Raw genomic sequence first — 54289 nt, 5'->3', positions numbered from 1 at the left:
CGGCCTCGATGCCGTCATTGCTGCCGGTGATCGCGCCGTTGGCCGTGGTGGTACCGATGGTGATCGCGCCGCCGGAGGAGGCGACGTTGATGCCGTCGCCGCCATGGCCGGTGATGCCGCCGGTCACGCCATTGCCGCCAAGCATGGTGCCGAGGCCGCTGCCGTCGATGGAGATGGCCCCGCCGCCCGAGCTCGCGGTGATGCCGTGCCCGTCGCTGCCGAGCACCTCGTCGAGGGCGGTCACGGTGATCGTGCCACCGCCGGAGGTGAGGTCGGCCCCGTCCCCGTTATTGCCCTGCACGAGGTCGAGGTTGTCCAGCACGATCGCATTGTTGCTGGCACCGGTCACATGGATGCCGTCATTGTTGCCGATGATCGTGCCCGAATTGCCCTGCACCCGCGCCGTGCCGCCCGACGCCATGTCGATGTTGACGCCGTGCGTGCCCTGGCCCTCGACCGTCACGCCGGTGCCAACGGTCACCGTGATGTCGGCGCTCTCATTGGTGGCGGTGACCCCGTGGCCGCCCTGGCCGGTCACGTCGGCGTCGAGCGCGATGTCGATGCTGCCGCCGGTCCCGCCATCGGCCTCGATGCCGTCATTGCTGCCGGTGATCGCGCCGTTGGCCGTGGTGGTACCGATGGTGATCGCCCCGCCCGAGGAGGCGACGTTGATGCCGTCGCCGCCATGGCCGGTGATGCCGCCGGTCACGCCATTGCCGCCGGCCGTGGTGCCCAGACCGCTGCCGTCGATGGAGATGGCCCCGCCGCCCGAGCTCGCGGTGATGCCGTGCCCGTCGCTGCCGAGCACCTCGTCGAGGGCGGTCACGGTGATCGTGCCACCGCCGGAGGCGAGGTCGGCCCCGTCCCCGGCATCGCCCTGCACGAGGTCGAGGTTGTCCAGCACGATATCGGCCCCGCCGGAGGCGACGTTTACCCCGTCGACCGCGCCGATGATCGTGCCCGAAGAGCCCTCGACCGTCACCGTGTTGCCGGTGCCCGAGGTCACGTCGATATCGACCCCGGCGTCGCCCTGTCCCGTGATCGTGGTGGCCGATCCGACCGTCACGGTCACGTCGGCATCCTCGGCACCGATCACGACCCCGTCATCGCCGCCGGTCACGTCGTCATTGGCGGTCACGTCCACCGTGCCGCCGGCACCGGCGGCGATGTTCACGCCGTCATCGCTGCCCTCGGTCGTGCCGTCGAGCGTCATCGTCACCGCGCCGGTCCCGCCGGTGGTGTCGGCATTGATGCCGTCGCCGCCGGTGTTGTTGATGTCGCCGTCGGCGGTGGTCGTCACCGTGATGTCGCCCGCGGCATTGTCGGCCGCCACGCCGCCCGGCCCGATCGCCGGGACAGTGCCGCCGAGCGCGACCACCGTGATATCCGCGTTGACGGTCGCGTTCTGGTTGCCGCCGGTATGCGCGAAACTGCCGGCATCGACGGTCGCATCGTTATCGCCGCCCTGCAGCCGGTAGGTGCCGAATTCGAACGTGCCCGCGCCCTGCAATGTGCCGCCCGACTGAACCGTCTCGGTCACGCCGCTGAGCGTGGCGTCCATGCCCACGTCCACCGTGCCGCCGGTCACCGTCAGCGTGCCGATATCGGTCAGCGTCATCTGCTGGTCGATGTCGATGGTGCCGGAGGTCTCGATGTCCGAGCCCTCGGCATCCACCGTGCCGCTGGCATTGGCCGATCCGGTCAGGTTGATCTCGCCGGCATTGTCGATGACCTCGCCGCCGCTGTTGTCGGTGTCGGCCTCGAAGGTCGCATCACCGGCGAAGTTGTAGACACCGGTGCCCTGGTTGTTGATCGCACCCGCATCCTGCACCGTGCCGCCGTCGCCGACATTGAAGGTGCCTGCGTTGTTGATCGTGTTGGCGGTGCCCGAGAGCGTGCCGTCGACATTGATGATGCCGTTCTCGTCATTGTCGATGGTGCCAAAGCTGGCGCTGGCCCCGCTGGCCACCTCGAAGGTGGCGTCGTTGTCGAGCGAGGCGCTGCCGGTGATGCTGCCGCCCGTCCCCACGGTGAGCGTGCCGGCGGTGACGGTCGTGTCCCCGGTATAGGTGTTGGTGCCCGTGAGGGTGATGGTGTCAAAGGACAACGTGTCCAGCGAGATGGCCCCGCCGCCGCCGTCCTCGATCGTGCCGGCGAAGGTGGAGGTGCCGATCAGCGTCAGCGTGCGGTCGTCGGCGCCGCCGTTGGTCACCGTGCCGCTGCCGCCGAGCGCGTTGACCTCGGTGTCGGCGCCCGCGATGTCGAGCGTGCCGTCGGCCTCCACCGTGGTCGAGGCGATGAAATCGAGCAGACTGCTTCCGGCATTGCCGGTGCCGATTTCCAGCGTGCCTGCCTCGATCTCCACGTTGGCGTCGCTGGCGGCGGTGAATCTGTTGTTCACGATCACCGTGCCCGTATCCCCCGCGCGACCGAATCGCAGGGTGGAGGCGAACCCCGATAGATTCACCGTGTCCAGCGTCAGCGTGGTGCCATCCGCCGCCGCGATGGTGGAATCGGTGTTGTCGGTCGTCCCGATGCTGTCTTCGTCCAGCGTCAGGTCCGCCGTGCCCAGCAGCGTGCCGCCGTCGAGAGAGGTGTCGCTGCCGATCCCCGTCGCCCCCAGCGCCGCGGCATCGCCCACCGCCAGCGTGCCGTCGGAAATCGTGGTGGTGCCGCTATAGGTGTTCGCGCCCGTGAGGGTGAAGGTGCCGCTGCCCTGCTTGGTCAGCCCGCCGCCGCCGGAGATCACCCCGGCAAAGCCCGTGTCGCCCGCGTCGCCGGTGGTCAGCGTGTTGGCCCCCAGCGTCACCGTCGAGTTGCCCGAGGCCGAGGCCAGCGAGCCGATGGTCTCGGCGCCCGTCAGCGTCAGGTCGCCCGTGCCGTTGAGCGTCACCGCCGCGCTGTCGGCCAGCGCCGCGCCGTCCGCCGTCAGCCCGGCGGTATTCTCGACCGTCACGACGGTCGAATCGATGTTGCCGGTGACGGTCAGCCGCCCGCCGCTGACCGTGGTCTCGCCGGTATAGCTGTTGTCCGCCGACAGGGTCAGCTCGCCCGCGCCGATCTTTTCCAGCGGCCGCGCGCCGCCGGTCTCGGAGATGACACCCGACTGCTCGGCGCTGCCGGCGGTGACCTGAAGCTGCGTGTCGTCGCTGTCGAGGTCGATCGCGTTGGCGATGGTCACCCCGTCGGCATAGTCGATCACCGAGCCGGTGGTGGTGATGGTGCCGGTTCCCGCGGCGCTGTCCGAGCCCAGGCTCAGCGTGCCCGAGGCCACGGTGGTCCCGCCGGTATAGGTGTTCGCGCCCGTGAGGGTCAGCGTGCCGCTGCCCTGCTTGGTCAGCCCGCCGCTGCCGTCGATCACCCCGGCAAAGCTCGTGTCACCCGCGTCGCCGGTGGTCAGCGTGTTCGCCCCCAGCGTCACCGTCGAGGTGCCCGAGGCCGAGGCCAGCGACCCGATGGTCTCGTCGCCCGTCAGCGTCAGGTCGCCGCTGCCGTTGAGCGTCACCGCCGCCGTATCCGCCAGCGCCGCGCCGTCCGCCGTCAGCCCGGCGGTATCCTCGACCGTCACGACGGTCGAATCGATGTTGCCGGTGACGGTCAGCCGCCCGCCGCTGACCGTGGTCGCGCCGGTATAGCTGTTGTCCTCCGACAGGGTCAGCTCGCCCGCGCCAATCTTTTCCAGCGGCCGCGCACCGCCGGTCTCGGAGATGACACCCGACTGCTCGGCGCTTTCACCGGCAATCACCTCAAGCTTCGTATCGTCGCTGCTGAGGATGATCGGGCTCGCGGAGTTCACGCCATCGGCAAGGCTGAGCGTGGAGCCGGTGGTGGTGACGCTCCCTGTCCCGGCGGCCGTATTGCTGCCAAGGCGGAAGGTGCCGCCGGCGACCGTCACACCGCCCGAGAACGTGTTGTCGCCGGTCAGTTCGACGGTGCCGTCGGCGGCACCGTCGATGGTCACGCTGCCCGCGTTGGGGCCGTTGCCGGTATCGTCGGCGATGACATCGGAGATGGTCAGCGTCTCGCCCGCGCCGGGGGCCAGCGTGACGCCCGCGTTCTGCAGGAAGAGGCCGGTGCCCGCCGCTGTGCCGTCATTGGCGCCGGTGCCGCCGGTGACGCTGCCGCCGCTGGCCGAGGACGCGCCGGAAATCGTGACCGTGGCCCCGTCCTGCACGAACACCGCACCGCCGAAACCCGCGCCGCCGCCGCCGTCAAAAGGTGTGGCATCGCCGCCGCCGAAGCCGCCGATACCGCCACTGCTCAAAATGCCCGCGCCGCCGCCGCCGCCAAAGCCGCCGTCACCGCCCGCAGTGCCCGGGATGCCAATATCAGCACTGCTGCCGCCGCCGCCGCCGAAGCCGCCGTCACCGCCATTGCTCAATGCGCCCGCGCCGCCACCGCCGCCGCCATAGCCACCGGGACCACCATTATTGCCCTCACCGCCGCCACCGCCGCCGGTGAGGTCGCCGCCCGCGCCGCCAACAGTGTTATCAGGCCCACCGGCACCGCCGTTCCCCCCGCCGCCGTCACCACCCGCGTCACCTGAGTTGGTGGCACCATCGACAAAGGCACCGCCACCACCTGCACCGGCGTCACCCGGGGGGGTGGGGATCGCACCGTCGCCGCCAAGACCGCCGCCACCGCCACCGGTAAAGCCGGATTTACTGCTGCCCAAGCCACCCTGCGCGGCGTTGTTGGTGAACGCCACGCCCGTCACAGTGACGGTTGGCGCGGTATCGCCGCGGACATAGAGCGCGCCGCCCGCGCCCATGCCGCCACCGCCGCCGTCGCCGCCAGCGCCGCCCTGCGCCAGCCCGTCGGCCAGCGTGCCATTCTGAATCGTCGCCGTGCCCGAGTTGACGAAGAAGATGCGGTGCGCATTGTCTCCCGAGATCGTGTTGCCGCCCAGGTCGATCGTCACCCCGTTGCCATCCGTCAGCACCGGCAGGGCACCGGTCAGCGTGATGTCGGAATCGACGTTGATCGTGTCCGCCTCGGCATTGCTGTTGGCGGTGTTGATGTGGTTGACGAGGTCGGTCTCGTTGGACGCGGTGAACGTCGCCGCCGGGGCAGGCAGGGGCGCCGCGAGGACGAGCATGATCGCCGTCGAGGCCAGAATGGCCCGGCGCCCGCCCGCCCGGGGATCGGTGGCCGGTGCGGTGGCGAGGAAATGGCGAGGACGGTCAGCAGCAATGCGCATCAGTGAATCTCCGGGTGCGGAATCTGTTCACGGGAATGTGCGCGATGAATACGCGTGTTTGCAACACCTGTCGCGCCCGTCACACGCGCCAGACCCGGAAATGTGGCAGAATTACATTGACCCGCGCCTGACCTGCCGCCGGGCACAGCCTTCGCTCACCCCCCGCCCTCGGTATCGTAGGCCTCGGCGAAATAGGTCAGGAACACGTCGAGCATGCCGTTCTCGTGGGCCTGCGCCTTGGCGTCCCAGCGTTCGACAAAGGTCTCCCACGCCCGCGCGCGGCGATTCGACAGCAGGCCCGATTTCTTGACCCGCGCCTCGATCGTCTCGGGGGCGAGATCGTCCAGCAGCCGCGCCAGCGCGGGCTGGATCGCGGCGTGGGTGGCGTACTGGTGGCGCTTGATATCGGCAAAGGCCGCGCGGATCGCCTCGCCGCCGCGCTGGAAGCCGGGGCGGGGGGGGCCGAACATCGCGCTCAGCGCCTGGTCGGGCGTGGGCATGAACTTGAGCGGGTTGTTGTCCTCGCGCCCGATCATCGTCACCTGCCCCGAGCGCACCGAGCGGCGCGCCACGGCGCGCGCCTGCAACAGGCTCGACAGCTCCTCGCTCAGCGCGTGCAGCGCGCGGCCGATCTCGGTGGCGGTCTCGATCGGGTTGCCACGGCTGAGGCTGCCCTCGGGCAGCCCCGCCGCGGCGGCGATGGCGTCGAGCACCTGCGCGGTCTCCGGGGCCGGGGCCGGGCCCTGCCCGTGGCCCTGCGCCGGGGGCGGCGGCGCGGACGGCGCGGTCGGCGCACCGGAGGCACCGGGCGCACCGCCGGGCGGGACCGAGGGCGTGATCGCCGGCCCGCGGCCCGGCAGGGGTTGCGCCGAGGGGGGCGAGGTCTCGCCGGGATCGCCACCCGCATCCGCGCCCCCGCCGCCCCAGATATCGGCCCCCGGGGAAAACGCCGGGCCGGGAGCGGGGCCGGGGGTCGGGCCGGGAGCGGGGGTCGGGCCGGGATCAGGAGCGGCGGCAGGCCCGCCCCCGAGGCTCCAGATATCGCCGGGGGGCGCACCGCCGCCCGCCGCCGCGCCGGCCTCGAACGAGACCTCGACGCTGTAATGGCCCACCTGGAGATGATCGCCCGGCTGCAGGGCATAGGGGCTCTTGACCCGCGAGGCGGACCCGTTGACGAAGGTGCCGTTGGTGGAAATGTCGTAGAGCCACCACTGCTCCTTCTCGAAGCGCAGCTCCATGTGGCGGCTGGAGATGAACCGGCGCTGGTCGGGCAGGCTCCAGCCGATGCCGCTGTCGCGGCCGACCTCGAGGATCTCCCCGGGCGCGACCGACACTTCGAGCGGGCCGCCATCGGGCAGGCTCGACATGTTGGTGATGCGCAAGCGCAAGGTCTGGTTCTGCATGCGTCCGCGTCTCCGTCCGGCCGGGCGCGCGGGCGCGCGCCGGTCCTGTCATGTCGTTTTGTCAGTCAAGATCGGGGGCTGCAAGGTCACGCGCCATCGACAGAAAGTCGCGCAGCGTGGCCTGACGCCGGGGCTGGGCCACCCGCGCGAGGGCGGCGAGAACGGCGGCGTTCACGGCACGCCCGGTGAGAAAGCGCGGCGGCGTCACCGGCGGGCTGTCGGGCGCGGTGAGCGAGGCCCCGCCCCAGCCCGCGCCGAGCGCCAGCCAGACGCCGGGGCCGCGGACCTCGCTGGCCATCGCCGCATCGAGCATCGCGGCGCGGGCGTCCTCGTCGGGCTCGGCCACCCAGGCGGCGGCGCGCTCCATCATCCCGGCATCCACCGGGTCGAGCCGGTCGCCGACATGGCGCAGGCATTCGTGCCCCCACCAGACCGACACCCGGCGGATGAACATCTGCGCGGCAAAGGTTACCGCCTCCTCCGGCGCGGGACCGTCGAGCAGGCCCCGGGCAAAGGCCATCACGCCCTCGTCCCGGCGCGGGCGCGCCGTCATGTCCTCGCCGATCTCGGGCAGCGCGGCAAACAGGTCCTGCGCGGTCAGGTATCGCAGGGTTTCGAGCGGTTTCGTCACCTTCGGTCGCATCCTGTGGCTGGACGGGCCCGGCGGGGCCGTCACGAGTTGATCTTGACCATCGCGCCCTTGATATCCACGAGCGCGCCGGCCTTGTGTTCGGAGGTCATGCCGGCGCTGGACTTGAACGCCTGCATCGCCTTGACCTCGATGGTCGGGGACTGGAGCGTGATCGAGGAGGCATCCATCGTGATGGTGCTCTGGCCCACCTTGAGGGTGATCTTCGTGCCCGCGGTCACCGTGAGTTCGTTGCCCACATCGAGCGTGTCGTCGTTGCCGATCGTCGTCTTGCGGTCGTTGTCGACCTCGCGGCCCTCGTCGTGCAGCACCTTGGCGTTGAGGTCGTATTGCGCGTGCAGGCGCACCTCCTCCTTGCCCTTGGTGTCGTCGAAGGCCAGCTCGTTGTAGCCGCCGCCACCGGGGGTGGAATTGCTCTTGACGCCCATGGTCTTGCCGCCGTCGGCGACGTCGAAGGGCGGCATGTTGTCGGCGTTGTAGACGCAGCCCACCACCAGCGGGCGCGCCGGGTCGCCGTCGATGAACTCGACCACCACCTCCATGCCGACGCGCGGCACGGCGAGCCCGCCCCAATCGTTGCCGGCCCAGAGCTGGGCGACCCGGCAGCGCATGGAATAGGCCCCCTCGCGGTCCCAGTGAAAGCACACCAGGATGCGGCCGTACTCGTCGCAGTCGATCTCGCCCTCGCCCACCACCACGGCGGTCTGCGGGCCGAGCACCCGCGGCGCCACCCGCGCCGGCGGCGGCACCACCGGCCTGTCGGCCTCGCGGAACTCGTACCAGCCGCGATAGCTGTCCTCCTCGGCCCCGCCCGCGTCGCCGGTGCGATAGGCCTCGGCGGTATAATTATGCGCGCAGGCCAGCGCCACGAAGGTCTTGCCGTCGAAGGCGGCAAAGGCCGCCTCGTCGAAGCCCGGCCCGGCGGGGGCCTTGACGGTAATCTGCATCCCCGCCATCAGCGACGCGCAATCGCCATGGGCGCTGTGCAGCCCGTCGGCCATGGTGACCTGCTTCTGGCGCAGCTCGGCCAGCGTGTCGCCCTCGCCGCGTTCGGGATAGCGACCGGGATAGAAGAACGATTCGATGTCGCCCTTCTCATAGGCCGCCCCGGCGCTCTTTTCGGTCTGCATTGCGGCGCGCGGCCTGGTGAAGTTGTAATCGGTCATCGCCACGCGCCCGGTGCTCACCCGGCGGCCGCCGTTCCAGTCGTGCAGGTGCTCGCCGGGGCGGCGCTGCTGGCGGTCGATCACGCGGTAGGGGCGCGACCCGCCGGGGATCTCGGGCAGGCTGTCGGTCTCGTCGAACAGCACCAGCTCGTGGGCGTGCATCCGGTGGCGGAAATAGTAGCTGATGCCGAACATCGACATCAGCCGTTCGACAAATTCCAGGTCGGTTTCCTGGAACTGGACGGTGTATTCCATCTTCGGATAGCTGCCGCGCAGGTCGGCCACATGCGAGAACCCGTAATCGGCGAAAATCGCGCCGATGACCTCGGGGGCGGTCATGCGGTGAAAGATGCGCTGGTTCTGGCGCAGGCCCAGCAGCCACAGCCAGGGGCGCAGCGTCACCAGGTAGCCGTGTCCGCCCTCGTGCATGCCCAGCCAGCGCGCCTCGGTCAGCAGCCCGTCGAAATGGCGCGGCGGGTGGCTCTCGTCGATGGTCTGCAGCTCGACCGAGGCATTGCGTCCCAGCAGCGGATCGAAATCGATATCGGGCGTCACGCTGACGCACTCCACCTCGAACTCGAACAGGCGGTTGATCGCCTCCTGCCCGGAAAATCGCAGCAGCGCCAGGCTCGTGGTCTGGCCGCTGTCGGTGTTGTCCGGCGGATAAAACACGCCCAGACGGTTGCTTTGGGAAATCATCTGTCCTGTCTCTGTCTCTTGCGGGCGCGGCATGAAAACGGGGCCGCTCCGGTGCCGGGATGAAACGCGTCCTTCTTGTGTCAATATGTTCGTGCCGGGCGGGCCGGCCGGTGCCATGACACAGTATGACCAAGTTTCCCCGTCAGGGCAAAGACTCCCACGGTCTCACCGGGGTGCGGGACGGGATATTCCCGCACCACACCGCGACACCGGCTCTTATTGTTGCGCGCAGGTCACAGGTGCCGGGGCCCTGTCTGCACGTCCCGAGGGCCGTTTCCATCCCGCTCACCGGGCGATGCCGCCCTGCCCGCCAGTGCCGCCGCCGATGCCCTGCTCGCCGGCGTCAGTCGCCGGGCGGCGTGCCGCTGCCGTCGAGGACCAGCGTCCAGTGCCCGGCCTCGCCGATATCCACCTCGGCAAACTCCGCCGCGACATGGCCGCGCGCCCAGCACTCGTCGGCCCCCGGAATGCGGAACCGGTCGTCGGCGACGCAAAACGCCGCGTCGCCCGCGAGCAGCGCCTGGTTGAACACATCGGTGGCGAAGACATAGACATAGCGGCTGAGGATGCGGTCACGGATCACGGCGACGCAGCGGTTGGGGGCGATGGTCCACCAGCCCTCGCTGACAAAGCCCGCCCCGGCATCGTAGGCGACGGCCAGGTTGAGCACGTCGAAGCTGTCGTTGCACACCGAGAACCCGGCGCGCGCGGGCCCGCCCCAGGCAAGCGCCGCCGCGGCCAGCCCGCCGCAGGCGGCGGCCGGGACGATCCGGCGATGAAAGGCGCGCCACCCCATCGGTCCCCTCCGGGCTATCGGTACAGGGCCACTCTGCCCGCAAACCGGCGGCACCGCAAATGCCGGCCGGCCTGTCCTCTCCGGCCCGCCCTCTCCGGCCCGCCCTCTCCGGCCCGCCCTCTCCGGCCCGCCCTCTCCGGCCCGTCCGTGGCGGCAGCGGCCCGGCGCGGTTGCGCATGACAAGACGCGGCGCGGCTGCTAGGCTTGCCCGCGGACAGCCCCGACGGAGACCGGAGACCCGCGCCTTGCCCCCCGCCGCCCGCATCACCGACATGCACACCTGCCCGATGGTCACGCCGGGCACGCCGCCGGTGCCGCATGTCGGCGGCCCGGTGATCACCGGCGAGCCGACGGTGATCACGGCCTTCATGCCGCAGGCGCGGGTCACCGACAAATGCACCTGCGTCGGCCCGCCCGACGTGATCGTCAAGGGCAGCCCGACCGTGCTGGTGGGCGGCCTGCCCGCCGCGCGCATCGGCGACATGACCGCCCATGGCGGCGTCATCACCACCGGCGCGCCCAACGTGATCATCGGCGAAGCGGGGGCCGGGGGGCCGGTGGGGATGTCGTCGGCCACGCCGGGTGCCGTCGGTGCCGCCGGCGAGGGGCCGGACGCGATACGCGAAGTCACCCGCCCGGATGGCAGCACCGTCACCGAATTCGGCGACAATATCGTCATCGAGGGTGACGAGGACTTCCGCAACGCCACGGCGGAAGACCTGCAGAGTCTCGCCGAAACGCCGACCGGGCAAAGCATCATCGACTCGCTGCAAGACGGCGACAAGAGCGTCACCATCGTCGAAACGGACCGAGGCAACGCCTGCGGCTATGACGATCCCGCGGCGCGCTTCGCGAATGCCGACGGCTCGCCGGGCGCGGGAACCGGCTCGACCGTCCACTACAACCCCGAGCGCACGCAGATCGGCGATGGCTCCGAGCCGTGGATGACGCGCCCTCCCGAGGTCGGTCTTGGCCACGAACTCGTGCATGCCGAGCAGGCAGCACAGGGACAACAGCACCCCGGCGAGACAGACGGCACCAGAAACCGCGAGCGTCAGGCGGTCGGGTTGCCGCCCTACGAAGACAATGCTCATACCGAAAACAATCTTCGCCGCGACATGGGCGAGCCAGAGCGTACATATTATTGACATGGCCGGGCCGACCCGTCGCCAGTTTTGTCAGGGTTCCGTCTGCCTTTTGGCATTGCCCTGCCTCCCGGCGCGAAAGACCCCGGCTGCAGGCATGAAGGAACAGATCATGCGGGCCACGGATTCGGATTCTGTCACGCTTCGGGTGGACTGGACCATCACGGACGCGCTGATCGCCGCGCAATACGAGGTGCTTAACGCGGGTGCGCAGCAGTTTCTGGTGTTCGACCGCCTGTACGAGACAGCGCGCAGCGGGACGCGCACCGTGCACCCCGAGCTTGCCTACACTCGCCTTGATGCCACCGGTATACTCGGCATCGAAAAGCTCGTCCCCCCGCTGCCTGAGGATATCGATATCGAACAGCCGGAGCTGCCCTATGCCCGCCTTCTGGACCCGGGAGCCAGCCTCACGGGCCGGGTGGCGGTCGCGCGGCCCGTGAGGCTCAACCCGGCATATCCGCAAGGATACGCCATGACGGAGGCGGACAGCGCCTCAGCGGTCATGCTCAGGATCGGCTACGCCCCGTTCGAAGAGGACGCCGCGGCCCGGCAGATCAATGCGAACGGGGAAATACTCTATTCCATGCGTCACGCCTGGGTCAGGCCCAGACAGCGCCTCATCGAGAGCGCGCCAATGGAATTGGCCGTGCATATCGAGCCGCCCCGCCAATAGAGACGTCCGGTACGGTCCCGGTGAGGGCTCCACCATGGCACATGGCGCCCCCTCCCGGCAGATATCCGCCCACCGGCGGGCGGGGGTATGTTTCAGGGCCCGATTGTGGTAGAAATCAGGGTCTCGGGGGACATGGGCAGACCAGAACCAGGATGGATTTCATGACCAGACGAACGGATCACCCGACGCGCGCGCAGGCCGCCGCGCCCCGCAATGGCCGACAGGTAATGCTGGCGGCCTCGGTGGCGCTGCTGGCGGTGACGGGGACGGCGACGATCGCGTGGTCGGCGCTGTCGCTCGCGCTCGGCCCCGGCCTCGCGACGCAGGCAGAGACCGCCGCCCCCGCGGCGCGGCAGGCCGACACAAGCGCCTTCGCCGAGGCCACCCGCGCCCTCGCCGCAACGCCGGTGGTCGCCGAGGATCTCCCGGCCCCGGTGGTGCTGAGCACGCAGGACCGCGCCGCGCCGCGTCCCGGGACGGCCACGCAGCAGCCGGACCTGTCCGGCAGGGTCGCCGCCGCAGAGCCGCGTCAGACGGCACCCGCCCGCTCGGTGCGCCCGGTCATCCGCCCGGCCGCCACCGCCACCACCGCGCCCGCAACCCCGGCCCCGGTGGTCGCCGCCGCGCCCGGCCCGCGGGTCATCGCGGCCCCCGCGCCGCAGCCCCGCACCACCACCCCGCCCGAGACCGGATTGCGGTTCGACCGGCTGTGGAGCGTCGGCCTGTTCCGCTGAGATCGCCGGACCTGTCGAAAACGCGGCCCCGCGCGCCCGTCGCGCGCGGGATTTCCGCTGCTTGGGCGCGCGCAGGCGGCCGGGCGCGCCGCTGCGCGCAAGCCGCGGCATCGAACGCGGCGGGCACGGTGCAGACCGGCTTCGGGCAGGTGCCGGCCCCGTAGCGCCCGGTCGCCTCTTCGCCCGGTCGCCTCTTCGCCCACGCGGATCTTCGCCCCGTCCGACAGGCACAGCCCGGCGGCGCGGGCGAGGGTGCGATTGCGTGTCACCCGCACCCCTGCTTTTCGGTCACGGGGCGGTGCCGGCCGGCCCGGCGGGCGGAAATTTCTGGAAACGCGGCGCGGCCCGTGCGATGACTCGAAAGGTCATTCCATAGATAACGACGTCTGGACGCGCGCGCACATTTCGAAGAGCATATCCCCATGTCATGGCAAAGCAAGATTGCCTGGAAGGAAGGCCTTTTTCTTCAGGCCCACCATCTGCAGCAGGGCGACCGGTATGTCGAGCACCTGGTCGAGCTGCGCTGCCGCTACGGAGCCCCCTACCCGTGGGGCTTTTCGCAGCTCGAGATCGATTCCGATCTCTCCGAGCAGAACCTGTTCGGCCTGCGCCGCGCCACCGGCATATTCCCCGACGGGATGCCGTTCGACATGCCCGGCACCTCGCGCCTGCCGCACCCGGTGGCGGTGCCCGACGGGGCCGAGGGGCATTTCGTCTGGCTGACCGTGCCGATGTCGGACCCCAACGGCCGCGAGGTCGGCACCGATGACGAGGCCAGCCGCGCCACCCGCTACGTGCTCGACCGCGAGCGCGTCGCCGACAGCACCGCCGCGATGCGCCTCGAACATGACCTGGAAATCGCCCATCCCCGCCTCGCACTCGAGGTGCGCAAGACCCCGAAATCCGGCTATAGCTGCCTCAAGCTGGCGCGCATCGTCGAGGTGCGCGACAAGACCATCGTGCTCGACCCGGCGTTTGCGCCGCCGCTGCTGACGGTGGATGCGCACCCGGTGGTGTCGGGCTGGATCGACCGGGTGGTGGGCTGGGTCGAGACCCGGCTCGCGGCGCTGGCGCGCTATGCCGCCGATCCCGGCGCCGGCGGCGGGCTGCAATCCTCGGATTACTCCATGCTCCTGCTGCTCAACCGCGAGATCGGCGGGCTGCGGCACATGCGCGCCTCGCGCTATGTCCACCCCGAGCAGCTCTATACCGCGCTCCTGCGGCTGGCCGGAGAGCTGTGGACCTTCGACGCCACCCGGCTCTGCCCGGAATACCCGGCCTATGACCATGACGACCCCGAGGAGACCTTTACCCCGGTGCTGCGCGATATCCAGCGCCTGCTCAGCCGCGACATGAGCCGGGCGATCCGGCTCAACCTGCAACAGCCGGTGCCCAATTCCTTCATCGCCACGGTGGAGAACCGCAACCTGTTTCGCGACGCGGCCTTCATCATCGAGGTCGCCGCCGACAAGCCGCTCACGCAGATCCAGCAGCAGTTCCCGGTGCTGTGCAAGGTCGGGCCCAACACCCGCATGAGCCAGATCGTCGACAGCAACCTGCCGGGGCTGGAACTGGTGCACATGCCGACGCCGCCGCACCAGATCCGCGCGGTGACCAGCCATGTCTATTTCAGCATCGACAAGCGCTCCGAGATGTGGCGCGAGTTCTCCACCGCCTCGGCGATCGGGCTGCATTTCGCCGGTGACTGGCCCGAACTCGAGCTCGAGATCTGGGCGATCATGGAGGCAGGAACATGACCCCGCCGCCGCCCTCCGGCAAGGGCGGGGGCAAGGGCGGCAAGCCCCCCCAGAAAACGGTGATCGCGCCGCTGCCCGGTGCCGGACGCGCGCGGCCCGCGCCCGGCGGCCAGGGCGGGGGACAGGGCACGGGACAGGGCGGCGACGCCTGGTCGTCCGGCCAGGCTGGTGGCCAGGGTGGCGGTCCGGGCGCGGGACAGGGTGGCGGCCACAGCGGCGCGCGCCCTCTGCCCCGGGCGGGTGGCGGGCCATCGTCGTCGGGTGGCGGGCCATCGTCGTCGGGTGGCGGGCCATCGTCGTCGGGTGGCGGGCCATCGTCGGCGCAGCCCCCCGGCGAACCGCCCGGTCAGCCCGCCCCGAACGCCCCGAACGCACCGCCCGGCGGGGCCTGGGGGGCGTCCTCGCCGCCGCCATCGGGCGGCGGCGCGCCGCGCCACGCCTGGATGGGCAGCGCCGGTCAGGACCAGTTCTTTCCCGACATGGCGCGCCCGACCGAGGAGACCCCCGCCGCGCCACAGCACAAGATCCCGCTGGAACAGGCGCTGCAGAGCACGGTGACCGGCCACGCGGTCGGCGACAACCCCCTGACCGCCGCCGCCGCCGGCCTGCTGATGCTGCTGGGGCGGCTGCGCAGCCAGGTGGTCGACATGGAAGCGATGCCGCTCATGGCCCATGTCACCCAGGAGATCGACGGGTTCGAGGCCCGCGCCACCGAGCGCGGCGCCGATCCGCAACAGGCGCTGGTGGCCAAATACGTGCTGTGCGGCACCGCCGACGACGTGGTGCAGAACCTGCCCGGCACCGATCGCGAGGTCTGGGTGCAATACGCGATGGAGGCGCGGTTCTTCAACCGTCGGACCTCCGGCGTCGGCATCTTCCAGGAAATCGAGAAGGCGCTCGCCGATCCGGCGCGCAGCTATGACCTGCTCGAACTGATGCTGATCTGCCTGCAACAGGGATTCGAGGGCAAGTATCGCGGCGCGCCGGGCGGCGATGTCGATCTTCAGCGCATCCGGCGGCAGATCTACGAGACGCTGCGCCGGGTGCGCGGGCGCGACGATGACGACATCTCGCCGCATTGGCAGGGCTTCGACATGGCCGCCCTGCACCGGCGGCGCGGCGTGCCGCTGTGGATCGTGGTCAGCCTGGCGCTGGCGCTGCTGTGCGGCGGCTATATCGGGCTGCGGGTCTACCTGGGCAACGATTCCGGCCAGGTGGCCGGCGCCATGCGCGCGCTGCACCCCGACGGGCCGCTGACGCTGGCGCGCTCCAGCACCCTGCCCGACCTGCCCGCCGAGCCCGAGCCCTACGTGCCGCCGGTGTTCGACGCGCCCGATCAGCTCGAACGCATCCGCACGGCGCTGTCCGAGGATATCGACGCGGGCAACCTGACGGTGGACCTGCGCGGCAAGTTCATCGCCGTGACCGCCAACAACCTGGTGCTGTTCGACACCGGCAGCGCCGATATCCGCGAGGATTTCGTCCCCATCGCCGGGCGCATCGCCGAGGTGCTCGACGAGGAGGACGGCGATATCCGCATCGTCGGCCATACCGACAACGTGCCGATGAGCGGCCGGGGGCGGTACGCCAACAACCAGGAACTGTCGGTGGCGCGCGCCGAATCCGTGGCCGGGGTGATCCGGCCCGCGATCGGCGATGCCGACCGGATCGAGGTGATCGGCCGCGGCCCGGATGATCCGGTGGCCGGCAATGACACGCCCGAGGGCCGGGCGCGGAACCGCCGTGTCGAGGTGCTGGTCCGGCGCGACGAGGGAGAGGCGCTGTGAAGCGGGTCCTGCGCATCACGCTGATCCTGCTGGGGCTGCTGGCCTTCGCCCTGGCGGTGTGGTTCGGCGGCCCGCTGATCGGTATCGCCGGGGTGTATATCCTCGCCGGCGTCTGGACCCGGGTGATCGTGATCGCCGTGGTCTGGGGCGTGGTCGGGCTTTACTATCTCATCCGCTGGTGGCGCGCGCGCCGCGCCGAACGCGCGCTGGAAGAGGCGATCGTCCCCGACGGCCCCACCGGCGACGGCGAGGTGCTGGGCGAGAAGATGCACGAGGCGCTGGCGGTGCTGCGCCGGTCGTCGGGCGCGTCCAACTATCTCTACGACCTGCCCTGGTACGTGATCATCGGCCCGCCCGGTGCCGGCAAGACCACGGCGCTGCTCAATTCCGGCATCCGCTTTCCGCTGGCCGATGCCTCGGGCGGGGCGATGGCCGGGGCGGGCGGCACCCGCTATTGCGACTGGTGGTTCTCCGAAGAGGCGGTGCTGATCGACACCGCCGGGCGCTATACCACCCATGACAGCGACGCCGAGGCCGACCGCGAAAGCTGGATGTCGTTCCTCGACCTGCTCAAGCGGCAGCGCCCGCGCCAGCCGGTCAACGGCGTGATCCTCGCCGTCAGCCTCGAGGACCTGCTGGAGGGCGACGAGACCGTGCTCGAGGCCCATGCCGCCGCGATCCGCGACCGGCTGATGGAACTGCAGGAGGTGTTCCGCATCGACGTGCCGGTCTACGTGCTCTTTACCAAGGCCGACCTGATCGCCGGGTTCACCGAGTTCTTCGGCTCGTTCAGCGCCTCGCGGCGGCAAAAGGTCTGGGGCGCCACCTTCCGCCCGGCCAACCGCCGCGAACCGACGCTGCCGCTGGCGGCGGGGGAATACGACGCTCTGCTGGCACGGCTCTCGTCGGAAGTCACCGACCGCATGAACGAGGAGCCCGACGGCGTGGCACGGATCGCGATCTTCGGCTTTCCGGCGCAGGTGGCGATGCTCAGGGACCGGGTTCTGGGCCTGCTCACCGGCGTGTTCGGCTCCAGCCGCTACCGCGTCAACGCCACGCTGCGCGGCTTCTATTTCGCCTCCGGCACCCAGGAGGGCACCCCCATCGACCAGGTGCTGGGCGCGATGGAGCGCAGCTTCGGCGCGATCACCGGGGCGGGCGGCACCTCGGGCAAGGGCCGCAGCTATTTCCTGCACGACCTGCTGCGCCGCGTCATCTTCGCCGAGGCGGGCTGGGTGTCGCAGGACGCGCGCGCCGTGCGCCGCGAGCGGATCCTGCGCTACGGGGTGATCTCGGTGGTGGTGCTGGCCTGGCTGGGTCTGGCGACGGCCTGGGGGATCAGCTTCTGGCGCAACCATACGCTGGTGCGCCATGCCGCGGCCGAGACCGATCGCTACCGCGCCGAGGCCCGGGCCGAGCTGGCACGCGAGGAAATCTCCGACCCCGATCTCGCGCCGGTGCTGCCGCTCTTGCGCTCGCTGGCCACGCTGCCGCTGGGGTACGGCGCGCAGGAAACGCAGGCGGGGCTGCTCGACGGGTTCGGGCTGGGCCAGCGCAGCGCGCTGCGCGCGGGCGCGCGGGCGGCCTATCGCGACGGGCTCGAGCGGCACCTGCGGCCGCGGCTGATCTTGCATGTCGAGAACCGCATCGCCGAGGACATCACCAGCAACAACCTGCTGTCTCTCTACGAATCTCTCAAGGTTTACAAGCTTCTGGGCCATGCCGCCCCGGCCCCCGACGATGCCTTCGTCGCCGCCTGGTTCGCCGATGAATGGGCCCGCGACCCGGCCTATCGCGGGGCGGGGCCGATGCGCGACCTGCGCGCCGAGATGGAGGCGCATCTGTGGGCCATGCTCGAACTGTCGGCAACGCAGAGCCGCGCCCGGGTCGAGCTCAACGGCGCGCTGGTGGCCCGCGCCGAGCAGATCCTGTCGCTGATGAATCTCGAGGATCAGGCCTGGCTGCTGGTGATGGGCGCGGGCGGGCCGCAGGATATCGCGCCCTTCGTGGTGGGCCAGCGCGCCGGGCCCGATGCCGAGCTGGCCTTCGAGACGCTGGACGGCCGCGCGCTCGACGAGCTCGAGATCTCGCCGGTCTTCACCTATGCCGGCTTTCACCAGTATTTCCTGCCGCGCCTCGCCGACGTGGCCAACAAGCTCGAAAGCCAGCAATGGGTGCTCGGCGAACGCGCCGAGGCCGCCGATGTCTCGGGAGAGATCGAACGCCTCGGCCCGGCGATGATGAACCGCTACGCGCTCGAATTCACCAAGGCGTGGAACGGGGTGCTCGACAATCTCAAGCTGCGCCCGCTGGCGGCGGGGGCGCCGCAGTTCCTCGCGCTCAACGCGGTCGCCGATCCGCGCCAGTCGCCGATCCTCAAGCTGGTCGAGGCGGTCAACCGCGAGACCCGCCTCACCGCGGGCTTCAACGAGGAGGGCGGCTTCGGGGCCGGGCTGGGCAACCTCACCGAGGGCGAGGGCGCCGAGATCGCCGGCATGGTCGGCGAGCAGGTGATGCGCCGCATCCGCGAGCGCGCCTCGGGGATGAGCCGGATCGGCTTCGACGTGCTCGAACAGCGCCGCCGCTCCGACAACCGCGCCGGCGGCCAGGACGGCCAGGGCGGCGGCGGCGGCGGCGGGGCCGCGCCCCCCCTTCCCGGTGCCAATGTCGAGGCGCAATTCGGTCGCTGGCACGACCTGACCGCCGACCTGCCCGAGGGTCGGCCGATCGACGTGCTGCTTCAGGATATGCAGAAGATCTACCGCCTGATGCTCACCTCCACCGCCGGCGCCGGGCAGATGCCGGCCAATCTCGGGCAGGAGCTGGCCACCCAGGCGGCGCTGCTCACCCGCCACGCCACGCGGCTGCCGCCGCAACTGGCGCGGATGGTCCAGCAGGCAAGCGAGGAATTCGCCGGCGACGCCGCCAACACCACGCTGGCCGCGCTCAACGAACGGCTCAATGTCGAGGTGTCGCAGGTCTGCGAGTCGCTGGTGCCCGACAGCTACCCGTTCGACGGGCGTGCCAACCGCGACCTGCCGATGGCCGAGTTCGCCCGCCTGTTCGCCCCCGGCGGGGTGATCGACCGGTTCTTCAGGGAAGAGCTGGTGCAGCACGCCGATATCAGCGGCGAGGAATGGCGCTGGAAGCAGGACAGCCGCCTCGGCAGCCAGATGTCGCTGGCCACGCTGGCGCAGTTCCAGCGCGCCGCGGCGATCCGCGACGCCTATTTCCCCGGCGGCAGCGCGCTGCCCGGATTCGACATCACCGTGCGCCAGACGGCGCTGCACCCCGACGCCGATACCGCGCTGCTGGAAATCAACGGCCAGGTCATCACCACGCAGCAGCAGGGCTCGCTGGCGCAGAGCCTGTTCTGGCCCTCGGGCGGCGGCAGCGGCTCGGCCTCGGTGCAGCTCTCGCCGGAGCTGCGCGGCCGCGAGTCGGATCTCGAGGTGCGGCCGGGGCCCTGGGCGCTGATGCGGCTGATCAATGCCGGACGGCCGCGCCCCTCGGGCAGCTCGGTCAACGTCCGGCTCGATATCGGCGGGCGCTACGTCGCCTACAACGTCAACACCGCCTCGTCGACCAACCCGTTCTTCCTGCGCGAGCTGTGGGATTTCCGCTGCCCGCGCGGCCTGTGACCGGATCGGAGGAGCCCCGTGCAGGACAAACGCGACACGCCGGGCGAGGAGGCCGCAACCGGAACGCCGGAAACCCCGGAAAAACCGGAGACGGGCGGCGACACGACCCCGCCCTCCGACACGACCCCATCCTCCGACACGGCCCCCGACCCCGACACGGCCCCCGACCCCGACCCCGACACGGTCCCGCCCGGCGAGGACGCGCCGCAACAGGACAGCCCCGGACCCCCGCCGGAGCAAGAGACCGCCCCCGAACCGGAGATCGGTGACGAGGACGACACCGGGGCCGACCCGGACACCGCGCCGGAGGATGTCGGGCCGGAGGATGCCGGGCCGGGAGACACCGCGCCGGAGACGGGCCCCGAGACAGGTCCTGAGACTGGCCCCGAAACGGGCCCCGAGACTGCGGACACCGCGCCGGAGCCGCAGGATGCGCCCGACGGGCCGATGCCGGAGCCGGTGCCCGATACCGACACCGGCACCGACACCGGCACCGACGCCGAAACAGACCCGGCCCCCGCCGAAACAGACCCGGCCGCAGAAACGGACCCGGCCCCCGACCTCGATCCGGCCCCTGACCCCGATCCGGCCCCCGCCCCCGCGCCCGACATCTTCGCCGCCCCCGCCCCCGAGGCGGATCCCGGCCCGCCCTGTGCCGCGGGGTTGTTCGGCAAGCTGCCCGCGCGCGGCGATTTCATCGCCCGCGCGATCGCGCAGGACCTGCTGCGCCCGTTCGAGGACTGGCTGCTGCCGCTGGTGCAGAACACCCGCGCCCTGCTCGGCGACGACTGGACCCGCGCCTGGCGCCATGCGCCGCCCTGGCGGTTCTGGATCGGCCCGGATATCCTGCGCGGGGAATGGACGCGCTCCCTGCGCGCCCACGAACGGGCGGGCACGGTGACCGGGGTGATGCTGCCTTCCGCCGACCGGCAGGGGCGGCTGTTCCCGCTGGTGCTGGTGCTGGCCGACGACCACGCGCGGCTGATGCCGCCGCCGGTGCTCGATCCGCCCGACCGGCGCTGGTTTGCGGCCTGCGACCGGCTGCTCCACAGCGCCCGCGACGGTGCCGCGCTCGAGGCGGTCGAGGCCGATCTCGCCCGCCTGCACGCGCCGCGCCTGCCCGAGGACGCCGCGCAGATGGCGCAGCTTCTGGCGCAGCGCTCGCTCTGGGGCCAGGGCGCGGGGCTGGCCGGCGACGGTCACGACGACGTCTGGAGCGGCATCCGCGCCAGCGACCACCACCTCGCCGCCACCGGGCGCAGCTACTGGTGGTGCGAGGCCCCGCAGGGCGAGACCAGCGTCATCTCGCTCGCCGGCCTGCCCGACCCCGAGACCTTCGCCTTCATGCTGACCGATGCCATCCCCCGGACCATGTCACAGACAGGAGCCTGATCCGCCATGAGCAACCCGAAATTCCGTTTCGAGACCGGGGCCGTGACCCATGACGGCTGTGTCCGCGACCATAACGAGGACCGGTATCTCTGTGCGCCGCAACTCGGCATCTGGCTGGTGGCGGACGGCATGGGCGGGCATTTCGGCGGCGATGTCGCGGCGCAGACCATCGTCGACCGGGTCGAGACCGTGCACCGGTCCTCCAGCGCGCCCGACCTGCGGGCGCGGTTCCTCGACCGGGTGGCGCGGGCCAATGCCGATATCCGCACGCTCTCGGCCCGCAACGGCGACGCCACGATCGGTGCCACGCTGGCCGCGCTGCTGATCCACGAGGCGAATTTCTCCTGTAGCTGGTGCGGCGACAGCCGGGTCTACCTGCTGCGCGACGGCGCGCTCACCCAGGTCAGCCGCGATCACACCGAGGCGCAGGAACTGCTCGACAGCGGCACCATCACCGCCGAACAGGCCGAGAACTGGCCGCGCAAGAACGTCATCACCCGCGCCGTCGGCGTCTACGAGGAGGCCGAAATCGACCACGTCACCGGCACCCTGCGCGACCGCGACACGTTCCTTCTGTGCTCGGACGGGCTCACCGGGCATTTGCAGGATGACGACATCCTGTCCATGATGCGCGGGAAACCCTCGCAGGCCGCCTGCGAGGCGCTGCTCGCCGAGACGCTCGCGCGCGGCGCGAGCGACAACGTCACCGCCGTCATCGTGCGCTGCGCGCTCAAGACGGTGGTCAGCAGCGACGAGATCGCCGGGTACACAGAGGAAGACCGCATTCCATGACCTCCCGCCCCCCCGAGGGAACCGTGCCGCCCGACCGCACGCAGCTCTCCACCTCCGGCGCGGTCGAGCGCGCCTCGCACATCACCCGCAGCCCGATCCAGTTGCCGGCGGGGACGGTGCTGATCGGCACCTACGAGATCACCGAGCATATCAATACCGGTGGCATGGGCGAGGTCTATCGCGGGATCAACATCCACAACGACGAGGTGGTGGCGATCAAGATCGTGCTGCCCGCCCTCGCCCATGACGAGAAGATCCTGTCGCTGTTCCAGAAGGAATCCACCGTGCTGCGGCGCATCGCCCATGACGCGATCGTGCGCTACGAGGTGTTCACCATCGACCCGGGCATCTCCCGGCCCTGCCTGGTCATGGAATTCGTCAAGGGCGTCTCGCTCGGCGATCACATGGACCACGGGGCGCTGCCCGAGGAGGACGTGCTGCGGCTGCTGCGGCGGCTCGCCGACGGGCTCGCGGTGGCGCATCGCGCGGGCGTCGTGCACCGCGACCTGTCACCGGACAACGTGATCCTGCCCGACGACCGGGTCGAAAACGCCAAGATCATCGATTTCGGCATCGCCAAGGAGACCAAGGCCGGCGGCGGCACCCTGATCGGCGGGCAGTTCGCGGGCAAGCCGGGCTATGTCGCCCCAGAGCAGCTCGGCCTCTACGAGGGGCATGTCACCGGCCAGGCGGATATCTACAGCCTCGGGCTGCTGGCCGCCGCCGCCGCGCGCGGCCAGCCGCTCGACATGGGCGACAACCCCGCCGACGCGGTGCGCGCGCGCATGTCGGTGCCGGATCTGTCGGACGTGCCCGACGGGCTGCGGGCCCTGCTCGCGTGGATGCTGCAGCCCGATCCCGCCGACCGGCCCGCCGACATGGCGGCGCTGCTGCAGGCGCTCTCGCCCGCCAGCCAGCCGCCGCAGACACAGCCGGGGCCGTCGGTACCGCCGGTCTCCGCGCCGCCGGGATCACAGCCGCCCGGCTCCGCGCCACCGGGATCGCAGCCACCCGTCTCGCAGCCCCCGCCCGCCGCGGAGGACACCGGCGGCAGCCCGTTCGGGGCCCCGCCCGCGACCTCGCCACCGCCCGCCACAGAGCCCGCGGCACCGCCGCGCCGCGGCGGTGCCGGGCGGCTCGTGGCAGCGCTGCTCGTGGTGGCCGGGCTCGGGCTGGGCGGCGCATGGTATGGCGGCTTTCTGCCCCTGCCCGCCCGCGGCGACCGCGCCGCCGAGATCGCCTGGATGTCGGACCGGGCCGCGCGCGGCGGCCCCCCCTGCCGCCGCGTGCAGCCCGCCCCGTCCCCCGACGACAGCGGCGGGCTGGCGCTCGAGGGTTTTGCGGCGCGCGCCGACGCCTTCACCGGCCTGCGCGGTGCCTTCGCCGAGGCCCACGGCCGCCCCCCCGCGATCGACCTCGCCCGCGTGTCCGAGCCGCAATGCGCCGCGCTCGACTTCCTGTCGCGGCTCGACCTGCCCTTCGCACCCCGGCCGCCGCTGGTGCTGCGGCTGACCCCGCCGACCGAGGCCGGGGACAGCCCCGCCGGGCAGCTCGACGGGGCCGCCGGGCAACAGGTCGCGCTCCTGCTGATCGACCCGGCGGGACGGTTGCAGAACCTCTCCGCGACGCTCGATGCCGGGACCGGGGCCTTCACCCTGCCCCGCCGCCGCCTGCGCGGCGCGCCGGATGGCGACGGGGCACCGTTCCTGGTCATGGCGCTCAGCGGCGCGCAGGCGCTCGGCACCGCCGCGCTCATCCCCGACAACGCCATCCTGCCCGCGGCGCAGACAGGTCAGTTCTGGCAGTTCCTGGAATCCGACATCGCCAGCACCGAGGGCGGGGTGCGCGCCACCCTCGCGGCGCTGCCCGCCCCCCCGTGACCGGCCCGGATGCCGCGCCCCCGCCACGCCGCACGGGCGCGGCCCCGGGCCCGCCTCACAACCCCGCGGCCTTGGTCAGGTTGACCCGGAACCGGTCGCGCCGGCGCTGGTAACGGCGGGTCATCGCGGCGCTGGCATGGCCGAGATGTTTCTGCACGTGGCGCTCGTCGACTTCCGCCGAACTGGCGAGCCCGGCGCGCAGGGAATGGCCGGAATAGAGCCGCACGCGCTCCGCCTCGGGCAGGTCGGGGCGCAGCCCCGCCGCGTGCACGCAACGCTTGACCAGCCGTGCGACATGCTTGTCGCTGAGCCGCGCGTCCAACGCGCGTTTGCCATCCCGCGACGTGCCCACAAAGACCGGCCCGAAGTCGATGCGCCCGAAGTGCAGCCACCGTTCCAGGGCGTGGACCGGGCAGCTCCGCTGCGACGATCCGCGCCCGATCTCGACCTCGCGCCACCCGGTCTTGCCGCGCAGGACAAGCAGCGCGCCCTCCGCCATGATCGCGATCCAGCCACCGCTGCCGGGAGTGTCGTCCCTGTGAACGTCAAGGCCCACGATCTCCGACCGCCGCAGCCCCCCGGCATAGCCCAGCAACAGGATCGCCCGGTCGCGCAGGCCCCGCAGGTCGTGGCCCAGCGTGTCCGTCATGGCGAGGATATCGTCGGCGAGGATCGCCTCCTTGCGCTGCGGCGGACGCCCGTGCCGCCGCCGGATCCCGGCCAGGACCGTGGCGATGTGACGGTCGCGGCGGTCGAGCGTGTGGCCACGCTGCGCACAGGTCCAGGCCAGCCCCGAGAGGCGGCGCTCGATGGTGCTGACCGACCGGGGCGTGCCCCCCTCCCCCGGCGCGGCCAGGTCGGCGATATAGAGCCCCACCAGCTCCGGCGCGGGCGGCAGCGGCGCGGCCCCGCGCCGTCGGCACCAGCGCGCGAAATGCGCCCAGTCGGCGGCATAGGCCCTGCGCGTGGTCTCCGCCGCCGCGTCCCGCGCATAGCCCCGCGCGGTCTCCACCAGACGGTCCAGCCCGCCCGAACCGGCCATCCCCGAAGGCAGGCCGATCGTGCCGGCCTCGTCTTGCGCCGCCGGGGAGGGTGATTTATACTCTCGTGTCATGCGTATGATTCAGGAGGGTTCGATGGGACGTGTCAAGGTCAACCTGACGCTCGACGCAGAGGTGGCCGAGGCGGCGCGCACGCTCGGCCTCAACATGTCGCGCCTTGCCGAATCCGCGATCGCCGACGCCGCCCGGACCGAACGCAACCGCCAGTGGCGCGCGCAGAACCGGGCCGCGCTGGACGCCTATACCGACGAGGTCGCGCGGGACGGGGTGCCGCTGGCCCGGTTCCGCGCGTTCTGAGGCGCGGGCGCGGTGGCGCAGTTCGACCTCTACCGGCTGGATGACGGGCAGCTTGTCGTGGATTTGCAGACCGACCTGATCGGCATCGACGCCTCGCGCGTCGTCGCCCCGCTGCGCGAGGCGGGGCGCTACGCGGCGTTTCCGGGGCTCACCCCGCCGGTTGTCATCGCCGGGGTCACATGGATCGTGCGCGTCCAGGAACTGGCCGCGGTGCCGGGCCGCGAGTTGCGCGAGCCGGTCGGATCGCTGGCCCCGCATCGCGACGCGCTCAAGCGCGCCCTCGACATCCTGATCGACGGGGTCTGACCGGCGACTGGTGGCTGCTGACGGCATCTTTCGACCTGTTTTCGCCTGAGACGGGGCCCGTTTGGCCGCCTGTCCTGTTATGTCCGATAAGGCAAATGTACCGGACATGACTGGCGTCGGCAATGTGCGGCGCTTATGGCGCTATATTCTGGTCAAAAGCGCCGCGACGCGGTAGCATCGGGCATGCCCGATGCCCCCGCCCAGCTTGATCTCGATCCTGACCGCCTCCCGCCGGTACCGGAATGGATGCTCGGGAAAAAGGCCGAAGGCATTGAAGACATGGCATTTTTCTCCGGCGCGGCGCTGGCCCGGCTGGATCTTGCGACCGCGCGCGGGGCGCTTCCCCTGCCGCTGCTGCGCGACCGTCTCGCCCTCCACGCGGCCGAGGCCGGCATGATCCGCGCGGGCCGCCCCGAGCGCCTCCCCGAGCTGCGCGATACGATCCACCTGCTGCGCCCCGGCGATCTGCCGGGACCTGCGGGCGAGGTCTGTCTCGCCTGGCGGCGTACGGTCGCTCATCCGCTCCGCGCCGGGGCGCTGGTGCGCGCGCTTGCGGCGCCCGCCGCCGACGGCCTCGACGCCCTGCCCACCGGCGGGGGCGGCCCGCCCGTCACCTGCGCCGCCCGGGTGCTCGAGGCCGCGCTCGCCCGCGGGGCCGACAGCCCCCCTGCCCTGATCCTCGCCGATGCCGCGCTGGCGCGGGCGCGCGGCCAGGCGCATCTGCTGCCGCTCCTCGGGACCGGCCTCACGCGCCGCGATCTGCGCGCCCGCGGCGACGATCTGCGCGCCGCCTGCCACCGCGCCGTGGCCGCCGCCGCCATCCGTGCCACCCGTCTCGCCGGCGAGCTCGAACGCCGGGCCGCGCGGATTACCGACGTTGCACCGACGTTGCGCAGCCGCGGGGCCGACCGCGCCGTGGCGATGTTTCTCGCCCGCGACGCGGTCGCCCCCGCCGGGCTGTCCGCGCATATGTCCGGGCGCGCCGCCCGCCGCATCTGCGACCGGCTCCGGCACCTCGGCGCGGTGCGCGAACTGACCGGGCGCGACAGCTTCCGGCTCTATGGGCTCTGACCGTGACCGGTGCCCGCCCAGACCCCGGCTTCGACCGCGAGCTCGCCCACCTGCCCGCCGCGCAGCGCTGGCAGCGCTGGTTGCGGCGCATCGAAGCGGTGCTCTTCGCCGCCGCCGCGCCGGTGCCGCGCGACATTCTCGCGCTCGTGGTGGGGCGCGACGCCAGGATCGAGCACCTGATCGCCGATCTCGCCGCCGATCTCGAGGACCGCGCCGTCGAGGTCGCCGCCGTGGCCGATGGCTGGCTCCTTCGCTCCCGCCCCGCCTATGCCAGCGCCGTCCGGGCGGCCATCGCGCCCGCGGACGACACGGCCAGCCTGCGTCAGGCCGAGGCCGCCGTGCTCGCCGCCATCGCGTGGCACCAGCCGATCACCCGCAAGGGGCTGCGCCAGGTCTTCGGCCGCGAGATCGGCCGCGACGTGATCGGCCGGCTGCACGCGCGCGGCCTCATCGCTCCGGGACCGCGCGCGCCCCGCCGCGGCGCCCCCCTCAGCTATGTCACGACCCCGCATTTCCTCGCGACATTCGGCCTCGCAAACCTCGGCGACCTGCCCGATATCGACGACCTTCCGGGGACGGGCCCCATCACCGGCGACACCTGACCGGCCCCCCTGCCCCGCCGTTGACAGTTGTCAACTCCCTGCAAGACCCGCTATCCCGGCGCCGGTTGACAGCTGTCAACGGCGCGCCGCGGCGCAAGCAACGCCATTACCATCGGGCCCGGCGAGAATTCTCCGGCTTCGGCCCGCGCTGTCAGGCTGCGCAGGTAGCCCCCCGGGCTTCGGATATGCGTCACCCGTTGCAGGATGCACAGCAGCACGATCGCCGCGGTCGGATGCCCCATCACCGCGATCGCCTGACGCCAGGCATCGGGCGAAACGCCCAGCATCCCGCGCACCGTGTCCGCGGCGCGGCAGAGATCGCGCCAGTGGCGCAGGTCGTCCGGGAAATACTCGGCAATGTCGGGACACGCCTTCAGAACCAGCGCCAGTGGCAAGACCGGTTCGGCATCCGTCCGGGCCCCCCTGACAGGCGGGACATCCGGTGCCGCCCTGCCGGTTTCCCGGCATGGTTCAAGACAATGAGAGTCTGGTTTTGAATTCTGATAGTGCCGCCCGGAATCGCCGTCACTGCCGTCCAAATTTTCTGTTTCCACGATCACGCCGGTCTCTTCCATGGTCTCGAGGCGGGTGCGTATCTCGCGCAGAAGCGCCGCGGTTTCGTCGCGCAGGGCGGCGAGGGCGGCGGCGTCGGCCTTGCGGCGCGAGCGGCGGTGGATGTCGAGCAGCCGCGCCTCCAGCGAAGCCCAGCCATCACCGGGATGCTGCGCGCTGCCATAGGCGGAGAGCTTGATCGCGTCGCGCTTGAGCAGCGTCACCTCCTCGCGCAGCCGCCGCAGCCGCGCGGCGGCCTCGCGCGCGGCCTGCGCGGCACGGGCGATTTCCGGCGCGCGCACCAGAATGGGGCGCAGGTCAAAGCCGAAGGCCCGGGCCACCGCCCCCCCCGCGCCGCGCTGCGCGTAGCGCTTGCCGTTGGGGCTGTCGTGGCGGCAGATCACACCCGCCCGCACCAGCGCCGCGAGGTGACGGCGCAGCGTGCTCTCGGCCATGCCGTGCGCGCGCTCCGACAGCGCGGCATTGGACGGGAACACGATCAGCGCCGCGCCATCCTCGAGCATGTCGCCGGGGTGAAAGGACAGGAGCGCCGCAAGAACCGTCAGGTCGCGATCGCTGAGGCCGAAGGCCGCGCGTCCGGTACAGAGATCGCGAAACAGGCCCCATTTCCCGGCATGGGGCAGGGGGGCCGGGGCCCGGGCGGCCGCGGCGTTTCGCAATATCCCGGACGTCACCGGCCGCGACCCGAAGGGAGTCGTGGTCAGGATTTCCATGGTCATTCTCACGAGACAAAACTTTTTCACCCGCCGAAAGCGGCGCCTGTTGACAGCCGTCAACATTTGGCCCATGGTCTGAGGTGTGTAAGATTCAGACTTTACCACGGGCCTCTCGGGATGCGTTCTCGGGGGGCTTTTTTTCGTTCTGTCCTGGTCGTGCCTCCTTTGGTCTTCAGGGTGGGTTAACCGGCCGCGCGCAGGGCGCGGACGGGGCTAGTCACCATCGCCGTCCTTCCAGCGCTGGTGAATTTCGGGCAGCGTGCGGATCAGCCAGTCGGCGAATCCGGGCGCGGCCTTGTCCGACAGGTGCAGCACCGTGGCCCCGCGGCGGCGGGCCGCCTTGCCGAGGGCGGTGCCGTCGCCGCCCTCAAGGGCGCGGGGCGGCTCGCGGGGGGCGGTCTGCGTCTTGCGCGTCCGGCCGCCGCCGGTGACATGGGTGAGCGCGCGGTGGAGCGCCTCGAAGCGGGTATCCGAGCCGTCGCTGCCGGCGGTGAGATTGACCACCGCGATCGCCTCCTCGGCGGAGAACACGTCGGCCTCGATCCACTCGGCCACCGCCAGCCAGCGGTCGCGCCCCACCGAGGGCGCGGCACCGATCACCTCGATCAGGTCCACCGGCAGGCGGTCCACCACCGACAGCATCCGGCTGATCACCGTCTTGTCGACATGCAACGCCGCGCAGATGGTCGCGCGGTCATAGCCGTGATCGCGCATCTGCCGGGCGAAATTGGCCTTCTCGATGAAGCTCAGGTCGCGGCGGGCGGCGTTTTCCTGGCCCTGGGCGAGGATCAGCTCGCGGTCGTCGAGATCGCGCACCAGCGCCTTGACCGGCAGGCCGAGATCGCGCAGCGCCAGCACCCGGCGGCGGCCATAGACCACCTGGTAGCGGCCCGGCGTGTCGGGGTGGGGGCGCAGCAGCACCGGCACCTGCTGGCCGTGTTCGCGGATCGACTCCATCAGCGCGCGGTGGCCGGCCTCGTCATGGTCGAGCCGGTCCTGAAGCCCGCCGGCCGCGACCTCGTGGGGGTCGATCTCCAGCACCGAGCGCGATTTCAGCCCGGCGATGGACTGGCTGACCGCGCCGATGGCACCGCCGGAATAGCGCGGACGCCCGGTATCGACACGCGCGGCACCGGTGTCGCTCTGCTCGGGGGGCGGCTCCATCAGGCCCTTGAGGAGATCCTTGCGCGCCATCTCTACCCGCGCCCCCAGGCTGCCTGGATGAGGGCCTCGATCTCGCCGTTCACGGCGTTGATGCTCTCGATCGCGCGCTCGTAGGTGGCGCGGGTGAACTGGCTCTTGTCGATCTCGTAGAGGGTCTGCTTGGTGATGCCCGCATCCGAGATGGCGGTGGACTTGAGCACCGGGTGGTTGAGCACATGCGCCCCGAAGATCGAGCGCATGAAGCTGACCATCTGGTTCTGCGGGCCGTCGCCGGGCTCGTAGCGGGTGATGACGTAGCGCATCCAGTCGTAGGACATGCTGCCGCCCGCCTCCGAGACCACGCCCAGGAGGTTGGAGGTCATCAGCAGGAACTGGCACATGCTCATCACGTCGAGCATCTGCGGATGCACCGTGACCAGCACCGCGGTCGCCGCCGACAGCGCCGACATGGTCAGAAAGCCCAGTTGCGGCGGGCAGTCGATCACCACCACGTCATAGGCCTGTTCCACCTCGGCGAGCGCCATGCCCACCCGGGTAAAGAACAGCGCGCCGTCATGCTTGGCGATGGCACGCGGCGTGTCGTGCTCGAACTCCATGATGTCGAGATTGCCGGGCACGATGTCGAGATTGGTGAAATAGCTGCGCCGGATCACCCGCGCCAGCGGCACCGGGCTGTCGTAGCGGATCGCGTCGTAGAGCGTGCCGCCGTCGAGCAGGTCGAATTCCGGCTGGAAGCCATGCAGCGCCGAAAAGCTGGCCTGCGGGTCGAGGTCGATGCCCAGCACCCGGTAGCCGTCGAGCGCCATCTTCTGCGCCAGATGCGCGGCGGTGGTGGTCTTGCCCGAGCCGCCCTTGAAATTGATCACCGTGATGACCTGCAGGTGATCGCCCGCGCGGCGGCCGGGCAGGTAGGTGCCCGGGCTCTTGGCACCCGCCTCCAGCGTCTCGCGCAGGCTCTGGATATCGGCGGTGGAATAGTAGCGCCGCCCGCCGCGGCGCACCTCGGGCGAGGGGCCCTTGCCCTCGAGGTGCAGCTTGCGCAGGTAGGCATCCTTGACCCCCACGAGGCGCGCCGCCTCGCCGGAGGTGAACTTGCGCATCTGCTTGCGGGAATCGGGCGGAAAGAGCTGCGCGCGGTGCGCCTGCAGCCGCTCGGAGAGCTTGCGCGCGTGCTCGCCGACGAGAAGGTCGATCCGCGTGCCTGTCATCGTCCCTCACCCGATGGGCATGGCCGTTAGTTACGGTTTGGCCCGATAAGATTTGTTATTAGCGTAATATATGCCGGGCGAGAGACGGAATCGCAAGAATTTCCTCACGATCTAGTGGATTCCACCGCGCCACATACAAGTCTGCGGGTGTTGCGGCCCGTTCGGGGCAGGGGAGTGTGGAACATAAAGTGAACGGGCAGGGCGCATCCGGGGCGCGCAAGGGCCACCGCGCGCGCCGGGCGAATCGGTCGGGGCGTTCATTCCGGGGCGCTCATTCCGGCGCATTCATTCCGGGGCGGGCAGGAATTCCGAGAGGATGGCGGTGAAGCTCTGGTTGAGATAGCCGCGCGCCCGGCTCAGCAGCACCGGGATCGGGCTCGATGGCTCGAAGCTGGCGTAATAGCTCTCGAGCGCGCTCATCAGCGCGCCGGCCTCCTTGCGGTTCGCCACGGCGAAATCGGCGGGATCGGCGGTGGCCTCCTCGCCGCCGCCGCCGCCGATCTCCGACAGCGCGCGCATCCGGTCCATGCCCAGCAGGAAGCCGCTCTCGCGGCCGAAATCGATGCGCGCGCGCGCCGACATCTCGGGCACCAGGATCTCCAGCGCCTCGATCAGCGGCCGCCCCACGAGCTGGCGGGCCTGGCGCACCAGGATGAGGCTTGGCGAGGACGGCTCGCGGGTGTGGAAATAGCTCTCCAGCGCCTCCAGCGCGGCGCGCGCCTGGGCCATGTCGGCGACCCGCCCGGGGGCCGCCGCCGGGGCCGCGCCCGGCGCGGCCGCATCGTCATCGCCCGCCGCCGGTGCCGCCTCGGCGGGGGGGGCGTCCTGCGCGTCCGCACCGTCGTCCGCCGCGCCGCCGCCATCGAGCTCGGGCCGGGCCTCGGCCAGCAGCCCGAGCAGCTCGTCGAGCCGCGCGTGCAGTTCCTCGAGATTGGGCCGGAAGGGCTGGCTCTCGTTGGCCAGGCAGACCGCCTCGATCCTTGCCGCCGCCTGCTTGATCCGGGTGAGGGCGGCGTGGCTGGCGGCCACCGCGTCGGCGTTTTCCGCCGCGCGCAGGGCGGCGATCATCGCCTCGGCATCGCCGGGCTGCTCGTCGGCCTGCGGGGTGCGCTCGCCGCGGCCCAGCAGGATCCCGCGCAGGCTGATGTCGCGCAGCCGCCGGTCGCGCACCAGCGGCGTGAATTCCAGCGGCATGATGACCGTGGCGCGGCTGGCCAGCAGCTCGAGCGCGTTGTTGCGGTCGATGATGTCGTCGGTGATGCGCGGGTGCACCGCGTCGGGGAACGCCTCGAGCAGCCCGGCCATCAGGTCGAGGCACTCGGCCATCGCGGCCGGGTCGCGCGCCAGCGCGCAGAACTGCGCATAGCTGGCCAGCGGCCGCAGGTCGCGCGCGCGGTCGAGGATCGCGGCCACGTTCTCCCACTCGACCCCGAGGTCGATCGTGTCGGGCGCGACGCGCGGACTGCCGTCGGACCCGAAGAAGCTCTGCGGCAGCCGCGCCTCGGCATCGAGAAGGTAGCTCTCGAAGGCGCTGTCGAAGCTCTCGTAGAGGTCGGGGCCGCAGCTATCCTCCTCGGACAGCGGCGCCAGACAATCCTGCGGGGTCATCGGGCGCGGCCCGCGCGGAGCGGAAAGGCGGGGCAGGGCGGGCAGGCGGGCATGATGCGGGAATCCGGGCGGTCGAAATGTGTCTCCCGCGACGGTAGCAGCCGCCGGACGATCTGGCAAACCCCGGCAATCGCATGCCGCGCCGCGCCGCGGCGGGGACTCGTCAGGGCGGGACAAATCCGATAGATTCGCGACAGTGCCAGAGGGATGCGCCACCGATGACCGCCCGCCACATCACCGGTTTCCGCCACTGCCGCCCGGGGGCGGCGATGCGGGCGATGATCCTTGGCGCGGCGCTGATCGCGCTCGCGCTCGGGGCGGGGGCGGCACGCGCCGAGGGGCCGCGCATGGCGCTGGTGGTGGGCAACGCCGATTACGACGCGCTGGCGGCCATGCCGCAGGCCGCGCGCGGCGCGCGCGACATCGCCGCCCTGCTCGAACGGCAGGAGTTCGAGGTGTCGCTGCTGCTCAACAGCGACCGCGCCACCTTCTCGGCGGCCTTCGACAGCTTTGCCAGCCGTGCCGCCGATGCCGGGATGGTGCTGTTCTACTTCGCCGGGCACGGCCTGCGCGCCGATGGCGTCAACCGGCTCGCCGCCATCGACCTGGTGCTCGACGATCCCGGCACGGCGGCCACGGCGGGGCTGGCGCTCGCGCCGCTCATCGACCGGCTGGCCAGCGGCACGCGCCCGGCGGTCATCGTGCTGGACGCGGCCCGCCGCTTCGACCTGGCACCGCCGGTGGCGGCGCGGGTGGCCCCCGGGCTCGGCGTGCCCGCCCCCGCCCGGGAGGCGATGGTGGTGATGGCCACGCAGCCCGGCAGCCTCGTGCCCGGCGAGACGGGGGCCGGGTTCACCCTCGAACTGGGCGACGCCCTGACCGCCCCCGGCCAGCCGCTGGAGCCGCTGTTGCAGGACCTCGCCGCCCGCGTCAGCGCGGCCAGCAACGGGCGGCAGGCCCCCTGGGTCCGCTCGAGCCTGTCGGAGCCGCTGTTCCTGCGCCCGTTCCGGCCCGACGAGGAGGATTTCGCCCGGCTCGCGGCAATGCCGGAGGCACAGCAGACGTTCCTGCTCGATATCTGGCGCGACCAGGGGGCGCGGCTCGACCCGGAGGTGATCGCCCGCCATCTCGGCGCGCCCGGGGACGGGGACGGGGACGGAGACGGGGACGGAAACCGGGCGGGCACGGATGCCGCCGCCGCCGCGCCGGAGGATGCCGGGGATACCGCCGCGCCCGCGGTGCCGCGCTTCACCTTCGACTTTATCGAAGACGAGGAGCAGGAGGCCGCGCCGCCGGCAGCGGCTGCCGCGGTCGCCGCGCCGCCCGCGCCCGTCGCCCCTGTCCGGGCGGCCCGGGCGCGCCCCGCACCCGCCGCCCCGGCAACCTCCGGGGCGGCCTTGCCGCCCCCCGAAACGCCCGCGCCCGAAACACCTGTCCCCGCAGCGGTTCCGGATACGCCCGGCGCGGTGACCGTGGCCGCGCTCACCGCGCGGGCGGCGCAGAACAGCCCGGCGGTGGCCGACACGCCGATCGCCCGCATCGGCGCGAGCCAGGACAGCCTCGTGCTTGCCTCGCTCGACCCGGGGCGCGCGCTGCGCCCCGCGCCCGGACGCGGCCAGCGGATCATCGGCGAGGACGTCACCGACCGGTTCTTCGCCCCCGATGACCTGCCCCGCGCCGTGCAGACCGAACTGGCCCGGCTCGGCTGTTACCGGGCCGGGGTGGACGGCATCTGGGGCAACGGATCGCGCGGCGCCCTGCGCGAGTACATCGCGCGCAGCGGGGCCGATCTCGACGCGCGCAACCCCACCGAGGCGGTCTGGCGCCACCTGAAGTCGGCCACCGGCACCGTCTGCCCCGCACCGGTGGCGCGCGCGCCCGAACCGGCCCCGGCCGGGGGCGGCACCGCCGCGCGCGCGCCCGAACCGGCACGCGAACCCGCCCCCGCCGCCGCCCCCGCCGCGCCCGCCGCGGGCGGCATCGCTGGTGAGCAATTGCGCGGGGCGCTGCGCGGCGCATTCCGATGAGCGACAGGCCGCGAGCGGGCGGGCCGGTCGACCCCCGCTTTGCCCAGGCCCGCGACCAGGCGCGCGCACGGCGCCGGCGCGCGGGCCTGCGCCGCGGACTCGCCGGTCTCGCCGGGCTCGCGGGCGGCGCGGCGCTGGCGGGGCTTCTGGCCGTCAGCGGGCTGATCACGATCCGCGATCTCCCGCCCCCGCCCGGCCCGGTCCCGCCGGACGACACCGCCGCGGCCCCGCGGGACGGCACCACCCCGGCCCCGCCCGAAACCGCCCCGCCGGAACAGGCCGCGGCCCCGCCGGAGCGCGCCGCCCCGCGCTTCATGGACCTGCCCGGAAGCCCCTTGCGCATCGAGGCGGGCCGCGCCACGCAATCCTCCGCGCCGCGCCGCCTGCCGCGCCCCCAGGGCGTGCCCGAAGGACGCGGACGCGGCGATATCCTGGTGATCCGCGACACGCTGATCCCGCCCGGCGAGCGGCTGGCGGTGGCGCTGCCGACAAGCCAGGAGGATTTCGCCATCTTCCAGGCGCAGCGCGGCGCGGCGGCGCGCGCGCGCGCGGCCCCGGCGGTCGCCGCACGGGCCGGTGCCGCGGCGGCGCAGCCGCGCAATGTCGCCGAGGCCCACGCCCTGATCGCCCGCGCGCGGCGGGACGGACGCCCGGTGGATATCTCCACCCTGCCGATGATCCCGCCGGAGCGCCGCCACCGGCTCTACGACGAGAGCGTCCTGCGGATCGCGCACGGCGCCCCGGTGGCCGCCGTGCTGACCCGCGAGGGGCTGCCCGGGGCAGAGGCCGAACGGGTGGCGCAGGTGGCGCGCGACCGGCTCGGCCTCGACCGGCTGGAGGCCGGGCACATCGTCGCGCTGCGCTGGCAGGCCGCGCCGCCGCGGCCGCCGCGTTTCGTGCAGGCGGCCTTTTACGAGTCCGAGCGCTATGTCGGGGCGCTTGCGCGCGGCGCGGGAGACAACCAGGACACGGTGGAGATCACCACCGGGGCCGACCCGTGGATCGCGCATGATCTCACCGCCAGGCTCGACGCGGCGGGGACGCGGCCCGCGCCGGACGCCGGTGGCGGGGCGCAGCCGCGGATCATGGACGGCATCTATGGCGCGGCGCTGCGCCAGGGGCTGCCGCCGCGGCTCGTGGGGCAGATGATCATGCTGCTCTCGGCGGCGCACAAGCTCGATACCGAGGCGCGCCCGCAGGACGCGATCACGCTGGTGATGAGCGCGGCCCCCGGCGCGGGCAGGGGAGGGGACGCACCCGCCGGCCATACGCTCGACCGGATCCTCTATATCGGCGTGGACAGCGCGACCGCCCCGATCCGCTGCTACGTCTACCGCCCCGAGCCGGAGGCCGCGCCGACCTGTTACGGCCCGCGCGACAGCCGCGCCGCGCCGCGCCGGAACAGCGGTGGAACCGGGGCCGCGCAGGCCAGCATCGGCGGCGGCGGGGCGGCGGTGGAGCAGCTCGTCAACCGGATCATCCAGGTCGAATCCGGCGGCCGCGCCGATGCCAAGAACCCGCTCTCCTCGGCCACCGGGCTGGGCCAGTTCATCGACAGCACATGGCTGCGGATGATGCGCGTCTACCGCCCCGACCTGACCGCGCAACTGTCGCGCGGCGAGCTCCTGGCGCTGCGCGAGGACCCGGAGATGTCGCGCGAAATGGTGCGCCACCTGGCCCGCGAGGGCGCGGATTTCCTGCGCGCGCGCGGCCATACCATCACCGCCGGGCGGCTGTATCTGGCGCATTTCCTCGGCATGGAGGGGGCGCATACGGCGCTGACCGCCGCGCCGGAGACCGACCTGCTGTCGCTCTACGGGGCCTCGGTGATCCGCGCCAACCCGTTCCTCGAAGGGCGCGACGCGGGCTATGTGGTGCAGTGGGCCGAGCGCAAGATGAGCGGTGCCTCGGGCCGCATCGCGGTGATCCGCGAGCCCGCCGGGCTCGACGCCTTCCGCAGCGCGGTGAATGCGATGCTGGAGGGCTGAGGCCCGGCGGGCACAGACAGAATCACTGCAAACCCTTGGTATCCTTGTTGTATTCCTGGACCGCGTTGCGGTGAATGAGACGCCGGAAGGCTGAGACGGGGCAGGCGCGGTTCGGAGCCTTAACTGAGGGAACCGCAAGACGCCCCCTTTGGAACACGATTTCTGACTTTTGCCGGTGACGGCCGCCATTGGAAATGGCGGCACGACTGCGGAGGTAGTCCTACAAGCTTGACCTGATGAGTGATTCGACCGACGATAGCCTCCATGAGGTGCTATTTGCATTTTGCATCGAGCTAGATTGTTTCGTTTGGGACAATGTGAGGGAAAATCATGGCCGTTATCACTCTTTCCGCAGCCGCTGCTATCGCCGGAATTGTTAGCCTTGTTATAGTAGTGAGCGACAAATCTCTTGATCAAATGAGTGCAGAAGAGAAATTCGAAACGCTACGCAAGGCGATGAACAAGGCTGCTGAGACCCATCCAAGAGTAGCAAAATTTAATGGTTGGTATTGTTTTTGTGATAAGCGTGATTTTGACCGAGTTGAAGTGAAAGGTGGCGTATTCAGCTTATATCCAAAGAAAATCGCAACAAATAGAAGATGCGTCTACTTTCGCCCGCGCGACGGATTTTTTTCGAATGACTGGCTGTATATGACTACGGAAAGTCCGAATGGAAGGGAGATCAAGAAAGGCCCAGACCCAATTTCGACTGATGAGTGTTGGAAGATATTCCAAGATGGCTATAAAGATTCAGATGGAACACTGGCCATGCGTCGTCGGGTTATGGAGGATACGATCCATATCACGTAAATCCGCCAACGTTGCGTCAGTCAGATAGCTTTTCAATAGCCGCATATATCTGGGCTAGAAGAATCAGGATAAGTGCCACACTCAACCCAAGAAGAAGTAGAGCAACGGAAAGCACAAGCTCGGCTCTGTTGTCTTCCAGATCCAGAACCAGACTCATCGCCAAGCTTACTGCTATCGTAAGGAAGGCAACTATGCGCGCAATCAGAATATCTTGGCGTACGCGCTTCTTGGGTCTGACTTGTTTTGGACCGTCCCCACTCATCCTTCCCTCCTAAATTTCCGGAAATCTGTGTGAATTCTTGTTAACATCGTTTCGAAGACAAAGGAAGCAATATGCTTATTTGACATCCTTGTGGTCGTCATTCGTTTCGGACATTTCGACCTCCTTTGCGGGCGTGGTATCACCCAAATTGATACGCGAACTCTTCTTCCCCCATCCCCACCTCGACGGTGGCGAACTCGGTGCCCTCCATGGTGCGGGTGAGCACGGCGCGGGAGAGATCCGGCAGGATCGTGTTGGTGATGATGTTGTCGACCATGCGGCCGCCGCTGTCGGGGTCGTTGCACTGCGCGACGATGTGGTCGATCACGGCGTCCGAATAGCTCATCCGCGCGCCATGGGCCGATTTCATCCGCGCCACGATGGCGTCGAGCTTGAGCCGCACGATACCGCCCAGCACCTCCGCCGAGAGCGGGAAATAGGGGATCGTCACGATCCGCCCCAGCAGCGCGGGCGGGAACACCCGTTGCAGGTGCGGGCGCAGCGCCTCCGACAGCGCCTCCGGTTCGGGGCGGGTCTCGCCGCGGGCGGCCATCTCCATGATCGCCTCGGTGCCGACATTCGAGGTCAGCAGGATCACCGTGTTCTTGAAGTCGATCCGCCGCCCGGTGCCGTCCTCCATCAGCCCCTTGTCGAAGACCTGGAAGAACAGCTCGTGCACGTCCGGGTGCGCCTTTTCCACCTCGTCGAGCAGCACCACCGAATAGGGCTTGCGCCGCACCGCCTCGGTCAGCCGCCCGCCCTCGCCATAGCCGACATAGCCCGGCGGCGCGCCCTTGAGGCCCGAGACGGTATGCGCCTCCTGGAACTCGGACATGTTGATGGTGATGACGTTCTGCTCGCCGCCATAGATCGCCTCGGCCAATGCCAGCGCGGTCTCGGTCTTGCCCACGCCCGAGGGGCCGCAGAGCATGAACACGCCAATGGGCTTGCCGGGATTGTCGAGCCGCGCGCGGCTGGTCTCGATGCGCTTGGCGATCTGCGTCAGGCCGTGATCCTGGCCGATCACCCGCTCGCGCAGCCGCTCGGGCAGCGACAGGATGGCGCGCAATTCGTCGGTGACCATGCGGCCCACCGGGATGCCGGTCCAGTCCGAGACCACCGAGGCGACGGCCTGCTCGTCGACATGGGCATAGATCATGCGGCGGTCCGGGTCGCCCGACTCCAGCGCGCCCACCTGCGCGGTGAGGCTGGTGCGCAGCGCCTCGGTGTCGGCGCTGTCGGCAGGCGCGTCCGCGTCCTGAGCGTCCTGAGCGTCCGGGCTCTGCCCGTCCTCGTCGGGGGCGCCATCCCCGGTCCCGCCGGTGTCCTCTGCCGCCTCTGACGCCGCCGCGGCCCCGCCGTCCCGCGCCGCCGCCAGTTTCTCGCGCAGCGCCAGGATATCGTCCACGAGGCCCTTCTCGCGGTCGTAATGCGCCTCGGCATCGGCGAGCGCCGCGGTCTGCTCCGCCAGTGCCTCGTCGATCTCGGCGAGGCGTTCCTCGTTGGTCTCGCCCAGGTCGGCCTGCGCCAGCTTGGCGGCGCGCTCGGTCTCCAGTGCGGCGATCCCGGCGCGCAGATCGGCCACCATCGCCGGTGTCGCCGACTGGCTGATCGCCACCCGCGCCGAGGCGGTATCGAGCAGCGACACCGCCTTGTCGGGCAGTTGCCGCGCCGGCAGGTAGCGCGCCGAGAGCGACACCGCCGCCACCACCGCCTCGTCGGAGATGCGCACCTTGTGGTGCGCCTCCATCGGCGCGAGAATGCCGCGCAGCATGGTGCAGGCGCGGTCGATCGAGGGCTCATCGACATTGACCGGCTGGAAGCGGCGGGTGAGCGCCGGGTCCTTTTCGAAATGCTGGCGGTATTCCGACCATGTGGTGGCGGCGACGGTGCGCAGCGTGCCGCGCGCCAGCGCCGGTTTCAGCAGGTTGGCGGCATCGCCGGTGCCCGCAGCCCCGCCCGCGCCGATCAGCGTGTGCGCCTCGTCGATAAACAGGATGATCGGCGTGGGGCTTTGCTGCACCTCGTCGATCACCGAGCGCAGGCGCTGCTCGAACTCGCCCTTCATCGAGGCCCCGGCCTGCATCAGCCCGATATCGAGCGCGTGCAGCCGCACGCCGCGCAGCGCCGGCGGCACATTGCCCGCGGCCAGCGCCTGCGCAAAGCCCTCGACCACCGCCGTCTTGCCGACGCCCGCCTCGCCGGTGAGGATCGGGTTGTTCTGGCGGCGGCGCATCAGCACGTCGATGATCTGGCGGATTTCCTCGTCGCGGCCGACGATCGGGTCCATCTTGCCGCTTTCGGCCTGCGCGGTCATGTCGATGGCAAAGCGGCCGAGCGCGGTCTGCGCGCCGGGCGCGCCCTCTTCGCCACCGCCCGCGCCGCCCGCCGCGCCGAGCCCGCTGCCATCCATCGGGCGCATGTCCTCCTCGTCCGAATCCGCCCAGACGGTGCGCGCGTCGGTCACGATCTGGTCGGCGTCGAGCGTCGCCATCAGCGGGCTGACATCGCGCAGCGCGCGCATCAGATCGCGGGTGCGCAGGATCGCCACCAGCACGTGGCCCGAGCGGATCTGCGCCTCGCCGAAGAGCAGCGTGGCGTAGTGCCAGCCGCGGTCGAGCGCATCGGTGAGCTGCGAGGAGATGCCCGGCATCTCGGTCACGTTCCTGCGGAAGCCCGATATGGTCTTGTCGATATCGGCCTGCACGCGGCCCGGGTCGATGCCGAAATGGCGCAGGGTCACGACCACGTCGCTGCGCTCGTTGGCCAGCAGGTGATGCAGCCAGTGCGCCAGCTCGACATTGCGGTTGCCCTCGCCCCGTGCGTGGCGCAGCGCCTGCATGAAGGCGTCATATCCCAGCCGGTTGAGCTTTCCGGCGACGGTTTCGAGGCTGATTTCGGTCATGTCTGTGGCTTTCTGTCGGAATTGGCGGGGGAATCGGGGGACACCGGGAACACCGCGCAGAGCCGGCGGGCGGCGTCGGTCGTGTCCTGCGTGCCGGTTGCGGGCGGCGGCAGGCTGAAGGTGGTCCAGCCCAGTTGCCCGGCCTGTCCCAGCCGCGTGGGCGGCAGCCGGTCGGCGGGCAGGGTGAGGGCGATCTCTGATTCGATGGTGGGGCCGAGATAGCTGCGCAGCACGTCGCCCAGCCGCGTGCAGTCCGCCCGCCCGGGCAGGCAGCGCTCGTATTCCTCCAGATCGCGGCAATGCAGGGTGACGCGGATCTTGTGGCTGACGCTCCAGGCGCGCGCACCGAGGCAGCAGTTGCGCCCGATCGCGGCGCGCGATCCGCCGAGGCGCGAATGGTCGTCGGGGCTGAACTCCAGCCAGCTTCCCACGCGCTCGTCGAGATCGACCGCCATCGTCATGACCTGGCGCAGGATCTGCAACAGCCGCGTGGCGCTGCGCACCCGCGCGCCCCACAGCCCCAGCACCTGCCGCCGCGCGTCGTCGGGCAGCGTGTCGCGCCCGGCAAGCCCCGGCGTGCCGTAACCGATGAGCGCGCCGGTCCAGGCGCGGAACCGGTCCTCGGCGGGGCGGCCCATCTGCACGACCGGCCGCGCATCCGCCCAGGCGCGGTAGAAAAGCTGCACGAAGCGGGTCGAGAACATGTCGGCAAAGCGCGCGAAGGCGGGATCGTCGCGCCGCGTGATCCAGTGATGCGCCTCGAGCGTGGTCGACAGCGGCAGCGGCCCCTGCGGCCCGAAAAACCCCATGAACTGCACGAAGACCTGCATCGGGTCGCCGGATTTGGCGGGGCGTTCGGCGCGCACGACATTGCAGCTCGGAAAGGCGAGGAACGGGTCCTGGCGGATCTCGACGATGTCCTCGCCGCGCCGCGCCGCCGCGCCGATGCGCGGCTTGTCGGGGTGGCTGCGCTCCAGCTCGCGCAACAGTTCGAGCACGTCCCAGCGCCACGGCGCGTCGTGCAGCCGGTCGAGGCGCGACACCCCGCTCATAGCATCGGCCCCGTGCCCGAGCGCGGCGGCCAGCGCATCATCGGACCGCGCTTGCGCCCCGCGATCACCGTCTCGGTAAAGCTGTTGATCTGCACGTAATCGGCCAGGAACCGGTCGAGCACCGCGCCCAGCAGGGCAAAGCCGGTGCCCTCGTAGGCGCGCTCGTCGAAGGTGAGCGTGACCTCGATGCCGCGCGCGGGCGAGAATCCGTCGGGGCCGCGCACCGAGCGCACCATCGGCCGGGTCCGCGCGCCCACCAGCCCCTGCACCTGCCGCTCGGTGATGCTGTCGGAGATGTCGGCAAACAGCGACAGCACGTCGCGCAGCCCCGCCGCCGGGTCGTCGGGGTGGCGGTCGCGCAGCCCCATCAGGTTGAAGCTCAGGCAGTTGATGAGCTGCCACAGCCGCGCGCCGCGCGTGGCCCCGCGCGCCGAGTGCCGGTCCTGGTCGGTGAGCGCCTCGCGCGGGGGGGTCGGCCCGGCGATGCAGACAAAGCCCACCGAGGTGTCCTCGACCAGCCGGAAATCCGCCGTGGTCTCGCCGATGGGCAGCAGCGCGGGCAGGTGGCGGTTGGTGCACAGCAGGTCGGCCTGCAGCCCCTGCACGCGCTCGGGATCGTCGATGGCGGCGGGCTCGTGCAGGCTGATAAGGGTCTCGGTGCCGATATAGTCGCCCTGCACGCCGCGCCGCAGCTCGGCGGTGTTGAGTCGCCGGGGGCGGCGGATGATGCTGTAATGCAGCGCCTCGGTGGGGCGCGAGGCATCGGCGGGCTGGCCGTAGAGCGGCCAGACCGGCTCGGGCTTGCGCTTGCCGCCATAGAGCGCGCGCACCGCCTGCACGGAATGGATCTCGTAATTCTCGTGCGGGCTGGCCAGCGGGGTGACGAGATGCTCGCGCCGCGTCTCGCCCACGCGGATACGCGCCGAGCGCTCGGAGAAGAGGTTGATCGCCGGCACCGCGTGCAGCCGCAGGGTGCGGGCGGTGACCACCGGCACGAGCGCCGGGTTTGCCTCGTCGAACTCGAACAGCAGATCGAAGGCCGGCGCCTCGACCCGCCGCAGCACGGCGCCGAGATCCGACAGCCGGAAGCCGAGGAATTTCTGCGGCAGGATGTAATGCTCGCGCAGCAGCGCGAACCCGGCGAACAGCCGGTCCTCCTCGGGGAACAGCCGCTCCTCGGGGTCAAAGCCGATCTGGCCCAGCATGTCCGGCGGCGTCGGCGCGAAACACGGGTCGCCCTGCGCGTCGAGCCAGCGCAGCGTGATCCGGGTGCAGCGGCTGAAGATCTGCTCGTAGAGGTCGTTCATCTCCGCCATCGGCCCGTGCAGATGCACCGGCAGCCGGTCCAGCCCGGCCGCCGCCAGCGCCGCCACCTGCGGCGGCGCGTCCTTGCCGGTGGGCAGATCACCATCCGCGTCGGGCGTGCCGGGGCCGGTGCGGCGCACCACCCGCATCCGCAGCCCCGCGGTGGTGGTGGGGGCGACCTCGAGCCCCAGCGCCTGCAACGGCGCCGGCGCGGCGAAATAGCTCGCCATGTCGATCTCGAGCGGCCACAGTTCCAGCGGCGCGGCGAGCCGGAACCGGCACGAGACGCGCTGTTCGCGTTCGCGGTAGGTGGCGTCGAGATAGGATCCGGCCGCAAAGCGCCGCCCCTCGGCGAGATCGGTCGCGGTGAAATCCGGCTGCGCCTGCAGCAGCGCCGTCGCCGGCACCGGCGCCAGGTATCCCGGCAGGAGCTGTTCAAGCAGCGCGGTGGTGAAGACCGGAAATTCCGCCTCGACCTTCATCCGCACGCGCGCGGCGAGGAACGCTGCGCCCTCCAGCAGCCCGGCGAGCCCGGGGTCGAGCCGGTCGCGCGTCAGCCCGCCGAGCCGGTCGGCGAGGCCGGGAAACTCGGCGGCGAAATCGGCCGCCCGCTCGTAGAGGGCGTTGAGTTCGCGTTCGTAGAGATCGAGGAATTCCTGCTGCATCGGCGATCTATCCGGGGGCGGTCCGCGCGCGCCGCCCGCCCGGGCCCGAGACCCCGTGCAGCTCCACCTTGCCCGACCCGACGTCGATTTCGGCGACGAATTCGAGCGGGATGTCCACCGGGCGGCACTTCATCTCGGCATGGGCGAAGAAGCTGATGCGCTGCTCGTTCTCCATGTCGCCGCTATGCTGCTCGACGCTGAGCGTTTCCGCCACGAGCCGGGGCTCGTGGGCGATGAGCGCCGTGCGCAGCGCCTCGCCGAGCGACAGCAGGTCGCTGGAATCGGTGGTCAGGTGGGTGAGGTCGTCGATGCCGAAATTCAGCACCGAGCGGCGGATCGCCGGGTACTCGCCGAGGTCGATCACCGAGCCGAGGTTGATGGTGTTGGCAAGATGCTCGAGGTCGATGTTGAGGTTGCGCTTGAGCAGCGATTCGTTGGTGCCGCGCTGGCGGATGGAGGCGCGCTGCGACACCACCCGCGCGCCGTCCTCTTCGTAGCGGATGTCGGGCTTGCGCGAATCCCGCGCCGCCGCGGCCTCGCGGAAGGCGTAGAGCAACGGCACCTGCAGCCTCTGGGCCTGTGGCGGCGTGGCGCCGCGGGCTTTCTGTCCCTGTCTGCGCATGGTGGTCCTCCGTGGGCGGGGCCGGGCATGGCTGCCGGAACCGGGACCACGGGGCCGGATGGCGGCCGGAGCGGGGCCCGGCGTGAGACCCCCGCGCCGGGCATAGCCCGGCGCGGGGCCGCGTGGCGGATCAGACCGGCGTGTTCTCCGCGATGTCCCAGCCGATATCGCTCGTGCCGAGCTTGCCGCCCCGCTCGTCCTGCTGGGTGTAGGAGACCTTGAACGACTTGAAGTTGAAGGTCAGGGTTTCCTGCACCCGGTCGAGCCCGTCGGTGGAGCCGCCGGTGTTGTAGGACGACACCAGGATCGTGTTCATCTCGATCTTGAGATAGTCCACCGGGCTGTCGCCGCCGGCCTTGCGCACGATCAGCTCGGCACGCGGGATGTGACGGCCCGAGGTACAGGCCTTGAGCAGGTCCGGGGTCGAGAGGTCGAGATACTTGGTGAAGGTCACGTCCGAGACGTTGACCTTGCCCGAGCCGGCACCGGGGCCCTGGTGGGTGGTGCCCGACTGGGTCATGCCCCAGTTCCAGGACAGCACGTCGATGCCGCCCTGGTCCTTGAATTCCCTGATCTGGGTCTCGCCCTTGATCCCGTCGATGACGAGGATGATGTCAACAGCCATTTGGAGTACTCCTTATTGAGATGATATTTTGGGTGGATGATGTCATGATCCCGTGTCAGTTCGACGGCAGCCGCGACACGAGGCTCATGCCGATATCCATGCCCTCGAGCTGGAAATGCGGGCGCAGCAGGAACCGGCCGTTGTAATATCCGGGGTTCTCCGGGTCCTCGACCACCTCGACCTTGGCCCCCGCGAGCGGCCGGCGCGCCTTCTCGGCCTCGGTGGCATTGGCGGGCGAGGCATGGACATATTGCGAGATCCAGTCCTGCAATTCGCGCTCGAGCTGGTCCTTCTCGCGGGTCGAGCCGATCTGGTCGCGCACCATGTGCTTGAGGTAATGGGCAAAGCGCGACACCGCGAACATGTAGGGGATGCGCGACGAGAGGTTGTCGGCCGCGGTCGCCTCGGCAGACGGAAACTTGCGCGGCTTGAACAGCGACTGCGCGCCGATGAAGGCGGCCTTGTCGCTGTTGGAGCGGTGGATCAGGCCGATCAGCCCGGCCTTGGACAGCTCCGCCTCGCGGCGGTCGCTGATCGCCGTCTCGGTGGGGCACTTGAGGTCCAGGCCGCCTTCCTCGGTCTGGAAGGTATGGGTGGGCAGGTTGATCACCTCGCCGCCCGACTGCACGCCGCGGATCTGCACCGTCCAGCCGTATTCCTTGTGGGCGCGCGAAATGTTGGCCCCCATGGCATAGGCCGCGTTCATCCAGGCGTATTTCTCGCCGGTATGGCCGTCGGTCTCCTCCTCGAAATTGAACGCCTCGACCGGCAGGCTTTCGGGGCCGTAGGGCTCGCGCGACAGCACCCGCGGCATGCACAGCGCCAGGTAGCGCGCGTTCTCACTCTCGCGCAGGCCGCGCCAGCCGGCATATTCGGGGGTCTCGAAGATGGTGCCGAGGTCGTGCGGGTTGGAAATCTCGTTCCAGCTATCCATGCCCAGCAGCGTCGGCGCGGCGGCGGCGAAGAACGGCGCATGGGCGGCAGCGGCGATCTTGCCCATGTCGCGCAGCACCCGCACATCCGAGGGCGAATGGTCGAACTGGTAATCGCCGATCAGGCAGCCGAAGGGCTCGCCGCCGAGATTGCCGAGGCCGGTCTCGTAGATCTTCTTGAAGAACGGGCTCTGGTCCCACTTGGCCCCCGGGTAGCTGCGCAATTCGCGCTCCAGCTCGGCCTTGGAGATGTTCATCACCTTGATCTTCATCGTGGCGTCGGGCTCGGAATTGTTGACGTAGTATTCCAGCCCGCGCCAGGCGCTCTCGAGTTTCTGGAACTCGGGATCGTGCAGGATCTCGTTGGTCTGCTCGGTGAGCTTGGCATCGAGCTGCGCGATCATCTCGTCGACGGTGTCGAGGATGTCCTCCCTGACCACCGACTGATCCTGGAGCGCCTGCTTCACGAGGGTCGAGACGGCGTTCTCGACTTCCGCCTCGGCATCGGGGGTGCGCGGCCGGAAGCTCTCCTTGAGGAGCTGCGAGAAATCCTCCGCCTCCGTGGTCTCGACCGCGGCGTCTTGCTGTTGACTCGTCTTTTCCATCCTGTCCTTCACTCTCTCGCTCGCGCCGGGAATGCGGCGGCATGGGGTGGTCCGGGACGGCGCACCCGCGGGGTTCAGCCGGCGCTGTCGTCCTTGTCGTCATCGGCGGACGCGCCCGATTCGGCGGTCTCTGCGGTCTTGCTCTCGAGCATCTTCATCAATTCGGGGTCGGACAAGAGCTTGCGCAGCAGATCCTGCGCGCCGGACTTGCCGTTCATGTAGCGCTGCAGGTTGGCAAGCTGTTCGCGCGCCTCGAGCAGGGTCTTGAGCGCGGGCACCTGGCGCGCGATGTGTCCGGGGTCGAAATCCTCCATGTTCCGGAAGGTCAGGTTGATGCCGAGCTTCTCGCCCTCCTCGCCGCCGAGCTTGTTGTCGACCCGGAAGCTCAGCGCCGGCTCCACGCTGGACATGTACTTGTTGAAGTTCTGCGGGTCCACGTCCGAGAAGGGCCGCTCGGCGACCTTGGGCTTGTCCTTGGCCGAGGCGTTGCCCGACAGATCGGCCATCACCCCCGCCACGAAGGGCAGCTCGACCTGCGCCGTCTCGTCATACGGATCCTGGTAGGCAATGTGCACACGGGGTGGGCGGTTGCGCTTGATGGCTTTCTGACCCGAGTCGGACATAATCGTTCCCCCTGCAAATATCCGGTATTATTGAACCCCGATGTGCCCTGTCTTGTCAAAGATTATGTCCGTCGGATCCGGGGCCGCGAGGGAATTTTGCGCCGGGCGCGCGGCCTCGTGCCGACCGTCCGCGGCGTGTCCGTGCCCGTCACGCGGGCCGCGCGGTACCACCGCCAGGCCCGGCCCGGGCACCTCATTCGAGGACGAAGGCCGCCAGCGCCAGGTCCGCCACCAGCCCGAGGCGCTCCAGTTCCTGTGCGAGATCGGCAAAGAGCGGCGCGGCCGCGGTCGGCGACGCGGCGGGCGGCAGGGTCTGCAGCGGCACCGGCGTGGCAATCGCCAGAAGCAGTTGACGCGCCTCGCCCGCGGCCCCCGCGCCGCTCATCGGGATCGAGAAATGGCTGCCATCGGGCACCGGGCGCAGGAAGCCGCCCAGGTCGTGGACCCGCCCGGCGCTGTCGATCAGCAGCAGGCTCAACGCGCCGGCGGCCCCGTGCAGCAGCGTGCCGGTGAGCGGCCGGCCCTCGCCGGCGGCGGGCCGCCACAGGTCGAGCCCGAGGCCGCGGCGCGGATCGTCCCGGCTGGCGCGCACGAAATCCACCGCCGCGCATTGCCCCCCGGCCACCGCGTGGGTGGCGAGCACCGGGCGTGTCTCGCGCCCGAAGGCACGGTCGAGCCGCGCCGCCGCGGCGGCGAGCCGCGCCGGATCGGCACCGATGGCGGCAAAGCCCGGCATCCCCTCGGGCAGCGGCAGCACCAGGTGACAGGGCGCGCCGTGCAGATCGGCCAGCACCGTGCGGATCTGTTCCAGCGCCACCGCGCCCGCGTCCCGCGCCGGGGCGGCCTGCCGGTCCGAGAGCCGCCGGTCCGGCCCGGCCCGGCGCGCGCGGCTGCGGCGCGGCGCGGGCTCGGGCGGCGGCGCAATGGCACTGCGGCTGCGCTCGGGGGTGCGCCCGGCGCGCGTCTCGGGCGCGTGTTGGGGCGCACGCTGGAGGGCGCGTTGGGGCGTACGTTGGGGCGCGGCCTGCGGCCGCACGGTGTCGCCCGGGGGGGCGGGCCGCGCGGCGTCCGTGGCGGCGCGGCGCGCGCCACCCGCACTCAGCCGCCGCACCGCCGCCGCCGCGCCCGCATCCTCCGGGGTCTCCTGCGCGACGCGGCGGGGGGCGATCTCCTGCGCGGCCTCCTGCCGGTCCTGCGTGGCCGGGGCGACGCGGCGGGGGGCGGCCTGCGTGGCCTCCTGCCGGTCCCGTGCGCCGGGGGCGACGCGGCGGGGGGCGGCCTGCGCGGCCTCCTGCCGGTCCTGTGCGCCGGGGGCGACGCGGCGCGGCGCGGGCTCGCCGGTGGCACGCGGGGCCGCGGCGGCAGGGGCGAGGCGACGGGGGGTGTCCTGCGCCCCGGCGGTCCGCCCCGGCGCGAGGGCGGCGGTTCGGGCCGGGGCCTCGGCGGCGCGGCGCGGCACGGCCTCGTCCAGCGCCGCCAGCCGGTCCCCGGGCGCGGTGTCGGCACGGCGGGCCTCGACCGGCGCGGCGCGCGCCCGACCGGCGCGCGGCGCGGTGGCGGTGACCGCGGTGATGTTGCGGATGACGACACCGCCATGCGCCGCGGCGGGGGCCTGCGGCGGCGCAGCGAGCGCCAGCACCAGCGCCGCCCCCGCCGCCACATGCAGCGACAGCGCCGCCCCGGCGGCGAGGATCCAGCCCGCCGCGCCGGGGACCGGCACCGGGGGGGCCGCGGCGCTCATTGCCCGTCCCCGTCCGGGCGCGACGGGCGCAGGGTGACCAGCCGCAGCTCGGCCCCCGCCCCGGCGAGACGCGCCGCGAGATCGAGCAGCGCGCGCGCCGGGTGGTCGCGCGACACCAGCAGGTGCACCCGCGGCAGCGTCCCCGAGGCGATCCGGTCCATGACCGCGGGCAGGGTGACGGCCACCCCGTCGAGCGCGAGCGCGCCGCCCGGCTGCGCCACCAGCAGCGGGCGCGGCAGCCCCTCGAGCGGCAGGTCCCGCGTCGAGGGCGGCACGATGGCGCGCTCGGTCTCGGCCGCCGGATCGCCTGCCACCAGGAAATAGAGCAGCAGCAGCAGCACGATATTCACCGTCGCCAGCGAGAAATCCGGGCGAAAGCGCGGGGCAGGGCGGGGCAGCAGCGGTGTCATCGCTCAGCCCCCGATCAGTTGCAGCCGGGCAAAGCCCGCGCGGCGCACCGGCTCCAGCAGGTCGGCGATATCCTGCGCGCGCGCGGCCTGCGAGACGAAGACCACGATATCGTCGATGCCCTCCGCGCGCAGCGCATCGAGCGCGCCGGGCAGCGCCGCCAGCGGGATGCGCTCGGTGCCCGCGCGCAGCGCGCCATGTTCGAGATGCCAGATGACCTGCGCGGGCGCGGCGGGCGCGGCCTGCGGCGCGGGGCGGTCGGGGGCCTCGGGCGCGGTGGCCGTGGCGCTGGCGGGCGGGCTCATGGGCAAGAGCGCATAGGGCGCAAGGCTGCTCGACAGCATGAAGAAGATGAGCAACTGAAACATGATGTCCGCCAGCGGCGTCAGCGAGAAGCCGCGCCGCCCGCGCGCGGGCCCGGCCAGCCGGCCCGCCAGCGCCCCGCCCCCGGCGGCACCGAGCGGGGCAGGCGCGGCCATCTCAGCCGCGGCCCGCCGCCGGGGCGGGCACCGCCAGCGCGCCGGGCACGGCGGCAAGCAGGCTTTCCAGCGCCGCGCGCTCGCGGGCGACGCGCGCCTCGAGCCACAGCGACAGAAAGTAGAACACGATGGCGATGGCCAGCCCCAGCGCGGTGGTGATGAGCGCCGTCCAGATGCCGCCCGCCAGCTCGGCGGGATCGGCGGCGCCGGTGCTCTGCGCCAGCCGCCCGAAGGCCTCGATCATGCCGATCACCGTGCCCAGAAGGCCCAGCATCGGGGCGGCCTGCACCACCGCCTCGATGCCGCGCATGTTGCGCTCGAGCACGGCGAGATCGTCGATTGCGCGCTGCGCCCCGCGCGCCTGCGCGGCCGCGGTGTCGCCGGGGTGGGCGGTGAGCGCGGTGAACAGCTCGCGCAGGAGCGCCGCGCGCGGCCCCGCCGCCGCCGCCACCGTGGTCAGCGCGGCACCACGCTCGCCCGCGCGCCACAATTGCATCGCCTGCTCGGCGGGGCGCGTGTCCCCGAGCCGCGCGCGGCGGAACTGCACCAGCTTGACCAGCACCAGCGTCGCGGCAAACACCGACAGCGCCGCCAGCGCGCCGAGCACCACCCAGCCCAGCGGGCTGATCTCCCCGATCGGCACTCCGGGCATGGATCAGCCGCCGAACAGGATATCGGTGCGCGACGAGGCCGACAGCGCGTCCATGCAGATGCGCGAGTCCTCCCCGGCGCTGGTGACGCAATCCTCGGCGTCGTTGAGCAGCAGCCGCGAGACCTGCCCGCAGCCGCGCCCCAGCAGGAACTGCACCACCCGCGTCTTGTCGGGTGCGAGACGGCCGAATTCGAGGATCAGCCGGTCCGAGACCGTGCCGGTCTCGTCGAACACCGCCACGTCATAGGAGGTCTGATCGAGCGCCGTGCCGGTACCGTTCTGCGCCACGAAGGTCAGCCGGCAGCCGCCCTCCACCGCCTCGGTATTGTTGAGCTCGAGCGTGAATTCCCCGGCCTCCTGCGCCGCCAGCGGCGCGGGCACGATCAGCGACAGGGCAAGCGCCCCGGCCATCAACAGGGGTCTGGTGGCGAAAGGGGTCATCCGGGGCCTCCGTGGTAATCCGCACGTCAATGATGGATTGCTACCATGGAACGCGCGTTTGGCAAACGCTGCGGGGGGAGACAGAAAAACATCGCCGGGCGCATACGCGGCACGCAGGTATCCGTATCGCCCGCTCGGGACGTCCGATCCGCCCGCCGCGGACGGAAGGGGGCGGCCGGCGGCCGCCCCCGGGCTATCAGAACTGCAGCCGCGCCTGCGCGGTCAGCGCCGCGCTGTCCACATCCTCGCCATGGCGCAGGTCGAGCCTGACCGAGGTGTTGAACTGGCGCGCGACACCGGCACCGCCGCCCTGCAGGACCTTGACGTAGTTCAGGCCGAGGCTCAGCTCGCCATAGGTTCCCAGCGGCTCCGAGCTCGACTTTGTTGTCTTCCCGTCGGGCGTCTCGAACACCGAGACCGTGTCGGAGGCGAAATCGTGATAGACGGTGCCGGTGGCGAAGTAGTTGATCGCGCTCGCCGCCTCCGGCCGCACCGTGGTCTTGGCCAGCGTCGCCCCGATGAAGCCGATCTGCACCTCGGAATCCTCGATGCGCAGCCGCGAGTCGTCCGTGGGGTCCGTGGTATCGTTCTCGAAGGCGATCGTGTCGGTCTCGGCCTCGGTCAGGGCAAAGCCCGCCGTCGGCACGAAATCGAGGCCGTTCTTCTCGTCGATCGCGAACGAATAGCTGAGCGAGCCGCTGACGGTGTAGGCGTCGGTGTCGATACTCTGGTCGGTCAGGCCGATGGGCGAGTCGAAATTCACCGGCGGCATGGTCGCTCCGGCCGCCCGGTTGCGCATGTCGTACTCGGTCTTCTCGCGCCGGACCTGCAGGTCGGCGACAAAGCCGCCGCGCGCCGCCACCACGTAGAGACCGCCATAGTACTGGTCGAAATCGCTGCTGGTGACGCTGGTCACGTTGCTGCGGTCCAGACCGCCGGTCGCCGAGTCGAAGGCGAAGACCGGCTGATCGGTGCTGCCGCTGTTGATCCCGGCAAACCCGCCAAAGCTCATGTCCCAGCCACCGAAATGGCCGTCGAAGCAGGAGAAGTCGCCGCCGATCTGGAGGCCGCCGAAACTGGCTTCGATCTCGCTGTGGAACTGGCCGAGCGCGTTGGTGACATCGGTCGATGCATCGGCACGCCCGCCGGTGCCGCGCACCCATGCGCCCTCGCCGCAGGGGTTGTCCCCGGGCAGCGCCAGCCCCGAGACGAACGGGCTCGTCGGGCGGTTGATCACCGATCCGATGATCGACTGCGTCAGGGCGATGTTGGCCGCCACGTTGATCCCGGGGTTCAGCCCGCTTTCGAGCTGGATGGTGTCGCTGCCGGTGTCGTCGACGATGCTGTAGACGATCGCCCCCGAATTGGGCAGCCCGCTCTGGGTGGTGCTGAGCGTGTTGCCGGTGCCGTAGTTGATCAGCGGGATCGGCATGCCGAGGCTGCCGCTGCTGGCACCGGTATTGGCGAAGGCCAGTTCGACGTCGCCGCTCACCGCGCCGCCGACATTGACCACGTCGCCCATGTCCGTCGCGCCCGAGAGGTCGACATCATAGGCCAGGGTGCCGCCGAACTGGGCGTCGCCGGTGATGGTGAAGCTGTCGTCGGTGGCCCCGTCCTGCTGGTCGAGCATGCCGGTGGCGGTCTGCGTGAGCGGGCCGTCCACCGTGCTGGAGCCGTCCGACACCATCATGCCGCTGTTGGTGAAGCTCTCGACGCCCGCCACCGTCGAGCTGTCGAAGGACAGCATCCCGGTGTTGGTGATCGTGTCGTTGCCGCCGGCAAAGGTCGAGGTGCCGCTCGTGTTCAGCGTCCACTCCCCGGCATTGCTGACCGTCACCGCCCCGGCATCCGCGTCGCTCGACGCGTTGCCGAAGATCTCGCCGCCCGCGAGGTTGTCGAACACCGTATCGACAAAGGCCCCGGCCGCCAGCACCTCGGAATCGGTGTGGTTGTCGGAGTCGATCGTGCCCGCGTTGGTCACCGTGATCTGGCCGCCGGGGACGCCGCCGCCTGCGGTGGCGATGCCGGTGCTGGCCGCGCCGGTGTTGCCGTCGCCCGGCGTGTTCACGCCCGAGCGCACCGTGGCGCCGGACGCGATGTCCACCGTGCCGGTGCCCTCCTCCACCCCGGCCATGATGCCGGTGGTGCCGCCATCGACCTTGTTGGTGCCCGTGACGTCCACGTCCAGCGTGCCGCTGCCGGTACCGCCGGCGGCGCCGTCGCCGGTGGTCGAGGCGTCGATGCCGATGTCCTGGCCGTCGACATTGCCGTCGCGGTTGACGGTCACGTTGCCGTCGCCACCGCTCGACGCGGCGAGGATCGCGGTGCCGAGGCTGTCGCTCACATCGCCGGTGCCGGTGACGCTGACATCGCCGCCGCCCGAGGAGGTGGCCACGATCCCCGGCGCGCCGGTGATGGTGCCATCCACATCGACGACCACGTTGCCCGAGGCCGTGGCGGCATTGATGCCGTCGTCGGTCGCGGTGCCGCTGCCGTCGGAATCGCCGGTGACGTCGCCCGCCCCGGTGATGGTGACATTGCCCGCGCCGGTGGCCTCGGCGGCGATGCCGTCCGTGGCACCGGTGACATTGCCGCCGAGGGTGACGGTGATGTCGCCGTCGACGCTGTCGGCCTCGATGCCCTCGTTGGTGACCCCCTCGACCAGCGCGCCGGTCAGGATGTCGATGACGCCCGTCCCCGAGGTCTGCACGTCGATCCCGCGGAAATTGCCGGAGATGGTGCCGTTGACCGCGGCGGTGCCGCCCGCCGTCTCGCGGCCGATCACGACGTCGCCGCCATCGCCCCGGGCCCGCAGCCCGACCGCGTTCGTGCCGGTGATGTCGCCGTTGTCGAAGACGAGGATATCGCCGCCATCGGTGTTGGCATCCACGCCGTCGCTGTCGCCGGTGATGCCGGCATTGCCGCGGAGGGTGATGGCACCGCTGTCACTCTCGGCATTGACGCCGTCGCCGCCCTGGCCGGTGATCGCGGCGTTGTCGCGGATCAGGATCGCACCGGCACCGCCGGTGCTGTCGGCCTCGATCCCGAATACGTCACCGGTGATCGCAGCGTTGTCGCGGAGGGTTATCGCGCCGCCGTTACTGTCGGCGTCGATCCCGTCGCTGGCGCCCCCGTTGCCGGTGATCACGCCGTTGCCGCGCACCGTCAGGGTGCCGCCCCCGCTCTCGGCCTCGACGCCGTCGCCGCTATTGCCGGTGATCGCGCCATTGCTCGCGATGTCGATGGTCCCACCGTTGCTGGTGGCCCCGATCCCGTCTTCGCCGCCCTCGATATCGCCGTTGGCCGTGGTGGTGCCGATATCGATCGCGCCACCCGAGGAGGTGGCGTTGATGCCGTCGCTGGCGGCGCCGCTGCCGGTGATGCCGCCGACGGTGCCGGTGCCGTCGATCGCGACGGTGCCGCTGCCCGAAGAGACCAGGATCGCGGTGCTGTTCGTGGTCGTCACCTCGTCCACGGCGCTCACCTCGATGGCCCCGCCCGAGGAGGAGAGCGCCAGACCGCCCTCGTCGTCGCCCTCGACCCGGTCGAGATCGGCCACGGTGATCGCCGCGCCGTTCGAGTCGATGTCGATGCCCGCCGCGTTGCCGACGACCGCACCGCCCGGGGCGCCCTGGATCGTCACGGCATGCCCGGCGCCGTTCGCCAGGTCGATGTCGATCCCGTCGAAATTCTGGCCCTCCACCGTCGTGCTGGCGCCGACACCGACCGTGATGTTCGCCGCGTCCGCGGTGGCCCGGACCCCGTGGCCGCCCTGGCCGGTCACGTCGGCGTCGAGCGCGATGTCGATGCTGCCGCCGGTCCCG

39 protein-coding genes and 1 pseudogene are annotated in these 54289 nt (G+C 71.0%); 16 read left to right on the top strand and 24 right to left on the bottom strand.

What is annotated here, in order from left to right:
* The 5 genes from ACFFU4_RS16355 to ACFFU4_RS16335 all read right to left on the bottom strand — a co-directional run.
* A partial coding sequence (locus ACFFU4_RS16355; protein WP_377070918.1) for a beta strand repeat-containing protein occupies positions 1–5200 on the bottom strand: 5200 nt, incomplete at its 3' end.
* A 155-nt stretch (positions 5201–5355) separates the two neighbouring features.
* Complete coding sequence (gene tagH / locus ACFFU4_RS16350) at positions 5356–6603, bottom strand: type VI secretion system-associated FHA domain protein TagH (protein ID WP_377070917.1); 1248 nt, start codon at positions 6601–6603, stop codon at positions 5356–5358.
* A 61-nt stretch (positions 6604–6664) separates the two neighbouring features.
* Complete coding sequence (locus ACFFU4_RS16345) at positions 6665–7234, bottom strand: DUF6931 family protein (RefSeq protein ID WP_377070915.1); 570 nt, start codon at positions 7232–7234, stop codon at positions 6665–6667.
* Between the two features lie 41 nt (positions 7235–7275).
* The gene (locus ACFFU4_RS16340) at positions 7276–9117 is read right to left on the bottom strand and encodes a type VI secretion system Vgr family protein (RefSeq protein WP_377070914.1); all 1842 of its coding nucleotides are present in this window, start codon (positions 9115–9117) and stop codon (positions 7276–7278) included.
* 343 nt (positions 9118–9460) lie between these two features.
* Positions 9461–9913, bottom strand: a complete 453-nt coding sequence (locus ACFFU4_RS16335) for a DUF1036 domain-containing protein (RefSeq protein WP_377070913.1) — start codon at positions 9911–9913, stop codon at positions 9461–9463.
* 245 nt (positions 9914–10158) lie between these two features.
* Between ACFFU4_RS16335 and ACFFU4_RS16330 the strand changes: the two genes are divergently transcribed.
* From ACFFU4_RS16330 to ACFFU4_RS16290, 9 genes are all read left to right on the top strand, one after another.
* The gene (locus tag ACFFU4_RS16330; RefSeq protein ID WP_377070912.1) at positions 10159–11061 is read left to right on the top strand and encodes a PAAR domain-containing contractile injection system baseplate protein; all 903 of its coding nucleotides are present in this window, start codon (positions 10159–10161) and stop codon (positions 11059–11061) included.
* Positions 11062–11155: 94 nt separating this feature from the next.
* On the top strand, positions 11156–11734 hold the full coding sequence (locus ACFFU4_RS16325; RefSeq protein ID WP_377070911.1) for a hypothetical protein: 579 nt from the start codon (positions 11156–11158) through the stop codon (positions 11732–11734).
* Positions 11735–11895: 161 nt separating this feature from the next.
* On the top strand, positions 11896–12468 hold the full coding sequence (locus ACFFU4_RS16320) for a hypothetical protein (RefSeq protein ID WP_377070910.1): 573 nt from the start codon (positions 11896–11898) through the stop codon (positions 12466–12468).
* Positions 12469–12890: 422 nt separating this feature from the next.
* Entirely contained in the window at positions 12891–14225 is a 1335-nt protein-coding gene (tssK, locus tag ACFFU4_RS16315) for a type VI secretion system baseplate subunit TssK (protein WP_377070908.1), read from the top strand.
* Complete coding sequence (gene icmH / locus ACFFU4_RS16310) at positions 14222–16012, top strand: type IVB secretion system protein IcmH/DotU (protein ID WP_377070907.1); 1791 nt, start codon at positions 14222–14224, stop codon at positions 16010–16012. The genes tssK and icmH overlap by 4 nt, the downstream gene beginning before the upstream one ends.
* Entirely contained in the window at positions 16009–19653 is a 3645-nt protein-coding gene (gene tssM, locus ACFFU4_RS16305; protein WP_377070906.1) for a type VI secretion system membrane subunit TssM, read from the top strand. Before icmH ends, tssM begins: the two co-directional genes overlap by 4 nt.
* A gap of 18 nt (positions 19654–19671) precedes the next feature.
* Entirely contained in the window at positions 19672–21045 is a 1374-nt protein-coding gene (gene tagF / locus ACFFU4_RS16300; protein WP_377070905.1) for a type VI secretion system-associated protein TagF, read from the top strand.
* Positions 21046–21051: 6 nt separating this feature from the next.
* Positions 21052–21837: a PP2C family protein-serine/threonine phosphatase gene (locus ACFFU4_RS16295; protein ID WP_377070904.1), complete on the top strand. Its 786-nt coding sequence runs from the start codon at positions 21052–21054 to the stop codon at positions 21835–21837.
* Positions 21834–23717: a serine/threonine-protein kinase gene (locus ACFFU4_RS16290; RefSeq protein ID WP_377070903.1), complete on the top strand. Its 1884-nt coding sequence runs from the start codon at positions 21834–21836 to the stop codon at positions 23715–23717. The genes ACFFU4_RS16295 and ACFFU4_RS16290 overlap by 4 nt, the downstream gene beginning before the upstream one ends.
* A gap of 55 nt (positions 23718–23772) precedes the next feature.
* On the opposite strand, the gene ACFFU4_RS16285 is transcribed toward ACFFU4_RS16290, so the two are convergent.
* Complete coding sequence (locus ACFFU4_RS16285) at positions 23773–24831, bottom strand: tyrosine-type recombinase/integrase (protein ID WP_377070902.1); 1059 nt, start codon at positions 24829–24831, stop codon at positions 23773–23775.
* 22 nt (positions 24832–24853) lie between these two features.
* On the opposite strand from ACFFU4_RS16285, the gene ACFFU4_RS16280 reads away from it, so the two are divergent.
* The 4 genes from ACFFU4_RS16280 (at position 24854) to scpB (ending at position 27054) form a co-directional block, all read left to right on the top strand.
* A complete protein-coding gene (locus ACFFU4_RS16280; protein ID WP_377070901.1) occupies positions 24854–25075 on the top strand; it encodes a type II toxin-antitoxin system CcdA family antitoxin in 222 nt (73 codons plus the stop codon).
* A gap of 12 nt (positions 25076–25087) precedes the next feature.
* Positions 25088–25381, top strand: a complete 294-nt coding sequence (locus ACFFU4_RS16275; protein WP_377070900.1) for a CcdB family protein — start codon at positions 25088–25090, stop codon at positions 25379–25381.
* A 183-nt stretch (positions 25382–25564) separates the two neighbouring features.
* Positions 25565–26452, top strand: a complete 888-nt coding sequence (locus ACFFU4_RS16270; protein ID WP_377070899.1) for a DUF1403 family protein — start codon at positions 25565–25567, stop codon at positions 26450–26452.
* Positions 26453–26454: 2 nt separating this feature from the next.
* Positions 26455–27054: an SMC-Scp complex subunit ScpB gene (gene scpB, locus ACFFU4_RS16265; RefSeq protein ID WP_377070898.1), complete on the top strand. Its 600-nt coding sequence runs from the start codon at positions 26455–26457 to the stop codon at positions 27052–27054.
* 50 nt (positions 27055–27104) lie between these two features.
* Here the strand turns inward: scpB and repC are convergent, their stop codons facing one another.
* From repC to ACFFU4_RS16245, 4 genes are all read right to left on the bottom strand, one after another.
* Entirely contained in the window at positions 27105–28346 is a 1242-nt protein-coding gene (gene repC / locus ACFFU4_RS16260) for a plasmid replication protein RepC (protein WP_377070897.1), read from the bottom strand.
* 210 nt (positions 28347–28556) lie between these two features.
* Positions 28557–29537, bottom strand: coding sequence for a plasmid partitioning protein RepB (repB, locus tag ACFFU4_RS16255; RefSeq protein ID WP_377070896.1), 981 nt, complete (start codon positions 29535–29537; stop codon positions 28557–28559).
* Positions 29538–29539: 2 nt separating this feature from the next.
* On the bottom strand, positions 29540–30715 hold the full coding sequence (repA, locus tag ACFFU4_RS16250; RefSeq protein ID WP_377070895.1) for a plasmid partitioning protein RepA: 1176 nt from the start codon (positions 30713–30715) through the stop codon (positions 29540–29542).
* 285 nt (positions 30716–31000) lie between these two features.
* Positions 31001–32323, bottom strand: coding sequence for a type VI secretion system protein TssA (locus ACFFU4_RS16245; RefSeq protein WP_377070894.1), 1323 nt, complete (start codon positions 32321–32323; stop codon positions 31001–31003).
* A gap of 218 nt (positions 32324–32541) precedes the next feature.
* Here ACFFU4_RS16245 and ACFFU4_RS16240 point away from each other — a divergent pair, with 218 nt between their 5' ends.
* From ACFFU4_RS16240 to ACFFU4_RS16230, 3 genes are all read left to right on the top strand, one after another.
* Complete coding sequence (locus ACFFU4_RS16240) at positions 32542–34350, top strand: caspase family protein (protein WP_377070893.1); 1809 nt, start codon at positions 32542–32544, stop codon at positions 34348–34350.
* Positions 34347–36338, top strand: a complete 1992-nt coding sequence (locus tag ACFFU4_RS16235; protein ID WP_377070892.1) for a hypothetical protein — start codon at positions 34347–34349, stop codon at positions 36336–36338. Before ACFFU4_RS16240 ends, ACFFU4_RS16235 begins: the two co-directional genes overlap by 4 nt.
* A 330-nt stretch (positions 36339–36668) precedes the next feature.
* The gene (locus ACFFU4_RS16230; protein WP_377070891.1) at positions 36669–37148 is read left to right on the top strand and encodes a hypothetical protein; all 480 of its coding nucleotides are present in this window, start codon (positions 36669–36671) and stop codon (positions 37146–37148) included.
* A 16-nt stretch (positions 37149–37164) separates the two neighbouring features.
* On the opposite strand, the gene ACFFU4_RS16225 is transcribed toward ACFFU4_RS16230, so the two are convergent.
* The 14 genes and pseudogenes from ACFFU4_RS16225 to ACFFU4_RS16160 form a co-directional block, all read right to left on the bottom strand.
* Complete coding sequence (locus ACFFU4_RS16225) at positions 37165–37410, bottom strand: hypothetical protein (RefSeq protein WP_377070890.1); 246 nt, start codon at positions 37408–37410, stop codon at positions 37165–37167.
* A gap of 139 nt (positions 37411–37549) precedes the next feature.
* A complete protein-coding gene (gene tssH, locus ACFFU4_RS16220) occupies positions 37550–40315 on the bottom strand; it encodes a type VI secretion system ATPase TssH (RefSeq protein ID WP_377070889.1) in 2766 nt (921 codons plus the stop codon).
* Positions 40312–41367: a type VI secretion system baseplate subunit TssG gene (gene tssG / locus ACFFU4_RS16215; protein WP_377070888.1), complete on the bottom strand. Its 1056-nt coding sequence runs from the start codon at positions 41365–41367 to the stop codon at positions 40312–40314. Before tssG ends, tssH begins: the two co-directional genes overlap by 4 nt.
* Positions 41364–43337: a type VI secretion system baseplate subunit TssF gene (tssF, locus tag ACFFU4_RS16210; RefSeq protein WP_377070887.1), complete on the bottom strand. Its 1974-nt coding sequence runs from the start codon at positions 43335–43337 to the stop codon at positions 41364–41366. Before tssF ends, tssG begins: the two co-directional genes overlap by 4 nt.
* A 7-nt stretch (positions 43338–43344) precedes the next feature.
* Positions 43345–43959: a type VI secretion system baseplate subunit TssE gene (locus ACFFU4_RS16205; RefSeq protein WP_377070885.1), complete on the bottom strand. Its 615-nt coding sequence runs from the start codon at positions 43957–43959 to the stop codon at positions 43345–43347.
* Between the two features lie 130 nt (positions 43960–44089).
* Complete coding sequence (locus ACFFU4_RS16200) at positions 44090–44584, bottom strand: Hcp family type VI secretion system effector (protein ID WP_377070884.1); 495 nt, start codon at positions 44582–44584, stop codon at positions 44090–44092.
* A gap of 55 nt (positions 44585–44639) precedes the next feature.
* On the bottom strand, positions 44640–46121 hold the full coding sequence (gene tssC / locus ACFFU4_RS16195) for a type VI secretion system contractile sheath large subunit (RefSeq protein WP_377070883.1): 1482 nt from the start codon (positions 46119–46121) through the stop codon (positions 44640–44642).
* A 74-nt stretch (positions 46122–46195) separates the two neighbouring features.
* The gene (tssB, locus tag ACFFU4_RS16190) at positions 46196–46744 is read right to left on the bottom strand and encodes a type VI secretion system contractile sheath small subunit (protein WP_377070882.1); all 549 of its coding nucleotides are present in this window, start codon (positions 46742–46744) and stop codon (positions 46196–46198) included.
* Positions 46745–46937: 193 nt separating this feature from the next.
* Entirely contained in the window at positions 46938–48485 is a 1548-nt protein-coding gene (locus tag ACFFU4_RS16185) for a hypothetical protein (protein WP_377070880.1), read from the bottom strand.
* Positions 48482–48895, bottom strand: a complete 414-nt coding sequence (locus ACFFU4_RS16180) for a biopolymer transporter ExbD (protein WP_377070879.1) — start codon at positions 48893–48895, stop codon at positions 48482–48484. Before ACFFU4_RS16180 ends, ACFFU4_RS16185 begins: the two co-directional genes overlap by 4 nt.
* A 3-nt stretch (positions 48896–48898) precedes the next feature.
* The gene (locus tag ACFFU4_RS16175) at positions 48899–49372 is read right to left on the bottom strand and encodes an ExbD/TolR family protein (RefSeq protein WP_377070878.1); all 474 of its coding nucleotides are present in this window, start codon (positions 49370–49372) and stop codon (positions 48899–48901) included.
* A gap of 1 nt (position 49373) precedes the next feature.
* On the bottom strand, positions 49374–50024 hold the full coding sequence (locus ACFFU4_RS16170; protein ID WP_377070876.1) for a MotA/TolQ/ExbB proton channel family protein: 651 nt from the start codon (positions 50022–50024) through the stop codon (positions 49374–49376).
* A 3-nt stretch (positions 50025–50027) separates the two neighbouring features.
* Positions 50028–50465: a hypothetical protein gene (locus tag ACFFU4_RS16165; RefSeq protein WP_377070875.1), complete on the bottom strand. Its 438-nt coding sequence runs from the start codon at positions 50463–50465 to the stop codon at positions 50028–50030.
* A gap of 196 nt (positions 50466–50661) precedes the next feature.
* A pseudogene (locus ACFFU4_RS16160) lies at positions 50662–54289 on the bottom strand (hypothetical protein); the annotation flags it as partial.

The organism is Roseovarius ramblicola (genome assembly GCF_042430665.1).
Classification (GTDB): domain Bacteria; phylum Pseudomonadota; class Alphaproteobacteria; order Rhodobacterales; family Rhodobacteraceae; genus Roseovarius; species Roseovarius ramblicola.
Note: the sequence above shows the minus strand (reverse complement) of the source record. Positions and strands in the feature narration are given on the sequence as shown.

Excerpts from the sequence above, each read along its gene's own strand:
- ACFFU4_RS16340 (WP_377070914.1), bottom strand. The coding sequence starts at position 9,117 with ATGATTTCCCAAAGCAACCGTCTGGGCGTGTTTTATCCGCCGGACAAC.
- tssH (WP_377070889.1), bottom strand. The coding sequence starts at position 40,315 with ATGACCGAAATCAGCCTCGAAACCGTCGCCGGAAAGCTCAACCGGCTG.
- ACFFU4_RS16200 (WP_377070884.1), bottom strand. The coding sequence starts at position 44,584 with ATGGCTGTTGACATCATCCTCGTCATCGACGGGATCAAGGGCGAGACC.
- ACFFU4_RS16225 (WP_377070890.1), bottom strand. The coding sequence starts at position 37,410 with ATGAGTGGGGACGGTCCAAAACAAGTCAGACCCAAGAAGCGCGTACGC.
- ACFFU4_RS16185 (WP_377070880.1), bottom strand. The coding sequence starts at position 48,485 with ATGAGCGCCGCGGCCCCCCCGGTGCCGGTCCCCGGCGCGGCGGGCTGG.
- ACFFU4_RS16285 (WP_377070902.1), bottom strand. The coding sequence starts at position 24,831 with ATGACACGAGAGTATAAATCACCCTCCCCGGCGGCGCAAGACGAGGCC.
- tssF (WP_377070887.1), bottom strand. The coding sequence starts at position 43,337 with ATGCAGCAGGAATTCCTCGATCTCTACGAACGCGAACTCAACGCCCTC.
- tssC (WP_377070883.1), bottom strand. The coding sequence starts at position 46,121 with ATGGAAAAGACGAGTCAACAGCAAGACGCCGCGGTCGAGACCACGGAG.
- tssB (WP_377070882.1), bottom strand. The coding sequence starts at position 46,744 with ATGTCCGACTCGGGTCAGAAAGCCATCAAGCGCAACCGCCCACCCCGT.
- repA (WP_377070895.1), bottom strand. The coding sequence starts at position 30,715 with ATGACAGGCACGCGGATCGACCTTCTCGTCGGCGAGCACGCGCGCAAG.
- tagH (WP_377070917.1), bottom strand. The coding sequence starts at position 6,603 with ATGCAGAACCAGACCTTGCGCTTGCGCATCACCAACATGTCGAGCCTG.
- ACFFU4_RS16170 (WP_377070876.1), bottom strand. The coding sequence starts at position 50,024 with ATGCCCGGAGTGCCGATCGGGGAGATCAGCCCGCTGGGCTGGGTGGTG.
- ACFFU4_RS16175 (WP_377070878.1), bottom strand. The coding sequence starts at position 49,372 with ATGGCCGCGCCTGCCCCGCTCGGTGCCGCCGGGGGCGGGGCGCTGGCG.
- ACFFU4_RS16280 (WP_377070901.1), top strand. The coding sequence starts at position 24,854 with ATGGGACGTGTCAAGGTCAACCTGACGCTCGACGCAGAGGTGGCCGAG.
- ACFFU4_RS16270 (WP_377070899.1), top strand. The coding sequence starts at position 25,565 with ATGCCCGATGCCCCCGCCCAGCTTGATCTCGATCCTGACCGCCTCCCG.
- ACFFU4_RS16240 (WP_377070893.1), top strand. The coding sequence starts at position 32,542 with ATGACCGCCCGCCACATCACCGGTTTCCGCCACTGCCGCCCGGGGGCG.
- ACFFU4_RS16205 (WP_377070885.1), bottom strand. The coding sequence starts at position 43,959 with ATGCGCAGACAGGGACAGAAAGCCCGCGGCGCCACGCCGCCACAGGCC.
- ACFFU4_RS16245 (WP_377070894.1), bottom strand. The coding sequence starts at position 32,323 with ATGACCCCGCAGGATTGTCTGGCGCCGCTGTCCGAGGAGGATAGCTGC.
- ACFFU4_RS16230 (WP_377070891.1), top strand. The coding sequence starts at position 36,669 with ATGGCCGTTATCACTCTTTCCGCAGCCGCTGCTATCGCCGGAATTGTT.
- ACFFU4_RS16290 (WP_377070903.1), top strand. The coding sequence starts at position 21,834 with ATGACCTCCCGCCCCCCCGAGGGAACCGTGCCGCCCGACCGCACGCAG.
- ACFFU4_RS16165 (WP_377070875.1), bottom strand. The coding sequence starts at position 50,465 with ATGACCCCTTTCGCCACCAGACCCCTGTTGATGGCCGGGGCGCTTGCC.
- tssK (WP_377070908.1), top strand. The coding sequence starts at position 12,891 with ATGTCATGGCAAAGCAAGATTGCCTGGAAGGAAGGCCTTTTTCTTCAG.
- ACFFU4_RS16320 (WP_377070910.1), top strand. The coding sequence starts at position 11,896 with ATGACCAGACGAACGGATCACCCGACGCGCGCGCAGGCCGCCGCGCCC.
- repC (WP_377070897.1), bottom strand. The coding sequence starts at position 28,346 with ATGACCATGGAAATCCTGACCACGACTCCCTTCGGGTCGCGGCCGGTG.
- ACFFU4_RS16180 (WP_377070879.1), bottom strand. The coding sequence starts at position 48,895 with ATGACACCGCTGCTGCCCCGCCCTGCCCCGCGCTTTCGCCCGGATTTC.
- ACFFU4_RS16235 (WP_377070892.1), top strand. The coding sequence starts at position 34,347 with ATGAGCGACAGGCCGCGAGCGGGCGGGCCGGTCGACCCCCGCTTTGCC.
- repB (WP_377070896.1), bottom strand. The coding sequence starts at position 29,537 with ATGGCGCGCAAGGATCTCCTCAAGGGCCTGATGGAGCCGCCCCCCGAG.
- ACFFU4_RS16295 (WP_377070904.1), top strand. The coding sequence starts at position 21,052 with ATGAGCAACCCGAAATTCCGTTTCGAGACCGGGGCCGTGACCCATGAC.
- ACFFU4_RS16325 (WP_377070911.1), top strand. The coding sequence starts at position 11,156 with ATGAAGGAACAGATCATGCGGGCCACGGATTCGGATTCTGTCACGCTT.
- icmH (WP_377070907.1), top strand. The coding sequence starts at position 14,222 with ATGACCCCGCCGCCGCCCTCCGGCAAGGGCGGGGGCAAGGGCGGCAAG.
- tssG (WP_377070888.1), bottom strand. The coding sequence starts at position 41,367 with ATGAGCGGGGTGTCGCGCCTCGACCGGCTGCACGACGCGCCGTGGCGC.
- ACFFU4_RS16335 (WP_377070913.1), bottom strand. The coding sequence starts at position 9,913 with ATGGGGTGGCGCGCCTTTCATCGCCGGATCGTCCCGGCCGCCGCCTGC.